The sequence below is a fragment of the Corynebacterium sp. UMB10119B genome, from assembly GCF_030228125.1.
Lineage (GTDB): Bacteria > Actinomycetota > Actinomycetes > Mycobacteriales > Mycobacteriaceae > Corynebacterium > Corynebacterium pseudogenitalium.
Window position 1 is genome coordinate 1 of record NZ_JASPBG010000009.1, and the last position, 57,049, is coordinate 57,049.

At 64.9% G+C, this 57,049-nt stretch carries 54 protein-coding genes (1 of these 54 cut by a window edge); 29 read left to right on the forward strand and 25 right to left on the reverse strand.

Translation table 11 applies throughout. The features are described 5' to 3' along the window. Window positions 1-162: 162 nt before the first annotated feature. From QP802_RS07710 to QP802_RS07720, 3 genes are read right to left on the reverse strand one after another with little or no spacing between them, the layout of a single operon-like run. Window positions 163-2,013, reverse strand: coding sequence for a BCCT family transporter (locus QP802_RS07710; protein ID WP_284818187.1), 1,851 nt, complete (start codon window positions 2,011-2,013; stop codon window positions 163-165). A 27-nt stretch (window positions 2,014-2,040) separates the two neighbouring features. Continuing rightward, window positions 2,041-2,814, reverse strand: a complete 774-nt coding sequence (locus QP802_RS07715; RefSeq protein WP_256020813.1) for a CPBP family intramembrane glutamic endopeptidase — start codon at window positions 2,812-2,814, stop codon at window positions 2,041-2,043. Next, entirely contained in the window at window positions 2,798-3,457 is a 660-nt protein-coding gene (locus QP802_RS07720) for an aldose epimerase family protein (RefSeq protein ID WP_256020815.1), read from the reverse strand. Before QP802_RS07720 ends, QP802_RS07715 begins: the two co-directional genes overlap by 17 nt. A gap of 36 nt (window positions 3,458-3,493) precedes the next feature. Here QP802_RS07720 and QP802_RS07725 point away from each other — a divergent pair, with 36 nt between their 5' ends. Beyond that, a complete protein-coding gene (locus tag QP802_RS07725) occupies window positions 3,494-4,708 on the forward strand; it encodes an alpha/beta fold hydrolase (protein ID WP_284818189.1) in 1,215 nt (404 codons plus the stop codon). On the opposite strand, the gene QP802_RS07730 is transcribed toward QP802_RS07725, so the two are convergent. The 11 genes from QP802_RS07730 to QP802_RS07780 are packed head-to-tail and all read right to left on the reverse strand — an operon-like array spanning window position 4,688 to window position 18,381. Then, window positions 4,688-5,596, reverse strand: a complete 909-nt coding sequence (locus QP802_RS07730; protein ID WP_284818191.1) for a ribokinase — start codon at window positions 5,594-5,596, stop codon at window positions 4,688-4,690. The genes QP802_RS07725 and QP802_RS07730 overlap by 21 nt on opposite strands. Before the next feature lie 18 nt (window positions 5,597-5,614). Further along, window positions 5,615-6,940: an ATP-binding cassette domain-containing protein gene (locus tag QP802_RS07735; protein ID WP_284818192.1), complete on the reverse strand. Its 1,326-nt coding sequence runs from the start codon at window positions 6,938-6,940 to the stop codon at window positions 5,615-5,617. Then, entirely contained in the window at window positions 6,924-7,709 is a 786-nt protein-coding gene (locus tag QP802_RS07740) for an ABC transporter permease (RefSeq protein WP_284818193.1), read from the reverse strand. Before QP802_RS07740 ends, QP802_RS07735 begins: the two co-directional genes overlap by 17 nt. Beyond that, on the reverse strand, window positions 7,706-8,614 hold the full coding sequence (locus tag QP802_RS07745; RefSeq protein WP_284818195.1) for an ABC transporter permease: 909 nt from the start codon (window positions 8,612-8,614) through the stop codon (window positions 7,706-7,708). The genes QP802_RS07740 and QP802_RS07745 overlap by 4 nt, the downstream gene beginning before the upstream one ends. Further along, window positions 8,611-10,056, reverse strand: coding sequence for an ABC transporter substrate-binding protein (locus QP802_RS07750; RefSeq protein ID WP_284818196.1), 1,446 nt, complete (start codon window positions 10,054-10,056; stop codon window positions 8,611-8,613). Before QP802_RS07750 ends, QP802_RS07745 begins: the two co-directional genes overlap by 4 nt. An 11-nt stretch (window positions 10,057-10,067) precedes the next feature. After that, the gene (locus tag QP802_RS07755; protein WP_284818198.1) at window positions 10,068-11,054 is read right to left on the reverse strand and encodes an LLM class flavin-dependent oxidoreductase; all 987 of its coding nucleotides are present in this window, start codon (window positions 11,052-11,054) and stop codon (window positions 10,068-10,070) included. Window positions 11,055-11,063: 9 nt separating this feature from the next. After that, a complete protein-coding gene (brnQ, locus tag QP802_RS07760) occupies window positions 11,064-12,428 on the reverse strand; it encodes a branched-chain amino acid transport system II carrier protein (RefSeq protein WP_284818200.1) in 1,365 nt (454 codons plus the stop codon). A 59-nt stretch (window positions 12,429-12,487) separates the two neighbouring features. Further along, window positions 12,488-13,618 carry a phosphotransferase gene (locus tag QP802_RS07765; RefSeq protein ID WP_284818203.1) on the reverse strand — a complete coding sequence of 377 codons (1,131 nt, stop codon included), beginning with the start codon at window positions 13,616-13,618 and terminating at the stop codon, window positions 12,488-12,490. Window positions 13,619-13,628: 10 nt separating this feature from the next. Next, window positions 13,629-15,338: a maltose alpha-D-glucosyltransferase gene (gene treS, locus QP802_RS07770; protein ID WP_070362071.1), complete on the reverse strand. Its 1,710-nt coding sequence runs from the start codon at window positions 15,336-15,338 to the stop codon at window positions 13,629-13,631. 6 nt (window positions 15,339-15,344) lie between these two features. Further along, a complete protein-coding gene (locus QP802_RS07775) occupies window positions 15,345-16,466 on the reverse strand; it encodes a MalY/PatB family protein (protein WP_284818205.1) in 1,122 nt (373 codons plus the stop codon). A 52-nt stretch (window positions 16,467-16,518) separates the two neighbouring features. Beyond that, a complete protein-coding gene (locus QP802_RS07780) occupies window positions 16,519-18,381 on the reverse strand; it encodes an ABC transporter ATP-binding protein (protein WP_284818206.1) in 1,863 nt (620 codons plus the stop codon). Between the two features lie 83 nt (window positions 18,382-18,464). Between QP802_RS07780 and QP802_RS07785 the strand changes: the two genes are divergently transcribed. Continuing rightward, entirely contained in the window at window positions 18,465-19,001 is a 537-nt protein-coding gene (locus QP802_RS07785; RefSeq protein ID WP_070362074.1) for a hypothetical protein, read from the forward strand. Then, the gene (idi, locus tag QP802_RS07790; protein WP_284818207.1) at window positions 19,001-19,558 is read left to right on the forward strand and encodes an isopentenyl-diphosphate Delta-isomerase; all 558 of its coding nucleotides are present in this window, start codon (window positions 19,001-19,003) and stop codon (window positions 19,556-19,558) included. Before QP802_RS07785 ends, idi begins: the two co-directional genes overlap by 1 nt. Before the next feature lies 1 nt (window position 19,559). Here the strand turns inward: idi and QP802_RS07795 are convergent, their stop codons facing one another. Beyond that, entirely contained in the window at window positions 19,560-20,804 is a 1,245-nt protein-coding gene (locus tag QP802_RS07795) for an alpha/beta fold hydrolase (protein WP_284818208.1), read from the reverse strand. Between the two features lie 107 nt (window positions 20,805-20,911). Here QP802_RS07795 and QP802_RS07800 point away from each other — a divergent pair, with 107 nt between their 5' ends. The 4 genes from QP802_RS07800 to QP802_RS07815 are packed head-to-tail and all read left to right on the forward strand — an operon-like array spanning window position 20,912 to window position 23,929. After that, window positions 20,912-21,652, forward strand: coding sequence for a class I SAM-dependent methyltransferase (locus tag QP802_RS07800; RefSeq protein WP_284818209.1), 741 nt, complete (start codon window positions 20,912-20,914; stop codon window positions 21,650-21,652). 27 nt (window positions 21,653-21,679) lie between these two features. After that, on the forward strand, window positions 21,680-23,656 hold the full coding sequence (locus QP802_RS07805; protein WP_284818211.1) for a M3 family metallopeptidase: 1,977 nt from the start codon (window positions 21,680-21,682) through the stop codon (window positions 23,654-23,656). Continuing rightward, entirely contained in the window at window positions 23,649-23,777 is a 129-nt protein-coding gene (locus QP802_RS07810) for a hypothetical protein (RefSeq protein ID WP_255364707.1), read from the forward strand. Before QP802_RS07805 ends, QP802_RS07810 begins: the two co-directional genes overlap by 8 nt. An 11-nt stretch (window positions 23,778-23,788) precedes the next feature. Further along, window positions 23,789-23,929: a hypothetical protein gene (locus QP802_RS07815; RefSeq protein WP_256020839.1), complete on the forward strand. Its 141-nt coding sequence runs from the start codon at window positions 23,789-23,791 to the stop codon at window positions 23,927-23,929. 4 nt (window positions 23,930-23,933) lie between these two features. On the opposite strand, the gene malQ is transcribed toward QP802_RS07815, so the two are convergent. Then, the gene (malQ, locus tag QP802_RS07820; protein WP_210385493.1) at window positions 23,934-26,072 is read right to left on the reverse strand and encodes a 4-alpha-glucanotransferase; all 2,139 of its coding nucleotides are present in this window, start codon (window positions 26,070-26,072) and stop codon (window positions 23,934-23,936) included. Between the two features lie 84 nt (window positions 26,073-26,156). Between malQ and QP802_RS07825 the strand changes: the two genes are divergently transcribed. From QP802_RS07825 to QP802_RS07890, 14 genes are all read left to right on the forward strand, one after another. Further along, on the forward strand, window positions 26,157-27,995 hold the full coding sequence (locus QP802_RS07825; protein ID WP_256020842.1) for an AMP-dependent synthetase/ligase: 1,839 nt from the start codon (window positions 26,157-26,159) through the stop codon (window positions 27,993-27,995). Between the two features lie 96 nt (window positions 27,996-28,091). After that, the gene (locus QP802_RS07830; RefSeq protein ID WP_083290858.1) at window positions 28,092-28,760 is read left to right on the forward strand and encodes a hypothetical protein; all 669 of its coding nucleotides are present in this window, start codon (window positions 28,092-28,094) and stop codon (window positions 28,758-28,760) included. A gap of 256 nt (window positions 28,761-29,016) precedes the next feature. Further along, window positions 29,017-30,168, forward strand: a complete 1,152-nt coding sequence (gene hemW, locus QP802_RS07835) for a radical SAM family heme chaperone HemW (protein ID WP_284818215.1) — start codon at window positions 29,017-29,019, stop codon at window positions 30,166-30,168. A 32-nt stretch (window positions 30,169-30,200) separates the two neighbouring features. Next, window positions 30,201-31,217 (forward strand): heat-inducible transcriptional repressor HrcA, encoded by a 1,017-nt coding sequence (gene hrcA, locus QP802_RS07840; RefSeq protein ID WP_070362083.1) that lies wholly within the window; start codon window positions 30,201-30,203, stop codon window positions 31,215-31,217. Window positions 31,218-31,245: 28 nt separating this feature from the next. Then, the gene (gene dnaJ, locus QP802_RS07845) at window positions 31,246-32,376 is read left to right on the forward strand and encodes a molecular chaperone DnaJ (protein ID WP_256042510.1); all 1,131 of its coding nucleotides are present in this window, start codon (window positions 31,246-31,248) and stop codon (window positions 32,374-32,376) included. Next, window positions 32,377-33,096, forward strand: coding sequence for a 16S rRNA (uracil(1498)-N(3))-methyltransferase (locus tag QP802_RS07850; protein ID WP_284818218.1), 720 nt, complete (start codon window positions 32,377-32,379; stop codon window positions 33,094-33,096). 11 nt (window positions 33,097-33,107) lie between these two features. Further along, entirely contained in the window at window positions 33,108-34,112 is a 1,005-nt protein-coding gene (locus tag QP802_RS07855; protein ID WP_071573592.1) for a PhoH family protein, read from the forward strand. Then, on the forward strand, window positions 34,109-34,675 hold the full coding sequence (gene ybeY, locus QP802_RS07860) for an rRNA maturation RNase YbeY (RefSeq protein ID WP_070975325.1): 567 nt from the start codon (window positions 34,109-34,111) through the stop codon (window positions 34,673-34,675). Before QP802_RS07855 ends, ybeY begins: the two co-directional genes overlap by 4 nt. Next, on the forward strand, window positions 34,676-36,016 hold the full coding sequence (locus QP802_RS07865) for a hemolysin family protein (RefSeq protein WP_284818222.1): 1,341 nt from the start codon (window positions 34,676-34,678) through the stop codon (window positions 36,014-36,016). A 25-nt stretch (window positions 36,017-36,041) separates the two neighbouring features. After that, window positions 36,042-36,893 (forward strand): pyridoxal kinase PdxY, encoded by an 852-nt coding sequence (pdxY, locus tag QP802_RS07870; RefSeq protein ID WP_070362089.1) that lies wholly within the window; start codon window positions 36,042-36,044, stop codon window positions 36,891-36,893. Between the two features lie 247 nt (window positions 36,894-37,140). Then, window positions 37,141-38,055 (forward strand): hypothetical protein, encoded by a 915-nt coding sequence (locus QP802_RS07875; protein WP_284818224.1) that lies wholly within the window; start codon window positions 37,141-37,143, stop codon window positions 38,053-38,055. Window positions 38,056-38,536: 481 nt separating this feature from the next. Beyond that, entirely contained in the window at window positions 38,537-39,553 is a 1,017-nt protein-coding gene (gene era, locus QP802_RS07880) for a GTPase Era (RefSeq protein WP_284818225.1), read from the forward strand. Next, a complete protein-coding gene (gene recO, locus QP802_RS07885) occupies window positions 39,543-40,280 on the forward strand; it encodes a DNA repair protein RecO (protein ID WP_284818227.1) in 738 nt (245 codons plus the stop codon). The genes era and recO overlap by 11 nt, the downstream gene beginning before the upstream one ends. Before the next feature lie 8 nt (window positions 40,281-40,288). Beyond that, window positions 40,289-41,029, forward strand: coding sequence for an isoprenyl transferase (locus tag QP802_RS07890; protein WP_240492792.1), 741 nt, complete (start codon window positions 40,289-40,291; stop codon window positions 41,027-41,029). Here the strand turns inward: QP802_RS07890 and QP802_RS07895 are convergent. Then, window positions 41,026-41,442 carry a Fur family transcriptional regulator gene (locus tag QP802_RS07895; RefSeq protein ID WP_284818229.1) on the reverse strand — a complete coding sequence of 139 codons (417 nt, stop codon included), beginning with the start codon at window positions 41,440-41,442 and terminating at the stop codon, window positions 41,026-41,028. The genes QP802_RS07890 and QP802_RS07895 overlap by 4 nt on opposite strands. Window positions 41,443-41,556: 114 nt before the next feature. Here QP802_RS07895 and QP802_RS07900 point away from each other — a divergent pair, with 114 nt between their 5' ends. From QP802_RS07900 to QP802_RS07910, 3 genes are read left to right on the forward strand one after another with little or no spacing between them, the layout of a single operon-like run. Continuing rightward, window positions 41,557-42,939 (forward strand): glycine--tRNA ligase, encoded by a 1,383-nt coding sequence (locus QP802_RS07900; protein WP_256005347.1) that lies wholly within the window; start codon window positions 41,557-41,559, stop codon window positions 42,937-42,939. Between the two features lie 12 nt (window positions 42,940-42,951). Beyond that, the gene (locus QP802_RS07905) at window positions 42,952-43,458 is read left to right on the forward strand and encodes a hypothetical protein (RefSeq protein ID WP_284818230.1); all 507 of its coding nucleotides are present in this window, start codon (window positions 42,952-42,954) and stop codon (window positions 43,456-43,458) included. Then, window positions 43,458-43,883 (forward strand): hypothetical protein, encoded by a 426-nt coding sequence (locus tag QP802_RS07910; protein WP_284818232.1) that lies wholly within the window; start codon window positions 43,458-43,460, stop codon window positions 43,881-43,883. Before QP802_RS07905 ends, QP802_RS07910 begins: the two co-directional genes overlap by 1 nt. 4 nt (window positions 43,884-43,887) lie before the next feature. On the opposite strand, the gene QP802_RS07915 is transcribed toward QP802_RS07910, so the two are convergent. Then, complete coding sequence (locus tag QP802_RS07915) at window positions 43,888-45,909, reverse strand: TPM domain-containing protein (protein ID WP_284818234.1); 2,022 nt, start codon at window positions 45,907-45,909, stop codon at window positions 43,888-43,890. A gap of 4 nt (window positions 45,910-45,913) precedes the next feature. On the opposite strand from QP802_RS07915, the gene QP802_RS07920 reads away from it, so the two are divergent. Beyond that, window positions 45,914-47,227, forward strand: coding sequence for a deoxyguanosinetriphosphate triphosphohydrolase (locus tag QP802_RS07920; protein WP_284818273.1), 1,314 nt, complete (start codon window positions 45,914-45,916; stop codon window positions 47,225-47,227). 119 nt (window positions 47,228-47,346) lie between these two features. Here the strand turns inward: QP802_RS07920 and QP802_RS07925 are convergent, their stop codons facing one another. The 5 genes from QP802_RS07925 to QP802_RS07945 all read right to left on the reverse strand — a co-directional run bounded on the left by QP802_RS07925 (window position 47,347) and on the right by QP802_RS07945 (window position 51,938). Next, the gene (locus tag QP802_RS07925) at window positions 47,347-48,288 is read right to left on the reverse strand and encodes an ArsA family ATPase (RefSeq protein ID WP_284818236.1); all 942 of its coding nucleotides are present in this window, start codon (window positions 48,286-48,288) and stop codon (window positions 47,347-47,349) included. Then, the gene (locus QP802_RS07930) at window positions 48,279-48,542 is read right to left on the reverse strand and encodes a cory-CC-star protein (RefSeq protein WP_284818239.1); all 264 of its coding nucleotides are present in this window, start codon (window positions 48,540-48,542) and stop codon (window positions 48,279-48,281) included. The genes QP802_RS07925 and QP802_RS07930 overlap by 10 nt, the downstream gene beginning before the upstream one ends. Next, window positions 48,526-50,220 (reverse strand): carbon starvation CstA family protein, encoded by a 1,695-nt coding sequence (locus tag QP802_RS07935; RefSeq protein WP_284818241.1) that lies wholly within the window; start codon window positions 50,218-50,220, stop codon window positions 48,526-48,528. The genes QP802_RS07930 and QP802_RS07935 overlap by 17 nt, the downstream gene beginning before the upstream one ends. 250 nt (window positions 50,221-50,470) lie before the next feature. Next, complete coding sequence (locus tag QP802_RS07940; RefSeq protein WP_143000762.1) at window positions 50,471-51,472, reverse strand: hypothetical protein; 1,002 nt, start codon at window positions 51,470-51,472, stop codon at window positions 50,471-50,473. Between the two features lie 70 nt (window positions 51,473-51,542). After that, a complete protein-coding gene (locus QP802_RS07945) occupies window positions 51,543-51,938 on the reverse strand; it encodes a guanyl-specific ribonuclease (protein ID WP_083329387.1) in 396 nt (131 codons plus the stop codon). Between the two features lie 36 nt (window positions 51,939-51,974). Here QP802_RS07945 and dnaG point away from each other — a divergent pair, with 36 nt between their 5' ends. Beyond that, a complete protein-coding gene (gene dnaG / locus QP802_RS07950; protein ID WP_284818245.1) occupies window positions 51,975-53,888 on the forward strand; it encodes a DNA primase in 1,914 nt (637 codons plus the stop codon). Here dnaG and QP802_RS07955 read toward each other — a convergent pair. Next, window positions 53,885-54,484, reverse strand: coding sequence for a MazG nucleotide pyrophosphohydrolase domain-containing protein (locus QP802_RS07955; protein ID WP_284818246.1), 600 nt, complete (start codon window positions 54,482-54,484; stop codon window positions 53,885-53,887). The two genes, dnaG and QP802_RS07955, sit on opposite strands and share 4 nt — an antisense overlap. 20 nt (window positions 54,485-54,504) lie before the next feature. Between QP802_RS07955 and QP802_RS07960 the strand changes: the two genes are divergently transcribed. Both QP802_RS07960 and QP802_RS07965 read left to right on the forward strand, forming a co-directional pair. Then, entirely contained in the window at window positions 54,505-55,158 is a 654-nt protein-coding gene (locus QP802_RS07960; RefSeq protein WP_256042250.1) for an 8-oxoguanine DNA glycosylase OGG fold protein, read from the forward strand. Window positions 55,159-55,167: 9 nt separating this feature from the next. Further along, the gene (locus QP802_RS07965) at window positions 55,168-55,632 is read left to right on the forward strand and encodes a hypothetical protein (RefSeq protein WP_284818247.1); all 465 of its coding nucleotides are present in this window, start codon (window positions 55,168-55,170) and stop codon (window positions 55,630-55,632) included. Between the two features lie 232 nt (window positions 55,633-55,864). Here QP802_RS07965 and QP802_RS07970 read toward each other — a convergent pair whose 3' ends face one another. Beyond that, the gene (locus tag QP802_RS07970) at window positions 55,865-56,293 is read right to left on the reverse strand and encodes a hypothetical protein (protein WP_070362106.1); all 429 of its coding nucleotides are present in this window, start codon (window positions 56,291-56,293) and stop codon (window positions 55,865-55,867) included. Window positions 56,294-56,415: 122 nt separating this feature from the next. Between QP802_RS07970 and QP802_RS07975 the strand changes: the two genes are divergently transcribed. Next, window positions 56,416-57,049, forward strand: the 5' portion of a protein-coding gene (locus tag QP802_RS07975) for a lytic transglycosylase domain-containing protein (RefSeq protein WP_256005327.1). Its footprint extends 179 nt past the window's final position; the window shows 634 of its 813 coding nt (coding positions 1-634); it begins with the start codon at window positions 56,416-56,418; its stop codon lies off the right edge, out of view.

Here is a 57,049-nt window from a genome sequence, read left to right on the forward strand (position 1 = left end):
CGGACGGTGTCGGGGAACTTTGCGGGCATCGGAATACCTTCCAGCCCTCAACACTCCAACGAAATGTCCGCGCTCCCTCGGGGTCCAAAATCCGGATTACTACAATCCTGTTACTCCCATTTGCGCAAAGGGCGCTGATGAGCCGAGCTGGTCGGCGCCCAACTAGTCCTTCTTGGACTCAGAATCAGAACCGGAGTCCTCGGCCTCGTAGCCGTCGGCCCACGTGCCGGTTTCGTAGTCGTAGCCGACGTTTTCGCCGTCTTCGTTGGTGCGCTGGTACCAGTCGGTGACGTGGGCGGCGGTGGAGTCGAAGTCGGCGCCGGCGCCTTTGCCTTCGTCGGCTTGGTTGACGGTGAGTTCGAAGTCGTCGCCGTACTCTTCGAGGCCCTTGATGACGGCGGCGCGCATCGCGGAGCGCGCGTAGGTGTTGCGGATCGCGAGTGGGTCGGTGGAGAGATCCCGCAGGAAGGCGATGCCGATGAAGATCAGGATGACGGAGAAGGGCAGCGCGGAGAGAATAGTCAGGGACTGTAGGCCGGACAGCGCGTCTTCGCCGCCGGTCAGGAGCATGACGACGGCGATGCCCATCATGCATGCGCCCCAGAACAACACGATGAGCTTCTTCGGTGCCGGGTCGCCCTTGGAGGACATGGTGCCCATGACGACGGAGGCGGAGTCGGCTGAGGTGATGAAGAAGATCGAGAGGATGACGATCAGGAGCACCGAGGTGATGCTGTACAGCGGTAGCTGCTCAAACATGGCGTAGAGGACGCTTTCGGTGGAGCTGGTGCCGTCAAAACCTGGGATGTTATCCCGGTTGAAGGAGATGGTGGTGCCACCGAAGATGGTGAACGCGAGGATGAGCACGGTCGTCGGTACGACGATGGTGACGATGACGAACTGGCGCAGCGTGCGGCCGCGGGAGATGCGGGCGATGAACATGCCGACGAACGGGGTCCACGCGATCCACCATGCCCAGTAGAAGGCAGTCCAGGCCGACTGGAAGTCGAGGGTTTCCGTGCCCCAGGTCAGCGAACGGGACGCCATATCCATGTACTTGTCGACGTACGCGATGGTGCCGGACGGGATCAGGTTCGTGAGGAACAGGGTCGGGCCGGTGACGAACACGAAGAAGATCGCGCCGAGCGTCAGGGTGATGTTGATGTTGGAGAGGATGCGCACGCCCTTGGACACGCCGGAGACGGCGGAGATCATGAAGCCAGTGGACAGCAGCATGACGATGGCGATGAGCACGCCGGTGGATACTTCGATGCCGCCAACGATGGAAACGCCTTCGGTGATTTGCAGCGCGGCAATGCCGAGGGAGGCTGCGGTGCCGAAGAGGGTGGCGACGATCGCGAGGATGTCGACGATCTTCCCGGTCCACGCAGCGCCGCCCTTGATCAGCGGGTTGAAGATGGAGGAAAGGAGGGAGACGCGGCCGCGTCGATAGGTGGAGTAGGCGAGTGCGCCGCCGACGAGCGCGTACGCGGACCACGGCGAAACGCCCCAGTGGAAGTGGGACTGCGCCATCGCTTGGTGTAGGGCTTCGGGGGTTTCGGCGTCGACAGTCAGCGGTGGTGGGGTGATGTAGTGGGTGAGCGGTTCGGAGGGGCCGAAGAAGAAGATGCCGACGCCAATACCTGCGGCGAACATCATGGCGATCCACGAGAAGAAGGAGTACTCCGGCTCCTCGTCGTCCTTGCCGAGCTTGATGGTGCCGAAGCGTGAGAACGCGATGACGAGCATCAGGACGACGCAGCCGGACATGATGATGTTAAACAGCCAGCCGAAGTTGTACATGCCCCAGTTCAGTGCGTTGCCGGCGACTTCGCCGACGGTGTCTGGGGCGCTGATGCCCCAAATGATGAACGCGACGATGAGCACCGCTGTGACACCGAAGACGAGTTTGTCCACCCCGAATCGGTTGCGTTGTTCTTCTACGCTGATCCCGGGGACGAGTCCGGGGTGCATGTCGTCGGGATAGGCGGGTGCAGCATTGGTGCTGGACATGAGGTTCTCCTTGAGATTGTGAGTCTCTTAGTTAACCGCATCCGGGACGATATGGCTAGTTGGGTCCGGACGTTTTCGGCGGTTGATAGCCAGGAGGAGCAGGGTCGTGCCGATGGTGAACGCGGAGGAAAACGCGAGGTCAACCCACCCAAGTTCGGTGGGGCTGGCGTCGGGTTCGATGAAGAAAACAGAGATATTATTAAACGCGTGCATCACCACCGCAGCTTCGAGCCCACCGGTGTACCAGACCAGGACTGAGACGCAGAGGGTGAACACGAGGATGTCGGTGAGCCCGATCCAGTTGTACTCATGTAAAGCGACGAAGGGGATGACGGGTACCGCGTACGCCACCCACGGCGAGCGCACCCACGTGCCGACGATCTGGGGGATAGCGCCGCGGAACACGAACTCTTCCGCCGCCGCCTGAAACGGCGTGATGAGCACGTACATCAGCAGGATTGGCGTGAGGTCGATGTCCTCCCACGGCGTGGTCAGACCGAACAGCAACAACATGACCAGGCTGCTGCGAAGCACGATTGGCCAGCGCACGCGGCCCGCCACGCTGACGAGCAGCGCCGGATCGCGCCCGGCCGCTCGAGCTGCGAGAAACGCCGCCGGTAGTGTCAGCGCGAGGCTGAGCACGATGGCCAGCTGGGAGTCCATGTCGCCGGTTACGTCCAGAAACGCGACGGCTGCAAGGGTGAACGCGAGGAAGAACGCGACGAGTAGCAGCGCCTCCACGAGCCCGCGCCACCACGGCCGTTCAGCGGCGAGGAGGTGGTACTCAGGGTAGGGCTGCAACGGCGACCTCCAGCGCGATGCTCGCGGAAGCACCCGGGATCAGGGTCACGCCGCGGCGGTCTTCGCCGAGCAGCGCTGGCTCCACGCACACGAAGTGCGCCCAGTCGTCGTCGCCGAGGTCCTCGGCTACGCGGCAGACGTCGGGGCCCGGGTTCCACACCACGAGGTGGTCGGTGCCGGTGCAGGTAAACGTGAGCTCGCGGGTGGCGTCGCGGAGGACGGCGCTGGTCGCTCCGGCGATCACGGCGTCGGTCTCCTCGCCGAAGCGCAGCGGGCCGTCCACCGTCTTCAACTTGCCGTCAGTTTTGTCGAGGAAGCGGGAGCCGTCGACACCCGAGAGTTCCGCTGTCGCCGCGTCGCAGGCCCAGTAGGGGTGCAGTGCGATCTGGACGGGCCGCGGGGTGGTCGCCCCGTTGGTGATGGTCAGTTCGAAGCGCGAGCGGGCGTCGTCAAGCTGGGTGCGGAAGACGAGGTGGAAGTTGTCGTGGCTCACGCGCATCGTGTCGCCGTCGTGTTGCCACTCGAGGCTGGTTGCCCAGCCGTGCATCTGCTCGCCGAGGGTCTGTGCGAACCACGGGGCGACTACTGGGATGCCTCCGTGGGCCGGATTGTGCTGGGAATGAAAAAACAGTGGTTGTGTCACGGCTCCCAATGCTAGTGGGGGTATAGCATGAGGGCCATGTCTCTGTTTGCTTCCTCTCTCCACTGCGTTGATGTCCCCTTCGAGCGCGAGGGGGTGCAGCTGTTCGCGCGCATCGTGCGCGGCGCCACGACCGCGAAGGACGCGCCGACGCTGCTCTTTCTCCAGGGCGGCCCGGGCTTCCCGAGCCCGCGTGAGCGCTTCGAGTGGATCGAGTACGCCACGAAGCGCGGCTACCAAGTGGTGCTGCTGGATCAGCGTGGCACGGGCCGCTCCTCCCGCATCGATCGCGCCATGCTTGGCGACGCCACCATCGACTTCACCCGTCTTCGCGCCGACACCATCGTGGACGACGCGGAAGCGCTGCGCCGCGCACTGGGCCTGGCGAAGTGGGACGTGCTGGGCCAGTCCTTCGGCGGGTTCTGCCTGGTGCACTACATGCTGCGCTACCCGGAGTCGTTGCGGGCGGCGCTGTTTACGGGTGGGTTGCCCTCGATCAGCAGGGGAGTGGACGAGGTGTACGAGGCGACGTTCGCCACCGTGCGGGCCCGCCACCAGGAGCTCTTCGAGGCAGTGCCGTGGGCGCAGGAGCGCATCGCGGAGGTGTGCGAGCACCTCGAGCAGCGCGAGGAGTTCCTGCCAACCGGGGAGCGGCTGAGCGCGCGGCGTTTCCGGACCATCGGCACGCTACTGGGGCAGGAGGGCGGCGCGGGCACGATCGCGACGCTGCTCGAGGCCCCCTTCCACCCGAACGGTGCGATGCGCACGGACGTGCTGGCGCAGATCGGCGCGCTGGTCAGCTACGAGTCCGGCCCGCTTTACGGGGTGATCCACGAATCCATCTACGGCGGTACCGTGCCGGGCGCGACCGCGTGGTCGGCGCAGCGCGTCGCTGAGCGCACTCCCGGCTTCGGTGCCAGCGAAGGGTTGCTCACCGGCGAGCACGTCTTCCCGTTCCAATTCGACGAGGACCCGGCACTGCGCCCCTTCAAGGAGGCGGCGCACGAGCTGGCGGCCAAGGACGACTGGTCCAGCCTCTACGCCGGGGCTGCAGGGTTCAACGCAGCCGACCACGGCATTCGGACCGCGGCGGCCGTCTATACGCAGGATATGTACGTGCCGCGGCAGTTCTCCCTCGAGACCGCCGAGGCGCTCGGCATCAACGTGTGGGAAAACGACCACATGCAGCACGACGGGCTGCGCAAACACGGCGAGGCCGTGCTGGGTAAGTTGCTAGAAATCGTAGGCGTCTAGCTCGGCGGAGCTCGGGTAGGAGGGCTGGGCACCCGGCTTGGTCACCGCGATTGCGCCGACCTTCGCCGCGACCTTCGCGGCCTCATCCAGCGTGTCGCCCTCGACGAGTCGGTGGCACAGCGCGCCGGCGAACGCGTCGCCAGCGCCGACGGTGTCGACGGCCTCCACACGCGGCGTATCCACCGGGCGCAAGCCCTCCGCGTCGGCGATGAGCGCTCCGGCCGCGCCGAGGGTGAGCACGACGGAGGCGAAGCCGGCGTCAAGAAGCTGCTGGGCCAGCTGCTCCGGGGTCTCCTGCGGGGAGACGCCGAGCTGCTCGAGGATGAGGCCGGCCTCGTGCTCGTTGGCGAGCAGCGGGTCGGCGGCGAGCAACGCCTCCCGATCCACCTCCACGACTGGTGCCAGATTGATGACGACGCGCGCACCGTGGGCCTGTGCCAACTCGACCGCCTTGGCAAAGCCGTCCGCGGGGATCTCGCCCTGCAGCAACACGAGTGAGGCGTCCTCGATGGCGGCGACGTGGCGCTCAACGTGGTTCGCGTCCACCTCGGCGTTCGCGCCGGGCACGACCAGGACGGTGTTCTCGCCATCGGCGGCCACGGTGATCACGGCCAGGCCGGTGACCTCCTCTTTCTGCTCGACGTGGGTGAGGTCCACGCCCGCGACCTCCAGGAGCGCGAGCGCCGGCGCCGCGTTCGAGTCCTTACCAACCGCGCCGACCAGCGCCACATGCGCGCCCAGCTTCGCGGCTGCGCACGCCTGGTTGGCGCCCTTGCCGCCGGCGGTGAGCCCGCCGCCTTCGCCCAGTAGGGTTTCGCCCGGGTTAGGGTGGCGGGCAACGTTGACGGTGAGGTCTGCGTTAATGGAACCAACTACTACGATCTTCATACCCACCCACAGTAGCGCCTAAAACATGCTGTCGATGAGGCGCCGCGTGTATTCGTGCTGCGGATTACGCAGGACGTCCTGCGTGCGGCCCTCCTCCACGATTTCGCCCTCGTGCATCACGATCGTGCGCGGGCACAGCGCGCGCACCACGCCGAGGTCGTGGGAGACGAACACGAGGGTGGAGGCGAGCTCGTCGAGCAGGGTGAGCACCTGGTTACGCAGGGTGGCGTCGAGGGCGGAGACGGGCTCGTCCGCAAGCAGGATATCGGGGGTGGCGGCGGTCGCGCGGGCAATAGAGATGCGCTGGCGCTGCCCGCCGGAGAACTCGCGGGGCAAGCGTCGCTCGGTGCCCTCGAGGCCCACCGCGGCAAGCACCTCGCGGGCCCGCCGCGTATCGACGCCCGCCTCCTCCACCGACGCCCCGACCCGCATCCGCGGGTCCAGGGAAGAGTAGGGGTCCTGGAACACCATCTGGCAGTCGCCGTTGATGCGGACCTCCCCGGAGTCGACGCCACGCAAGCCCGCGATGACGTGCAGGAGGGTGGTCTTGCCGGAGCCAGAACCGCCCACGATGCCGATGCGCTCGCCCCGGCGGACCTCCAGGTTCACGTTGCGTAGTGCTTTGGTGGTGCCACGGGTGACGGAGACATCACGAAGGGTGACCACGGGCCCGCCAACCTTGCGCGACGCAGTCGCGAGCGTGGGCAGCGTCGGGTTGAGCAGCTTGCGCGAGTAGGCGCTGTCCGCTGGCTCGATCGACCCAGCGCGAAACACCAGAACTCCCTGCGTCATGTGGTTGACCACGGGCATGTCGTGGGAGATGAACAGCAGCCCCATGCCGCGGCGGCGGACCACGGTGTCGATGAGGTCCAGGATCTGGCGTTGGACGGTGACGTCGAGGGCGGTGGTGGGCTCGTCGCAAAGTAAGAAGTCGGGGTCGCCGGCGAGGGCGAGAGCGATGAGCACGCGTTGGCGCTGCCCGCCGGAGAGTTCGTGTGGGTAAGCCTCGGGACGGTCGACGCCGACTTCCTGCAGCAGGTGCCGCGGTACGACCTTGCCGATCTTCTTCAGGGGGTCGAGTGCTGTCATGGGTTCTTGGAAGACCATCGCGACGCGAGAACCGCGCACGCGGCGGCGGGTCCGCTCGGAGGTGCCGACCATTTCGACGCCGTCGACGGTGATGGAGCCTTCCGCGGGGAGGTCCGTGAGCCCCATGATGGACAGCGCCGTGAGTGACTTGCCGGACCCGGACTCGCCGATGATGCCGAGGCGCTGGCCGCGCTCGAGCGTGAAACTGATGCCGTGCAGCAGGCCCTCGATGCGGAGGTTAGAAACGTTGATCACGGTGGCCTCCTGCTACGTTGCACGCGAGAATCGTCAGCGCGATGGCCAGCGCCGGCCACAGCGCAAGGTGCGGGGCGGTGGCCAGGTAGGGCTGGCTGGCCTGCAGCATCCGGCCCCAGGATGCGTAGGGTGCCTGCACGCCGAAGCCGAGGAAGGATAGGCCCGACTCGGCCAGCACCGCCATGGAAAACGCCACCGCGATCTGGGCGATGACCACCGGCAGGATGTTCGGCAGCACGTGGCGCCACGCCACCATAATCCCAGGCACCTTGTTCAGGCGCGCGGCCAGGATGTAGTCCTGGGACATCACGCGAAGCGTGGCCACCCGCGAGACCCGAACGAACCCGGGGATACCCGCGATGCCAAGGGCGAGCACCACGATCCACATGCTGGCGCCGAACGCAGCGGTCAACGCGATGGCGAGCAGGAGCGCCGGAAATGCCATGAGCACGTCGCTGCCACCCATGACGGTGCGCTCCGTCCAGGAGCGGCGCATGCCCGCGAGCACCCCGAGCGGCACCCCCACGAACAGGGAGAGCGCCGCGGCGCCCGCGCTCGCAGCAACGGTGTAGCGCGCGCCCATCATGATGCGCGAGAGGAGGTCGCGGCCCAGCTCGTCAGTGCCGAGCAGGTGCGTGGCGCTCGGCGCGGCGAGGCGGTCGGCGGGCATGGCCTGCAGCGGGTCGTACGGCGTCCACACCAGTGAGAGCACCGCCACGAACACGATCGCCCCCAGCGTTACCCACCCAGCTATTCGTTTCGGGTTCACTTCGCCCTCCTGACGCGCGGGTCGACGACCCCGTAGGCGATGTCCACGAGCGCGTTGACCAGTAGCGTAAACGCCACCAGCAGCATCATCGTGGACTGCACCGCCGTGATATCGCGGTTGCGCACCGAGTCCAGCAGGAAGGAGCCCAGGCCGGGGATGGCGAAGACCTGCTCCACAACCACGGCGCTGACCACCAGCGCGGACAGCTGGATCCCCACCACCGTGAGCACCGGCAGCGCGGCGTTGCGAAGCACGTGCTCGCGCACCACCTGCGTCATGCTCGCGCCGGTAGAGCGCGCGGTGCGCACGTAGTCGCGCTCGAGCTCCTCGGACACGGCGGTGCGGATATACCTCGCCAGGATCGCCGTCTGCACGGCGGTCAGCGACAGCACCGGCAACACCGCGTGCGCAGCCGTGCCCCACCCGTTGGCAGGCAACCAGCCCAAACGCACCGAGAACACCGCCACGGCCACAATGCCGACAACGAAGCTCGGCACCGCCATGCCCAACTGTGTCAGCCCGGACAGCACCGCACTGTTTCGCCGCGCCAGCCAGATCCCGACAGGAAGCGCGATGGCCAACGACAGCGCCATCGCAGCCACCGCCAACACCAGCGAGACCCCCGCGCGCTGCCAGATTATCGGGCCCAGGTCCGCGCTGCTGGCCAGCGACACTCCGAAGTCACCGCGCAGCATCGCCGCGATCCAGCCCACATACTGAGCCACCAGCGGTCGGTCTGTGCCCAACGAGTGGGACAGCTCCGCCACCGCCTCATCCGAGGCGTTGAGCCCAAGCGCGATGCGCGCCGGGTCGCCCGGGATGGCGCGCAGCAGCAGGAAAATCACCACGCTGGCCGCGGCGAGCAGCGCGAGCAGCCGCAGCAGTGTTGACGCAACGTGTTTCATCGGCGCACCTCGTTCAGTGGCAGGGAATCGGTGACCACGTTCGGGTCAAGCCCGTGCACGCCCGGCGCGTAGAGCACGATGTTCGGCGCGTTGGCCAGGGTGAGCGCCCCGGCGTCGGCCATGATGGTGTCTACCGCGGCCCGCAGGTCGCCCTGCGCCATGAGTTCGCGGGCGTGCGCGGAGTCGTAGCCGAAGTAGTAGTCCGGGTTGCCGAACATGTGCACCATGTCGCGCGGCTCCACGTGCGAGATAATCGACGCCTGATAGTCGTGCTGCTTGTGCACCTTGTTCAGCCACACCGCCGGGAACTCCACGGTGTGCAGCGTGACGCGGAAGCCGACGCTGCGAAGCTGGGAGTAGATGAGCTCGCTGGCGGTCTGCGCGTACGGCAGGCTGGGCACCTCGATGGTGACCTCAGGGGTGCGCCCGGCGAGCAGCTCCCGTGCCTTGTCCGGGTCGAAGGGGTAGTAGTTGGTGCCGGTAAACCATGGGTCGGTCGGTGGGACGGGGGCGCCGCCGGTGTCGGTGGCAAGCCCGTTGTAGACCACCGCGTTGAGCGCATCACGGTCGATGGCGTAGGCGGCGGCCTGCCGCACGGTGACGTCGTCGAAGGGTGCAGCCTTGTTGTTCATGCTGAAGATCACCTCGCCGTTGGTGGTACCGACCGCAGTGGTGATGTCGTCTGGCAGGGCGTCGAGGAGCTGCGGCGCCTGCATCGCCCACACGACGTCCACATCGCCCACGCGCAGCGCGTTCACCGCGGCGATGGCGTCGCCGAAGTAGCGGATCATGGCCCCGCTTTGCGGCTTTGTGCCCCAGTAATCGGGCCGCGGGTCGAAGGCAATCGAGTGGCCGGGCTCAAACGAGCGCAGCGTGTACGGCCCGGTGCCCAACGGGTTTTGAGCGAGCCTTCCCACGGAGTCGGGCGTCATCATCGCGCCCGTCATCGTTCCCATGGACCACAGCCACTGCTCGCTCGGTGCCTTCAGCGTTACCTCGAGCGTGCGCGGGTCTACCGCGCGGGCGGATGCGACCGAGTCCATGTTCTCCTTGATGCCGTTGACCCAGGAGTCCTTCACGTAGTTGATGGAAAAGACGGCGTCGCTGGCGTCGAAGGGGGAGCCGTCGGAAAAGGTCACGCCGTCGCGCAGGTCGAAGGTGTAGACGGTGCCGTCGTCGCTTACACGCCACGAGGTCGCCAACCACGGCTGCGGTTCGCCGTTGGCGTCGATACGCACGAGCGTCTCATAGATGTTGCCCATCAGCGCCTGTGGTGCCGCGGCACCACCGATGGAGGTGAAGTCGAGGCCCGCAGGGGGCCCTTGCGTTGCGACGACCACATCCTCCCTGGGCGTCGCGGGACCACACGAAGCGAGGCTCAGTCCGAGCGTGGCGCCGAGCGCGGACGCCATCAGCCCGCGCGACAGGGTGCTGAAATGCATGAGTGTAGAGTCTAGCGGTCCCAGACTCCTGCGAGAATTTCCATCGAACGCAGCGCCTCTTCATGCGTTGGGGCCTGCAGCGAAATCATCAACTCGTCCGCGTGCGCGGTGGCGGCGAAGTCGGTGAGGTAGTCGCGGACCTGATCACCGGTACCGGCCGCGGTGTAGCGCAGCATGCCGATGATCTGCTGGCCCTGTGGGGAGCGCACGACCTCGTCGAGCTGTTCATCGTTGAGCATGGTGCCGCGGCGGCCGATCATGGCGCGCACCCGGTTGCGGTGCACCAGGTGGGTCTGGCGCTCGGCGTCCTCGGCGGTGTCCGCGGCGGTGACGTTTACGGCCGCGATGCAGTAGGGCTCCGGGTAGCGCTCGGACGGCTCGTAGTTCTCCTTGTAATACGCCGTGGCCTGCTCCAGCATGTTGGGCGCGAAGTGGGAGGCAAACGAGTACGGCAGACCGAGCTTCGCTGCGAGCGACGCCCCGAACATAGAGGAGCCGAGGATGTACAGCGGCACGTTGGTGCCTGCGCCCGGCACGGCGGTCACCCCGGCCAGCGGGGAGTTGTCGCTCAACCACGCCTGTAGCTCGAGCACGTCTTCCGGGAAGTGCTCGGCCGCCCGCGGGTCGCGCCGCAGCGCCCGGCCGAGCGTTTGCTGGTCGGTGCCCGGGGCGCGGCCAAGCCCGAGATCAATACGGTTCGGGTAGAGCTCCTCGAGCATCCCGAACTGCTCCGCAACCACGTACGGCGAGTGGTTCGGCAGCATCACGCCACCCGCGCCGAGCCGAATGCGCTCCGTCTTCGCCCCGATATGGGCGATGAGGACTGAGGGCACCGAGGAGACAATGCTGTGCATGTTGTGGTGCTCGGAGTACCAAATACGCGAATACTCCAGCGATTCCGCCTTCTGCGCGAATACAACGGAGCGCTGCATTGCGTCGGCGACGGACTCGCCGGAGTATCTGGTGCAAAAATCAATCAGTGAGAGTGGGGTAGACATGGCCCCACACTACGCGCTGACGGCCTCCGCGTGTTGCTTCGGGCGGGCCAGGTCCACGACCAGGCCAATGACGAACGCGACGACCACCGGCAGGACCCAGCCGAGGCCCGCGGAGTCGAGCGGAGCCCACGTCACCAGCGGACGCAAGGCGTCGGCGCCCCAGTCCAGGGAAATGAAGGTCTCGATTGCGGACCAGACCACAGCAACCCAGATCGGCAGGAAGAACGCCCAGCGGAAGGTCAGGCGGCGCTTGAACGCTGGCTCGACCAGGGTGACGAAGATCAGGGCAATGGCCGGCGGGTACAGGAAGCCGATGACCGGTGCGGCAATCGTCATCACGAAGTCCAGGCCCTGGGTCGCGATGACCATCGAGGCGATGGTGAAGATGACCGCCCACGTGCGGTAGGCGCCGCCAAACTCGGTGGAGAAGTACTCTGCGGTCGCGGTGATTAGGCCGACTGCGGTGGTCAGGCAGGCCAGCAGCACGATCAGTGAGAAGATGACCTGGCCCGCCTGGCCCATCGTCAGGTTGGAGGCTTCAGCCAGCAGGCCTGCGCCGTTATCGAACTGGTCGGAGTCCGGCATCACGCGACCGATCATGCCCAGCCCGACGTAGATGAGTGCCAGCAGCGCGCCCGCACCGACGCCAGCTGCGATGGTGCCGTTGACCAGCTTCTTGCCCTCAGGGAAGCCCTTCGAACGCAGCGTGGAAATCACAACAATGGAGAAGGCCAGCGCGGCGATGGAGTCCATCGTCAGGTAGCCCTCCAGCAGGCCGGTCGGGTACGGGCCGGACTGGTAGTGCTCCGAAGGTGTGGAAGGCTCTACGTCCCAGCGGAACAGCGAAACGGCGATCATCACGACCAGCAGGATGACCAGCGCCGGAGTAAGGAACTTACCGAGCTTTTCCATGATGGTGTTCGGGTTCCAGCTCAGCGCCAGGGCAATGCCGAAGAAGATGACGTTGAACACGCCCGAGGCGAACAGGCCGGACACACCGAACAGCGGGGTGATGGCCGTTTCCATCGACACCGCGCCGGTACGTGGCAGCGCGTAGAACGCGCCGATGGACAGGTAGGCGAGTACCGGGAAGATAACACCGAAGATGCTGCCTGCACGCTGCGCGAGGTCGCGCACGTTCGTGCCGGACAGTGCAATAGCGATGACCGCCAGCACCGGCAGCAGCGCGCCGGTGCTGAGGAAGCCGAGGATGGCAGGCCAGAAGTTATCGCCTGCCTGGACGGCCAGGATTGGTGGGAAAATCAGGTTGCCGGCACCGAAGAACATGGAAAACAGTGCCAGCGCGGTGACGACGACCGCCTGGGTGGAGTTTCCCTGTTTCGTGCCCGTTTGAGCGTTCTGTGTATGGTCCATTGCCACACAGTACAACACACAGCGAAAAAATGGGAAATCTTTTCCATTCTGTGAGACGTTTATACGAGTGTTTCGATCGCCCTCAACGGAATCTCCACCCAATCTGGGCGGTTGTTCGCCTCGTACACCACCTCGTACGCAGCCTTATCCACCACGTACGCTGCAAGAACAGGGTCCTCGCTCGCGGGGGCAGTGCCGTAACCCTCCAGCAGCTTTTCGACGTGCTCCCGCTCCCAGGCAGCGTCAAACCCGCCCACAGCCGCGGCGTACCCGTAGGAGCGGATCATCCCAGCGACATCGCGCAGTGGGTGATCCGGCAGACGGCGCTCCTGCAGCGGGCGGGCTGGCTCGCCCTCGAAGTCGATGAGGAACCACTGGGAATCCGTCTTCAGCGTCTGTCCAAGGTGGAGGTCGCCGTGGACGCGCTGCGTGGTCAGGGGTGTCGTGGCGGTGGCGGCGGAGCTGGCGTCGAGAAGCGAGTAGAGCTTCAGGATGCGCTCGCGGTACTGCTCGAGCATCGGCGCGCGCTGAATGTAGGAGTCAAGGTGCTGGGTGAGCCGTGTGCGCAGCGCCGACGGGCTGGCGGACTCGGTGGGGAAGGCGTCGGCGAGCGCGGTGTGTACCTGGCGGATCGCCGTGCCGAGCGCCTTGGTGCCGCTGGTGTCGAGCGTGCCGCCTGTGGCGAGCACGAAGCCGTCGGTGCCGCCCACGATGCAGTCCTGCTGCATCGCAAGGGTCTGGCCGTCGCGGGTGGCGTAGCCGCGCACCGCGGCGACCGCGGGGCAGTTCGCGATCTGGCTCAGCAGCTCAACGTCTGGGTTCAGCCCGTCCTCGAGGCGGCGGAACACCTTGACGATGTGCTGGCCGACCACCAGTGAAGTGTTGGACTGCTCGGCCCCGAGCGGGCGCGCGCCGACGGAGTCGATGGTGCCCTCCACCGCGCCAAACGTTGCGACGTTGGCCAGGTAGGCCTCGGCGCCTTCGGGGGTGTGCAGGACGTCGTGGGTGCCGGTGGCGTCGACAAACACTTGGTAGTGGTCGACCGTGTCGCCGTGGTGCACCGCGAGGATCTGCCAGGTGAAACGCTCACCGGTGGTTGGGGAGGTGACATCTTCCGCGGCGACGACGTCGATGGCGTCGACCGGCTCGGACTTCGCGCCGTAGAAGCGCTGCTCAGCAATATCAATCATGTGACCAATGTTAGGAGATATCGAACCAGAAGAAGCCATGCGGCGCGAGTGTGCTCAGCCACGGCAGCTCACCGATGGCCGGGAACTCCTCGCCGCCGGTCAGCTCGCGAGGCACCACACCGTTGTAGTGCGACAGGTCCATCTCGACGGCCTGCGGGCGCGAGGACATGTTGTGCACGCACAGGATCCGCTCCCCCTCGTACTCGCGTATAAACGCCAACACCTGCGGGTTTGCGTGATCCACCTCTATGTAGGAGCCTCGGCCGAACGCGCGGTACTGCTTGCGGATCATGATCATCTGGCGCACCCACTGCAGCAGCGAGTTCTCCAGCTTCATCTGGGATTCCACGTTGACAATGTCGTAGCCGTACTGGTCGTTGCGCACCGGCGGCAGGTAGAGCCGCTCCGGATCCGCCTTGGAAAAGCCACCGTTGCGGTCGTTCGACCACTGCATCGGGGTGCGCACACCGTCGCGGTCAGGCAGCCAGATGTTGTCGCCCATCCCGATCTCGTCGCCGTAGTACAAAAACGGCGAACCGGGCAGGGACAGCAGCAGCGCGTGCGCCAGCTGCAGGCGCCCGCGGTGCCCACCCAGCAGCGGAGCAAGGCGCCTGCGGATGCCCACGTTGGCGCGCATCCGCGGCTCGAACGCGTAGTTCTGGTACATGAACTCGCGCTCCTGGTCCGTCACCATCTCGAGCGTGAGCTCGTCGTGGTTGCGCAGGAACATGCCCCACTGCGCGGACTCCGGAATCGGCGGCGTCTCGCGCAGGATATCGACGATCGGCTGCGCCAGCTCCTGGCGAATCCCCATGAAAATGCGCGGCATGACCGGGAAGTGGAACGCCATCTGGCACTCGTCACCCTCGCCCTCACCGAAGTAGGCGACGACCTCCTCCGGGAGCTGGTTCGCCTCCGCGAGCAGGAAGCGGCCCGGGTACTCCTCGTCGAACAACGCGCGGACCTTCTTAATGAACTCGTGCGTCTCCGGCAGGTTCTCCGAGGAGGTGCCCTCGCGCTCGAAGAGGTACGGGATGGCGTCGAGGCGGATGCCGTCCATCCCCAGGTCCAGCCAGAAGCGGATGACGTCCAAAATCTCCTGCTGGACCGCCGGGTTGTCGTAGTTCAGGTCAGGCTGGTGGGAGAAGAAGCGGTGCCAGAAGTACTGCTTGCGCACCGGGTCGAACGTCCAGTTGGACTCCTCGGTGTCAATGAAGATGATGCGGGTCCCGGCGTACTTCTCCGGGTCATCCGACCACACGTAGTAATCCCCGTACGGGCCCGACGGGTCGCGGCGAGACTCCTGGAACCAGGGGTGCTGGTCGGAGGTGTGGTTGATCGGAAAGTCGGTGATGATGCGGATCCCGCGGCGGTGGGCGGCGTCGATAAGGGAGACGAAGTCTTCCACCGTGCCGAACTCCGGCAGCACCTTGCGGAAATCCCGAATGTCGTAGCCGCCGTCTTTCAACGGCGAGTCGTAGAACGGTGGGATCCAGAGGCAGTCGACGCCGAGCCACTGCAGGTAGTCCAGCTTGGACTCCAGGCCCTGCAGGGTGCCGGATCCGGTGCCGTTCGGGTCGAAGAAAGCGCGGACCAGCACCTCGTAAAATACTGCGTCCTTGTACCACTCCGGGTCAGGGCGCTCCCACGGCTCGGCGGCCGGGGTGGGAGTGGAGAAGTCGGTGGCCTGCGGGGTAGGAAGTTTGTCGTTTTCGTTCATGCTTCCTCACAGTAGCTTGATTGCCTCAGCCATGCGCCGGACGGCTTCCTGCAGGATCTCGGGCGAGGTGGCGAAGTTGAGGCGCGCTTTGTGCGCGCCGCCGGGCCCGAAGCTGGTGCCCTCGTTGAGCGCCACGCCCGCGTGTTCCAAGAGCCATTCGGCCGGGGTCTCGGTGGTGAGCTTCGTGCCGGAAAAGTCCACCAACAGCAGGTAGGTCGCCTCCGGGACGGGGAAGGTGATGCCGGGGATCTGCTTCGGCAGCTCCTCGACGAGCCAGTCGCGGTTCGCCCGCAGCTGCTCTACCTGCTGGTCTAGGTACTCGGTGCCCTGCCCGTAGCAGGCCTCCGCAGCCACGATGCCCAGCGTACCCGTGCCCTCCTTCGTGATGTCGGACAGCGCGTTCCAGGTGGCCACGTCCTCATCGTTGGAGAAGAGCATCTGCGCGCACTTCAGGCCTGCCACGTTCCAGGCCTTCGACGTCGCCGTAATCGTGATGCACACGTCCGGGTTGTGCTCGGCGGCGCACACGTGGCTGCCCTCGTAGACGATCGGGGCGTGGATCTCGTCAACGATGACACGGCCCCCGTAGCGGCGCGCGATGTCGCAGATTGCGTCGAGCTCTTCGCCGCTGAAGATGTAGCCCCACGGGTTCATCGGGTTGGTCACGATAATGGAGCCGGCACCGTTGCGAAACGCCTCCTCGACCTCTGCCAGGTCCAGGCCGCCCTCGCTGCCGACGTCCACGCGATTGCGCCCCGCGGTCGATGCGATCTCGAGGAAGGGGAAGTACGCAGGCACCGGCACAATGACGTCGCCTTCGGTGAAATGCTCGATCGCAAGCAGCACGCCGCGCACCACGTCGGGGACGGTAAAGATGCGTGCAGGGTCCGGCCGCCAGCCGTAGCGCTGGGCGTAAAACTCGGAGACGTTCTTTGCCAGGCACTGCGCGCGAGGTGCGGGCGTGTAGCCGAGGCATTCGCGTTCGACGGCGTCGAGCACCGCAGCTTTGACGGGTGGGGCGGTGGGGAAGTCGCTTTCGGCGATAAACAGTGGCAGCACGTGCTCGTCGTGCACGGTCCACTTGCGGGTACGGCGGTCGCGGAGGGTGGAAAGGTCTGGGAACTTCATGTCCCACGACTGTAGTCAGGCCACCCTCACACGCCACAGGCCCGCGAGGTTGCTACTCCTCGTCGCTGTCGTCGGTGTGGAAGCCGAAAGCCTGTAACCTGGCACGATCCGCCGCCGAGGAGGACGCGGTGAGCCGCAGTAGCTCTGAATAAATACCGCCGGAGACCGCAAGCTCCGCAGGGGTGCCAATTTCGTCGATGCGGCCGTCGCACAGGGTGATAATGGTATCGACATCCGCGATGGTGGATAGTCGGTGCGCGATCATGATGGTGGTGCGGTCCTCCATCAGCGCGTCGAGTCCTGCCTGCACGGCGCGCTCCGCCTTCGTGTCGAGGGCGGAGGTGGCTTCGTCGAGAATCAAGATCGGCGCGTCCTTCAGCATCGCGCGCGCGACCGCGACGCGCTGGCGCTGCCCGCCGGACAGACGCAGGCCACGCTCGCCGATGACGGTGTCGTAGCCTTCGGTGAACTTCATGATGAAGTCGTGCGCGTTGGCGCGCTTAGCCACCGCGACCACCTCGGCCATCGTCGCGTCCGGCTTGCCGTAGGCGATGTTCTCAAACACCGTGCCCGAGAACAGCGCCGCCTCCTGGAACACCACGCCCGTGGTCGCGCGCAGCTTTTCGACGCCCAGCTCCGCCAGATCCTTCCCGCACACCTTCAGGGTGCCCTCCTGGATGGGGTAGAGGCCCAGCAGCAGGTTCACGATGGTGGACTTGCCACCGCCGGACTCTCCGACCAGTGCGACCTTCTCTCCAGCGTGGGCTCGGAAGCTCATGTCGTGAATGACGGGCTCGCCTGGCTCGTACTCGAAGGTGACCGAGTCGAACTCCACGACGGGCTCGTGGACTGGCAGCGGGCGGTGCTTTACAACGGTGAGCTCCGGAACGCCTGAGGTCTGGGTGGCGGCGACGAGCTCGCGGTTCGCGGTGGGCTCCACCTCCTCGTCCATGACCTGGAAGTAGTCACGGGAACCGGCGACGGCGCGCTGGGCACTGTCGACGATCCAGCTCAGCATCATCACCGGCTGGCGGGCCATGGTGACCAGCTGGATGAGCATGACCATGTCGCCGATACTGAAGTGGCCCTGGATGGTACGCACGAACAGGATCATGTAGATCCCCATGAAAATCAGCGACATCGCCAGCCCGCGCAGGGCGTCCATGGAGTGCCACCAGCGCGACTGCGGGCGGGTGATGCTCACCGTGTTGTTGTAGTGGTTACCGAACTTGTCCAGCTCGCGGACCTCCGCCACGTATGACTTGGTCACCTTGACCTGGCCGACGACCTCCGCGAAGCGCCCGTTCGCTTCGTCGATCTGCGCGTTCTTCTCCGCCTCCCACTTCTGCCACCGCTTCGAGGTCAGCGCCGTCAGCCACGTGTAGACGGGGAAGAGCGCCAGCAGCAGCAGGGTCAGCGGCCAGTAATAAAAGGAGGTGATGATGAGGATGGCGATGATCTGGATGATCATCGGCAAGAAGTTGTTGGAGAAAGACTGGATGAACTGTGTCACCGAGGCAATCGAACGATCCAGCCTGGCAATGATGGTGCCGGTGACCTGGGTGTCGAAGTAGCGCTGCGGCAGCGAAAGCAGTTTGGCGAAGTAGCGGGTGGACAGGATCTGCCGGATCCGCGCCGCCATGACGTCGCCGAGGTAGCCGGAGACGTTCTTCGCCAGCCCACTGAGCGAGGTCGCGATGAACAGCGCGAACGCGAGCCACAGCACGGTGCGCACTGGGTCGGCGGGAGCGTTGTCGGAGTTATTGATGGCGTCGACAATTGTGTCGGTTGCCTCGCGGACGATAAATGGCGAAATGAGCCCGAGGCCTGCCACAACCGTCGAGATCACAACGATGGCGAGGTAGAACGGCCACAGGGCAGAAGCGCTTCGTAACACACGGGTGAGAGATTGCATAGGGTGCCCAGCGTAGCGCGGCCGGGTGAAACTCGTACAATAGTGACCAATTGTTTTCGCTTGAACCATATGAAAGGGCACCGATGCGCCACCACACACTGTCAGCTGCGGTCTTGCTGCTCGTTACTACTCTCACGCTGGGCGGGTGCGTGTCTGAGGATGACACCGCAACATCCACTGACATCGAGGTGACGACGCCCACTGGCGCCCCACAGCCGGAGTTCCACCAAGAGCAGGTGGACCCGGTGACCTCCACGGAGATCACCGGCGAGCGCGTCGATGACCCGAAGATGGAGCTGTCCTACAAGTGGCAGGGCAGCAGCTACGGCACCGGCGCCGGCAGCATCATCGTCGTTGCGGTGACGAACAAGAGCGACGTGCCAATGCCCGTTGACGTGCTCAAGCCGAAGCTGCGCTACAACACCGGCAACAACAAGTTTGTCGACGCCAACCCGATCAGCGCCGAGCAGGCAGGGGTGGACATCCTCGGCGTGGACCGCCCGCTGGGTCCGGGGGCAACCACGAACGCGAAGTATGCCTTCGACGTGACCCCGGATGGCCTGTGGGATGCGGAGTTTACGATCGGCAACGTGAAGTTCAAGGGGAACCTGAATAACTAATGCGCGAAGAAGTAATCCTGCTCAGTGAGGACGGCGCGCCGATCGGCTCCGCGGACAAGGCCGAGGTGCACACCGGGGACACCCCGCTGCACCTGGCGTTTTCCTGCTGGTTGTTCAACGAGGACGGCCAGCTGCTGCTCACCCGGCGCGCGTTGGGGAAGAAGACGTGGCCCGGAGTGTGGACGAACTCCTTTTGCGGCCACCCCGGCCCCGGCGAGGACGTGCCGGCGGCGATCCTGCGCCGCTCGGTCGAGGAACTGCGCTTGCCGGAGGGGGCTGTGCTGGACGTAACGCCGGTGCTGCCGGAGTTCCGCTACCGTGCGGTGGATTCCTCCGGCATCGTCGAGTACGAAATCTGCCCGGTGTACTCCGCGCGCCTGGCGCCGGGCCACGAGGCTGTGGACCCGAACCCGGACGAGGTGGACTCGTTGCACTGGGCGGACCCCGCCGACGTTGTTCGCGCGGCAGACGCGACCCCGTTCGCGTTTTCGCCGTGGCTGGTCGAAGAGCTGGCGGATAAGCGGCTGCGCGCTGTACTGGAGCGCGCCGGGCGCTAGCCTACTGGTTGAACGCCTCCCGAACGCTGCGCAGCGGATCCTCCACGACGGTCGTGGTGTCCGCGCTGAGCGAGGCGCGCAGGACGTTTCGGCCCGGGCAGTAGGTGGGCCAGTCGGCCTGCCCGCTGCAGATGTAGCTGTAGACAAGCTGGCCGATGTGGGTCGTAGGCTCTCCGAAGAGCGTCTCGAGCTCGTAGCTGTGGCCAAGTGGCGTATCTGCGCAGAACTCGATCTGACGGATGTCTGCAGGGCCGTGCTCGCAGGCGGCGTCGACCCAGCGGCGGATCAGTGCGTCCGATAGGAACCTGCCCGCGAGAGCGCCGGGGTCCGTGGTTCGTGCGGCCTCGATGTAGTTGCGCCGGGCCGCCGCGCTTTTGGCGCCGAAGAATCGGCCGAAGCAGCGGATGAACGTGGCACCAAAGGCGTTGAAGCCCTCGCCGGACTGGTGGAACTCCTCGCAGGTGGAGGTGACCACGATTGGTACCTCGGCGAGCTCCGCAGGCTCGAAGGGTGCCGGGCCAAGCGCGATGTCGTGGAAGTACTGGGTGCGGAAGCGCTGGTAGGCGCGCTCGATGGCGTCTGGGCGGCGCTCGGCCAACCAGTTGAGGTCGAGGCGCGTCAGCGGCGTGCCGAGCGCCCCGCGCGCCGCCCACTTGCGCTTAGCAAAGGGCACGCGCGGAAACGCGGGGGACAGCGCCAGCACGCGCCGGAACGCTCCCTGGTAGTGGTCGCGGCGCGCCAGCCAGAGCGCCAGCGCCGCCCCCGCCGAGTGCCCGACCAGGGTGACGTTGGTTGGGTCGCCGCCGAAGTGCTCGATGTTGCGCAGTACCCACCGCAGCGCCTCCTGGCAGTCCTCCACCGCGCGGAACGACGTGTCATTGGTGAAGGGGAGCAGCCCGGGGAATTTTCGACGATACCCCACCCGCACCTGCACGACGCCCTGCTGCGCAAACGCCTCCGGCTGGGAGGTGGTCTCGCAGTGGTTGCCCTCCTCGAATCGGCCGCCGTGCAGGTAGACCATCACCGGGTAGTCGTCGAGGGCCCGCGCTGTTGCCGGGGTGGTGATGCTCAGCCCGATGGTGTCTGGGTGCGGCGTGGTGGCGTCGATGAGATGGCCCTCGGGGGCGGGGCGTGGGGGATCGAAGGGGACGTCGATACGCGAGTAGGGGATGGAGTGGAACTCGCGGGTGGCCGTGGTGGCGGTGCCGGTGATCGCGCCGGCGGGGCAGGTGATGGTGACGTCCATGACAGACCAGTGTAAACGCTCCCGCCAAGTTCCTCGACGAGCTGCCGAAGGTGACTTATGCTAGTGAGTGATTATTGTCTTTCTTCTGTAGGAATGAGTTGTCCCAAATGACAGATACCCAAGCACGCATCACCGAGTACTGGGCAGGCCGGGCTGAGGCATACCACCGCGAGCACCTAACAGCAGAGCGCGCGAAGGCGGACCGTGCCGCGTGGACTGACATTTTCAAGCGGTACATGCCAGAGGATGCTGTTCGAGTGTTGGATATGGGCACAGGCGACGGCTACATTGCCCACATCATTGCGGAACTCGGCTACGCGGTTGTTGGCGTGGATGCGTGCGAGCCGATGCTCGACGAGGCCCGCGACGAGGCTGAGCTTCGCCAAGAGGAAGGCATTAACACCCCGCTGTTCGCCGAGGTCGACGTGACGGACCTGCCCCCGTCCTTCTTCGACTTCGACGTGGTTGTCAGCCGCTACCTGCTGTGGACGCTGCGCGAGCCGACGGAGGCGATCCGTGGCTGGGCCGAGGCGCTGAAGCCTGGCGGTCTGATCATCGCCGCGGACGCGACCTGGTTCCCGAACGGGATCTCGAAGGACACGCAGGTCATCTCCGATAACGGCCCGGACTCCTTCGTGCTGACCTACACCGACGACGTACTCGAGGAGCTGCCACTCGCGACGGCCGACTCCCCGGAGGCATACGCAGAGGTCTTCCGCGCCGCTGGCCTGGAGGACGTCGAGGTTGTTGAGCTGCCGGAGATTGCCAAGATCGACGAGGAGTTCGGCACGCCACAGGGACACGAGTCGCGCCCGACCTTCCTGGTGATTGGCCGCAAGCCAGCCTAACTCACACCCCAAGTAGGATGGGGTGCCATGACTGACAATCCGTTGTTGCACCCGTCCGACTTGCCGTATGGACTGCCTGATTTCCAGGCGATCCGCCTTGAACACGTGCTGCCCGCTTTCGAGCGGGCGCTCGTGCTCCATGAAGAAGAAATCGCCCGTATCTGTGCCGAGGACACCCCGACGTGGGAGAACACCGTCGAGGCGCTGGAGCGCGCGGGCAGCGACTTAGAGCGAGTCCTGGCATGGTTTTTCAACCTGCAGGGCACCGACGGTTCGCCTGAGTTCGACGAGGTCGCGGACGCGATCGTGCCACGCCTGTCCGCGCACACCGACGCGATCTACCAGAACCAAGAACTTTATGGCCACCTGCGTGCAGTGGAGGCCCCGGCGGACGAGGAGTCGCGCCGCCTCTACGACCTGCTGCTGCGCCGGTTCACCCGCCGTGGCGCGGAGCTCGACGAGGCAGGCAAACAGCGCCTGCGCGAGCTGAATCAGCGTCTCTCGGAGCTTTCCGAGCAGTTCGGCCGCAACCTACTCGCGGACACGACGAAGCTCGCGGTGCGCATGACCCGCGACGAGCTGGCGGGCCTGAGCGAGGAGCAGCTCGCCGCCTACCGCGACGCAGAGGACCCAGACACCCCAGACGCCTACGTCGTGCCGATCGAGCTGCCGACGACCCAGTCGCTGCAGGCCGAGCTCGAGTCCAGCAGCGCGCGCCACAAGCTGTTCGACGCCTCCCGCCAGCGCGGCCGCGACACCAACAGTGCGCTCGTGGTCGAGTCGGTGCGGCTGCGCCAGGAGCGCGCGAAGCTGCTCGGCTTCGACACGCATGCCGATTACGTCATCGCGGAGGAAACCGCGGGCAGCGCGGCCGCGGCCCGCAAACTTATCAGCGACCTCGCGCCCGCGGCCGCGTCGAACGCCGCCGCGGAACGTAAGCTGGCAGGGGAGCTGGCCGGGATGGAACTGGACGGCGCGGATTGGCCGTACTGGGAGGCACGCCGCAGGGAGGAGGCCTTCGCGGTCAACGACGCGGAGCTTCGCAAGTACTTCCCGCTGCAGCAGGTGCTGCGCGACGGCGTTTTCTACGCTGCGAACCTGCTCTACGGCATCACGGTTACTCAGCGCGAGGACCTGCACGGCTACCGCGACGACGTACACGTGTGGGAAGTCAAGGAGGAAGACGGCACCGGCATTGGCCTGCTGCTGACGGATTACGGGGCGCGGCCGTCGAAACGCGGGGGAGCCTGGATGAGCTCCTTTGTGGACCAGTCGACGCTGACCGGCACCAAGCCCGTCGTGGTGAACGTGATGTCGCTGACCTCCGACCTGCTGACGATCGACGAGGTTACGACCGTGTTCCACGAGTTCGGCCACGCGTTGCACGGACTGCTGTCCAACGTGCGCTACCCGACGCTCTCCGGCACCAACGTGCCGCGCGACTGGGTGGAGTTCCCCTCCCAGATCAATGAGAACTACGCGTTCACGCCCGAGATTATCCGTAATTACGCGCGCCACGTGGACACTGGCGAAGTCATCCCCGACGCGCTGTTGGAGGCCGTGCGCCAGTCGCGGACGTTCGGGCAGGGCTTCGCCACCGCAGAGTACCTGGCAGCCTGCGCGATTGACCTGGCCTGGCACTCGCTCGACGGCGAGGTGCCCGAGGACATTGACGCCTTCGAGCAGCGCGCACTCGAGAAGGTTGGCCTAGACGTCGAGGGTCTCGAGCCGCGCTACCGCTCAACGTGGTTTAACCACATCTTCGCGGGCGGCTACTCGGCGGGCTACTACTCCTACTTGTGGGCGGAGGCGTTGGACGCCGACGGCTACCAGTTCATCGAGGAATCCGGTATCAACCGGGACAGCGGCCAGCGGTTCCGGGACACGGTGCTCTCGGTTGGTGCCGCGCGCGACTACGCCGAGGCCTACCGCGCCTTCCGCGGCCGCGACAAGGACACGCGCGCTCTGCTGGTGCGACGCGGGCTCGAGGGCAGCGATGTTTGATCTGTCGCCGTGGCTGCAGACGCCACTGATCCTGCTGGTGGCGCTGCCGCTCGCGGGGGTGGCGTCGTGGGCGATGCTGCGTTTGAGTGACTGGATCGCGTACAAAATTTCGAAGAAGTAAGGTGGTCAACTATGGCCAACCCTGAAGAACTCCGCAAGCGCGATCAGCAGCTTCCGAAGCAGAAACGCAAATACCCACAGTCCCGTGTTACACAGGCACTGTGGGTGATGATTGCGCTGGTCGTCGTCGCGGCCCTGGCCGGGCTGTTCTAGCGCTCTAGCGTTTCGACGCCTCCGCGACCCGCCCAAACAACTCGATGCTTGGCAGGTCCTCGATGAGGACCGCCTTGCCGTTGTTGTCCGTCAGCGGGATGCACCAGTTGGAGTACTGCTCCGCGTTGGTACCCGGCTGGTTCTGGATGCGGGTATCGCCGACCATGTCCACCAGGTTCGTCACCGTCATCGCCGATGGGGTGGCGGCGATGAAGCGGGTAAGGCCGACGAGCAGGTCCTCCACGTCGACGTCGCGGGCGAACTCCTCGGCGCTCAGCTGCGTGAACTCGGTGTGCTCAAGGGAAGTGCCGTGGAAGTGGCCGTCCTCGCGCACGCGGTCAAGCACGCGGGCCTGCCACTGGTGGTCCTGCTCGTTGAGCTCCTCGAGCGGCTCCTCGATCAGGCCGAGCTCGTCGCGCAGGATGTTGTGCGCGAACCGCAGGTAGCCAGCGGTCGGCGGCAGGTCATGCGTGCCGACGGCCGACAACGCCAAGCGGCGGTAATCCCAGGTGTGGAGCGGGGAGCCGTCGTCGTACGACTCGAACCACAGCACCGTCGTGCCAAGGATGCCCTTGTCCTGCAGGACGTCCTGGACCCACGGCTCGAACGTGCCCAGGTCTTCGCCTACCACCACGGCGTTCGCACGCTGCGCCTCGAGCACCAGGGTGCCCACCATGGCCTCGTGGTCGTAATTCATGTAGGTGCCGAACATCGGGGAGACGTTTCGTGGCATCCAGAACAGGCGGAAGAGACCAAGGATGTGGTCGACGCGGATACCGCCGGAGTGGCGCAGCACGGTGCGCAGCAGCTCGCGCCACGGCTCGTAGCCGGCTTCGGCGAGCGCCTGCGGGTGCCATGGCGGCTGTGACCAGTCCTGGCCCTGCTGGGAGTACTGGTCCGGTGGGGCACCGACGGACGCCTCGGGGACGAGCACGTTGGCAAGCGTGTTGGCGTCGGCACCATCGGGGTGGATCCCCACCGCGAGGTCGGTCATGATGCCGACCTTCATGCCCGCTGCCAGCGCCTTGTCCTGGGCGCGGCGGCGCTGCTCGTCGGCGATGAATTGCAGCCACATGTAGAAGCGTGTGAGTTCCTCGAGTTCCTCGTCGAGCTCGTGGCGCGACGGCGCGGTCTCCATCGCCTCCACTGCGCACCAGCGGGCGAACTCCTCGAGGCCTTCGCCCTCGTCGAGGCAGAAGAGCTCGAAGTCGTGGGTGCGGCGCTCATCGGCGCAGGCGATGAAGAACAGCTCGCGAAGTACGGCGAGCTTCGTCTCGAAGATTTCGTTGCGACGCAGCGGCTCCGCACTGCGGTTGAGTGCCTTCAGCGGAGCGACCATGCGCTCAATCTGGGCCTTCGCGTCCTTGTCCAACTTGTAGTACTCATCAACCGCCTCGACAGAGATGTAGATCGGGTTGACGAAGCGGCGCGACGTCGGCAGGTACGGCGAGTCCTCCACCGGCGGGATTGGCTGTGCCGCGTGCACCGGGTTGATCAGCAGGTAATCAGCGCCCTGCTCAGCCAGCAGCACCGCGAGCGTGCCGAGATCCTCGAAGTCGCCGATGCCCCAGGACTGCTCGGAGCGCACCGAGTACAGCTGCGCCATCACACCGAAGACCGGATTGTCGATGTAGCGCTGGTTGCTCTCCAGACGCGCCGGGACCACCAGCAGCGGGCAGGAGTCCTTAAAGTTGTCGGACTCCAGGTGCAGCGTGTGGTAGCCCGGGGGCAGGTTGCCCGGCACGTGGAAGGTGGCCTCGCCCCAGACCACGCCGGCGACGTCGGCAGTTGGTGGCGCCCAGTTTTCGTCCTGGTAGGTCTCGCGCGGGGTGCCGTCCTCAAGCTGGATCCAAGTGTGGGCTGGGTGGCCGTCGTGCACGTGGACGTTGAAGTGGCGCTCCTGCCCGGCCGTGGCCACAACGCAGGGCGGCAGCGGGCGGGTTGCCCAGTACTGGTGCCTGGCGTGAATGAGGTGGTGCAGCTCCTCGTCGGAGGGGGCGTCGCTAATGTTGACGCCCAGGGCCTGCAGCAGAGAGATGAACGATTCCGGCGGCGGGGTGGTCATCGCACCGTTGGAAGCGCGGTAGCTTGTGCCGAACCCGTACGCGGAAGCTAACGAATGGAGTAGTTCTACGTTGGTCACATCAACCCATTGTGCCAAAGAACTGATGTTTTGCAGAGTGGAGCTCACGCAAAAGGTAGTTTCTGTCAGGTAACCTTGCCAACCATGGCTTCAGAAACGTACACAACTCCGCTCGGATTCAAGCTGAGTTCCACTGACACCTGCCTGTCGGCGCTCGTGGATATCTGCACGAAAAAGCCTCACATCGTGCTGTTTTCCCGCCCACGTAATTACGACTGGGTCAACGTGACGGCGGGGGAGTTCCTGGAAGAGGTCTACGAAACGGCCAAGGGGCTCATCGCAAACGGCGTCGAGCCGGGCGACCGCATCGCGGTGCTTTCCTCCACCCGTTATGAGTGGTCCCTCGTCGACTTCGCCATCTGGGCAGCCGGGGCGGTCAGCGTCCCGATCTACCCGTCGAGCTCCATGCACCAGATCCAGTGGATCCTCGAGGACTCCGGCGCCGAGATCGCCTTCACCGAGTCGCGCGACCACACCCAGCTGATGAGCGCCTTCCTCCTCCAGGAAGACGGCAAGCCGCGCCTGAAGGACTCGAGCTCGAAGCTGCGCAAGATCTACGAATTCAACGCCGCCGGGGTCGAAACCATCAAGTTCGAGGGCAGGGACGTCGAGCAGTCGCTTGTCGACGCCCGCTCCGCCTCCCTCACCCACGACGACCTGGGCTCCATCGTGTACACCTCCGGCACCACCGGCCGCCCGAAGGGCGTGGCCTTAACCCACGGCAACTGGGCACACCAGACCTGGGCGCTGATCAAGAACGACATCGGTGAGGTGGCCCGCCCCGGCAAGCGCGTCGTTACTTTCTTGCCGCTGGCGCACGTGCTGCAGCGCGCAGTCAGCCTCGCGCTGACGATGGCGGGCGCTACCCAGTCCCACTGGGCCGATACCCACACTCTGACCGTGGAGCTGCAACGCGCCCAGCCGAACATGGTGCTCGGCGTGCCGCGCGTCTTCGAGAAGGTGCGCAACGCGGCCTATAACAAGGCCGCGGACGGCTCCGCCATCGGCAAGGCTGCGTTCCTTGAGGCGGAGAAGACCGCCATCGAGTACTCCAAGGCCATGGACACCCCCGAGGGGCCGAGCCGGATACTCAAGGCGAAGCGCCGCGTCTTCGAGCGCGTCGTCTACTCCAAGATCAAGGAGGCCATCGGCGGCTCCGTGAAGTACGGCATCACCGGCGGCTCCGCCATGAGCGCCGACTTGCTGCACTTCTTCCGCGGCATCGGCATCCCAATCTACGAGGGCTACGGGCTCACCGAAACCTGCGCCGCATCCTGCGTCAATAACAAGAATGCCAACAAGATTGGCACCGTCGGGCGCCCGGTCAACGGCTACCAGGTCCGCACCAACGACGACGGCGAAATCGAGTTCAAGGGCCCCGGTGTCTTCGACCGCTACTGGAACAACAAAGCCGCCACCGAAGAAGCCTTCACCGAAGGCTGGTTCAATACCGGCGACCTCGGCGAGGTTGACGACGAAGGCTACGTGCGCATCACCGGCCGCAAGAAAGACCTCATCGTCACCGCCGGCGGCAAGAACATCTCACCGGGGCCGATGGAGGACATCATCCGCCAGGACCCGCTGATCTCCAACGCGCTCGTCGTCGGCGACGGCAAGCCGTTCGTCGGCGTGCTGGTCACGCTCGACGAGGAGGAGCTGCAGCGCTGGAAGTCCACCCACAACATCCCGGAGAACCGCAAACTCAGCGACCTCGCCGGCGACCCCGTCCTGCGTGCCGAGGTGCAAGACGCCATCAACGTTGCCAACGGGACCGTCTCGCACGCCGAGGCGATCAAGAAGTTCCGCATCCTCGACCGTGACCTGAGCGAGCAGGCAAACGAGATGACGCCAACCCTCAAGGTGAAGCGCAATGTGGTGTTCGAGCGCTTCCGTGAGGACATCGACAAGCTCTACGAGCGCTAAGCCCCCGGCGCGCCTCAACCCGTGGGGCGCGCCCATGGCTTAACATTTCCATCGACTTTTGATCCGTACTTCCTGTGAGCCAGAAGGGGGCTATTCGTGCATAAAACTGCAGCGATGCTACGCCACCGTGAGCTGACACAGGAGATCTACAACATCGGCGACGAAGTCGCTGAATACACGGAGCACCTCGCCGAAGCAGTCGCAGACTACGACGGCGAACTTACCGACGACTGCCTCGCCGAATTCGTCGAAATCGTCGACGATGCCCGCAACGACGCCCGCCGTATCGTCGGCGAACTCATCGGGCTTCGCCAGGCGCTGACGACCGGGATGCGCGCCGGGGTGCTCTCCGCCTCCTACCGGCCGGAGGAAAAGATCCCCGAGCCCGAGCTTCTCGACGCCGCCGGCCTCGAAGACCTCTTTCCACTCCAAGCGCCGTTCTCTGTGCAGACCATGCAGGATGCGCTTGCCGGCCGCACCGACCTGACCGTGCAGCACCTCGGCGAGATCGTGCAGTACACGCTCGAGCAGACCGAGATGGTCGCCCGGGAACTGGGCGCCGTGAGCCTGCCGCACCTGTATGCGCGGGTCGGCGAGCTGGTCGAGGCTGCTGTCGATGGCTGGATGGAAACCGTCTGCATCGACCACCCCGCGTTCGTGCGCACGATGCGCGGTGTCGCCCCGCCACAGTTTCTCGAGGAGCGCGCCCGGGTGGACGCCATCGTGGCGAAGGTGGCCGCGAAGCGCCGCCGCCGCGGGGCGTAGGTCTGTGGCACGAGGGGGTGCGCACCAAATTCCTTCATTTTGAGGGCGGGGGTTTGCGTCTGCCCAGTTCGCTGATGGTTTGTGAGGGAATTTGGTGTCTAAGTAGTTTCGGGGCGCACCAAATTCCTTCATTTTGAATCGTGCTACCAAAATAACCCCTGGTGAAAAAAGTGCTAGACAGATTGGGGGTCGGAATTTGGAGCGCACCTCGAACACAATTCGCAAACTGGCGCTGGGTCTGCTGCAATTGCGAGGTATGAACACAGCGCAGCAATCACAGCCCGACTTTGGCGTCTATATCCACGTGCCGTTTTGCGCAACGCGGTGTGGGTACTGTGACTTCAATACCTATACGCCGACGGAGGTGGAGAGCTCCCACGCGGAGTACCTAGAGTCGCTGGAAAAGGAGCTGCAGCTGGCGGCACACCAGCCGGGCGTGGCTGAGGCGAGCACAGTGTTTATCGGGGGTGGGACCCCCTCGCTGTTGGGGGCGGATGGACTGGGCAGGGTGTTGTCGATGGTGCGGGACACCTTCGGCATCCAGGCGGGGGCGGAGGTGACGACGGAGTCGAACCCGGAGTCGACGGATCCGGCGTACTTCGCGGGGCTGCTGGAGCACGGGTTTACGAGGGTGTCGTTGGGGATGCAGTCGGCGTCGGCGTCGGTGCTCAAGGTGTTGGACCGGAAGCACACGCCGGGCAGGGCGGTCGCGGCGGCCAAGGAGGCCCTCGACGCCGGCTTCGAGCACGTGAATCTGGACATGATTTACGGCACGCCGACGGAAACGGACGACGACGTACGCCGCACCCTCGACGCCATCCTGTCGACGGGCGTCGACCATGTGAGCGCCTACTCGCTGATCGTGGAGGACGGCACCGCCATGGCGCGCAAGATCCGCCGCGGTGAGCTGCCCGCGCCGCAGGAGGACGTGTATGCGGACCGTTACGAGATGATTGCCGACACCTTGGAGGCGGCCGGGTTCGGCTGGTACGAGGTGTCCAACTGGGCGCGGCCAGGCGGGGAGTGCCAGCACAACCTGCTGTATTGGCGTGGCGCGCACTGGTGGGGTGCGGGCCCGGGGGCGCACTCGTTTATTGGGGATCGCCGGTTCTGGAACGTGAAGCGGCCGGAACGTTACAACCAGTTGCTCGCCGACAGCACGCTGCCGATTGACGGCGGGGAGACGCTCACGCCGCAGGAGCGGCACGAGGAGCAGGTGATGCTGGGGCTGCGGCTGAAGGAGGGTGTGCCTCGGGGGCTGATTGGTGAGGGGGCGGAAGGGGTCGTCGAGAAGTATGTGGCGGCGGGCCTTTTGACTGCAGGCGAGCGCGTGGCCGTGACTGATGCGGGGCGCTTGCTGGCGGACGGGATCGTGACGGACATTTTGGCTGCCGAGGAGGCAGAGTAGTATGAGTTAGCAGTCGACGAAGGAGAGTGCTAATGAGTGCAGCGAATGATCGCAGACAGCGGGTGCTGCGCGCAATCGTCGCCGACTATATTGCGCGGCAGGAACCCGTCGGATCGAAGATGCTGGTGGAGCGCCACGGGCTGAAGGTCAGCTCGGCGACCATCCGCAACGACATGAGCGTGCTGGAGCGCGAGGGCTACATCACGCAGACGCACGCGTCCTCGGGGCGCATCCCGACGGAGGCCGGGTACCGCGCGTTTGTCGACGCCCTCCACGACGTCAAACCGCTGTCCACCGCGGAGCGCCACGCCATTTTGGACTTCCTTGAGCACGGCGTGGACATGGAGGACGTGCTGCGCCGCAGTGTGCAGCTGCTGGCCCAGCTGACGAACCAGGCGGCGGTGGTGCAGCTGCCGACGCTGAACGTGTCTCGCGTGAAGCACTGCGAGGTGGTGGCGCTGGCCCCAACGCGGCTGCTGCTCGTGCTGATCACGGATACCGGGCGCGTGGACCAGCGCAACGTGGAGCTCGCCGCGCCGCTGGGCACCGACGGGGTGTTCCTGCTGCGGGACCTGCTCAATACGGTGCTGGTGGGCAAGACGATGCGCGATGCCTCCGCCGCGCTGAAGATGCTGCACGCGCAGGCGCCGCCGGTCATCGCGGATGCGGTGGAGCGGGCGACGGCGGTGCTCATCGAGACGTTGGTGGAGACCACGACCGACCGGCTGCTCATCGCGGGCGCCGGGAACTTGAGCGTGAACCGGATGGTGGATCTGCACAGCGTGATTGAGGCGCTGGAGCAGCAGGTGATCGTGCTGAAGCTGTTGGCGAACGCGCAGCAGCTGGAGCACGTCTCGGTCAGTATTGGCAATGAGAATGAGGAAAAGGAATTTTCTCAGGCCTCCATTGTTAGTACTGCATATGGAGCTGGCGACGAGGCGCTCGGCGGCCTTGGGGTGGTCGGTCCGACACATATGGACTATCCGGGTACCATGCAAAAGGTTGCCACCGTGGCTCAGTACATCAGTCGCATTTTGCGGGGCGAATAACTTCGAAGTGTTGAAAGGGAACTAACTAGTGGCTCGTGATTATTACGGCATCCTCGGCGTTGACCGAGAGGCGACCGAGCAGGAAATCAAGAGGGCGTACCGGAAGCTCGCCCGCAAGTACCACCCGGATGTGAACCCGTCTGATGAGGCGGCTGAGAAGTTCGCCGAGATCTCGTTGGCGCAGGAGGTGCTGCTGGACCCAGCGAAGCGCAGCATCGTGGATCGCGGCGGTGACCCGATGGAGCAGGGCGGCATGGGCGGCGCCGGTGGCGGTGGCTTCGGGGGCTTCGGCGACATTTTCGACGCCTTCTTCGGTGGGGGCGGGCGCAGCCACGAGCCGCGCTCGCGCGTCCAGCCGGGCAACGACGCCCTGCTGCGCACCCAGATCACCCTGGAGGACGCCTATGCGGGCGTGACCAAGGAGGTCACCGTGGATACCGCGGTGCTGTGTCAGAAGTGCCACGGCACCGGCTCCGAGTCTGAGGCGAAGGCCGTGCAGTGTGACTACTGCGCGGGCCAGGGCGTGGTGCAGGAAGTGCAGCAGTCCTTCCTGGGCAACGTGATGACCACGCACGACTGCCCGAAGTGCCACGGCTACGGCGAAGTGATCCAGGATCCGTGCCGCCAGTGCGCCGGCGACGGTCGGGTGCGCGCCACCCGCGACCTGAAGGTGAAGATCCCGGCGGGTATCGCCAACGGGATGCGCATCCGCATGGCGGGGCAGGGCGAGGTCGGCCACGGTGGCGGTCCCGCCGGTGACCTCTACGTGGAGGTGCAGACCGCGCCGCACTCGACGTTCGTGCGCGACGGCAACGACTTGCACCTGCGCCTGAACGTGCCGATGTACGACGCCGCGCTGGGCACCAGCATCGATGTCGAAAACCTTGCCGGTGACACGACCACCATCGAGATCCCGGCGGGCACCCAACCCGGCGACGAGGTCCGCCTCGAGGACGAGGGCATGCCACGCCTGCGCGCCGAGGGCCACGGCGACATGATCGCCCACATCCAGGTCGTCGTGCCGACGCACCTCAGTGGCGAGGAGCGCCGCAGCCTCGAGCAGCTTCGCGACGCCCGCGGCGACGCCACCGGCGTCCACCACGACGACGAGCGCGACGAAGGCTTCTTCTCCCGCATGCGCGACAGGTTCCGCCGCTAAATGAGCGTTCCGTACTTCCTCACCCCCGACCCCGCCAGCGGGACCCTCGACGGCGACGAGGCGAAGCACGCCTTCGTCAAACGCATCGAGCCCGGTGAGCGCATCGCGCTGACCGACGGCGCCGGCACCGTCGCGGATGTCATTGTCCGCCACAGCGACAAGCAGCAGCTGCGCGGCGACGTCACCGAAGTCCGCACCGTGCCCGCGCCCGAGCAGCGCGTCACCCTGGTGCAGGCAGTGCCGAAGTCGGAACGCGCGGAGCTCGCCGTCGATCTCGCCGTCCAAGGAGGTGTCGACGCCATCGTCCCCTGGATCTCGCACCGCACCATCGCGCGCTGGCCCGCCGCCAAGCAGGCCAAGCAGGTGGAGAAGTGGCAGCACCAGGCGATCGCGTCCGCGAAGCAGGCGCGCCGGGCCTGGGTGCCGCAGGTCGCAGATCCGGTGACCACGAACCAGCTGAAGGACCTGCTTGCCGAGGTGGGCGAAGGGGGCGTCGAAAAGCAGGCGTTGGTGCTGCACGAAGACGCGGCCGTGCCGCTGACCACCGTCGAGTTCGGGCGCGACATCTGGCTCATCGTGGGGCCGGAAGGCGGCATCGGCGAGGATGAGCTCGAGCTCATCGGCGCCCGCGCTGTCACCCTCGGGCCGGAAGTGTTACGCACCGCCAGCGCCGGTTTTGCTGCACTATGCGCAATCGGCGCGCTGACGACGCGCTGGTAGGGTTAGGCGACATGGAACCTTTGGTCACGCGCAACATTGAGCTTGACTCTGTATACACCCAGGACGTGCTCGGTATTAATGACACGAACCTGCGGGTGCTCAACCAACACCTCGGCGCCGACGTGCACGCGCGCGGCAACGCGGTGACCGTGCGGGGCCCGGCCGTGGTGGTCGCGCACGCGCTGCGGGTGCTCGACGAGCTCGAGTCGATGGCGCGGCGCGGCGTCCCGATCACCCCGGATACTGTCACGCACGCGATTTCGCTGATGGAGGTGGAGTCGCCGGAGTCGGTGGCGGAGCTGCTCGGCGCGGAGATCATCTCGCGGCGCGGCAAGGTCATCCGGCCGAAGACGGCAGGCCAGCGGGCCTACGTCGACGCGATCGACGACAACACGATCACGTTCGGCATTGGGCCTGCGGGCTCCGGTAAGACGTACCTGGCCGTGGCGAAGGCCGTGCAGGCGCTGCACAATAAAGAGGTCAAGCGCATCATTTTGACCCGCCCCGCCGTCGAGGCAGGGGAGAAGCTCGGCTTCCTGCCGGGCACGCTCAGCGACAAGATCGACCCTTACCTGCGGCCGCTCTACGACGCGCTGCGCGACATGATGGACCCGGAAGCCATCCCGAAGCTTATCGAGGCCGGCATCATTGAGGTCGCCCCGCTGGCGTACATGCGCGGGCGCACCCTCTCGGACGCGTTCGTCATCCTCGACGAGGCCCAGAACACCTCTGGCTCCCAGATGAAGATGTTCCTCACCCGCTTGGGCTTCGGCTCGAAGATGGTGGTCACGGGCGATATTTCCCAGGTTGACCTGCCGCGCGGCACGGTCTCCGGCCTGCGCGTCGCCCGCCGCATCCTTGGCGACATCGAGGGCATTTCCTTCCAGGACCTGCGCGCGGAAGACGTCGTGCGACACCACCTGATCTCCCGGATCGTCGCGGCCTACGACGAGCACGACGCGCGCAACGCCGCACGCTACGAACGAAAACAACGCGAAGAAGAGGCAAGACAGTGAGTATTGAAGTCCTCAACGAATCGGGGGAGGCAGACGTCAACGAGGAAATGCTCGTCGATGTCTGCTCCTTCGCCCTGCAAGCCATGGATGTGCACCCAGACACGGAGGCAACCATCACGCTTGTCGACGAAGCCACCATGGCTGACCTCCACGTTCGGTGGATGGATCTGGAAGGGCCCACGGACGTCATGAGCTTCCCGATGGACGAGCTCACCCCAGGCGGCGGGCGCCCGGACGCGTCCCCGTTCGGTGCAGCGATGCTCGGCGACATCATCCTGTGCCCATCCTTTGACCGCAAGCAGGCGGAGATGGCAGGCCACGACCTCGGCCACGAGCTCGCCCTGCTCACCGTCCACGGTGTGCTGCACCTGCTCGGCTACGACCACGTCATGCCGGACGAGGAACGCGAGATGTTCTCGCTGCAAAACGAGCTGCTCGCGGACTGGTACGACTCGCTGGCGGCACGCGGCATCGAGTACCAGCCTAAGCCGACCGGCGCCCATGCATTTCCCTCAGCCGCCGACCGCGAGGAGCTCGACCGCATGATGAAGGGCCGCGACTAAATGGAGTTCACCGTTGCCTACGGCCTCGTCGCCGTGCTCGCGCTGCTGCTTTCCGGCCTGTTCGGATCGGTCGAATCGGCGCTGACCCCGATTTCACGCGCGCGCGTCGAGACCATGGTCAAGGACGAAGTCTCAGGTGCCAAGGCACTCGCCCGAGTTGTCGACGCCCGCGCGAACCAGATCAACATGCTGGTTATGCTGCGCACCGTCCTCGACGCCGTTGCAGCCGTCTTCGCCGCCATGCTGGCGATGGATCTGATCCCCTCCGACGCGTGGGCGATCATCGCCGCCGTCGCGTCGGTTACGCTGCTGCAGTTCAGCATCATCGGTGTGTTTGCGCGCACCGCGGGGCGCCGCAACCCCTACACGATCTCGCTGAAGGCCGCGCCGTGGCTGATCATTGTCAACCGGGTCCTCGGTCCAGTTTCACGCCTGCTCATCTGGGTGGGCAACCTGTTCCACCCCGGCGAGGACTTCCGCGACGGCCCGTACTCCACCGAAGTGGAGCTGCGCGAGATGGTCGACATCGCCCAGGAGAAAGGCGTGGTGGAAACCGCCGAGGGCCGCATGATCCAAAACATCTTCGACCTCGCCTCCACCCACGCCCGCCAAATCATGGTGCCGCGCCCCGAAATGATTTGGATTGAAGGGGAGAAGACAGCCCGTCAGGCAACCACGCTGATGGTGCGCTCCGGGCACTCCCGCGTGCCCGTCATCGGGGAGAACGTCGATGAGATTGTGGGCGTCGCATACCTGAAGGACATGTTCGGACCCACCGGCACCCCGGTCGCACCGGACACCGTGCTGTCCACCCTGATGCGCGACCCGCTGTTCATCCCAGACTCCAAGCCACTCGACGTGCTGCTGCAAGAGATGCAGCGGGTGAACACGCACATCGCCATCGTGATCGACGAGTTCGGCAACGTCGCCGGCTTGCTCACGATGGAGGACCTCCTGGAGGAAATCGTCGGCGAAATCACCGACGAATACGACGACGACGAAGACGCCCCAATCGAGTTCGTCGCCGCGCGCACCCTGCGCGCCCAGGCACGCCTGCCTCTCGACGACCTCGTCGACTTCCTCGCCGACAACCTCGACTACGAGCTCGCCTTCGAGGAGGACGTCACCGACTCCGTCGATACTGTGGCAGGCCTGCTGTCCTACGAGCTGGGCCGCGTGCCGCTGCCGGGGTCCGCCATCGTCCACGACGGCCTACGCTATACCGCGGAAGGCGGCCGCGACCGGCGCGGACGCATTAAGACCCGTAGCGTGCTCATCGAGGTCCCCGAACCCGCCGAAGCACCCATGGAAGATTCAGACGGGGGTTCTGAAGACAAGTAGCCGTCAGGTTTGTACGCTTATCCCCATGAGCAATATCTTGTCGATCCAGTCCGCCGTCTCCTACGGCCACGTAGGCAACTCCGCCGCCGTCTTCCCACTGCAGCGCATCGGCCACGAAGTGTGGCCCGTCTACACCGTCAACTACTCCAACCACACCGGGTACGGCTCCTGGAAAGGCCCAATGATCCCAGCCACGGAGGTTGCGGCCATCATCGACGGCATCGAGGAGCGCGGGGCCCTCCCGCGTGTCGACGCCATCCTCTCCGGCTACCAAGGCGGCGACGACATCGCCGACGTCATCATCGACACCGTCGCCCGCGTCAAAGCCGTCAACCCCGACGCCATCTACGCCTGCGACCCAGTCATGGGCAGCGCCAAATCCGGCTGCTTCGTCTCCGACAACATCCCGCCCCTCCTCCGCGACCGCGTCGTCCCCGTCGCCGACCTCATCACCCCCAACCAGTTCGAACTCGGCTACCTCGTAGAACAAGACGTCACCGACCTGGACTCCACCCTCTGCGCCGTCGATGCCGCCCGCGAGATGGGCCCCTCCACCGTCCTCGTCACCTCCGTCGAACGCGCCGACGCCCCCGCCGACACCATCGAAATGATCGCCGTCGACGACCACGGCAAGTGGATCGTGCGCACCCCACGCCTGCCATTCAAGCGCAACGGCTCCGGCGACGTCACCGCAGCCCTCTTCACCGGCCACTACCTGCGCGGCGGCAACGCCGCCGACGCCTTGGCCAAGACCGCCAGCTCCGTCTACGACCTGCTCAAGCGCACCTACGACGCCGACTCCGCCGAGCTCCTACTCGTCGAGTCCCAGGACGCCTACGCCAACCCTCAGCTGCAGTTCGAGGTCGAGGCGCTCTAGCCGTTTGCGCCCGCGTTTTTCGCACGCTTCCACGTCCATTTTGCTTAAAGCGTGCGATTAAAAGCGTGCGATGCAGGTCGCGTATTTTCTCCCAATCCGGCCGATTTCACTGACCAGCATCGCACGCTTTTAATACCTCGACCGGAACGTTTTCGAGGTGAAGCCGGGTGCACCCGGATGCACACCATGGTGTGCAAAGCACGGAAAACCCTGTTGCCGGGACCGCATGCCTGCCACAATGAGGCACATGGATATGGGGGACTGGAAAACACGGTTGCGCTCCGAGTTTGTTGACACTCGGAGCTGCGTGAACGTGAGCCGCGAGGTGCGGGAGCGCTTGGATTCCGGCGAGCTGGTGAGGTTGTCGTCGGGGTTGGCGGTGCCGGCATCAATAATTGAAAAGGTCCCGAGGTACCAGCGTGATTGGGTGAGGAGCTTCGCTGTCGGTGCGGTTGCGCAGACTGCGGTTGTGACGGGGCGGGCGGCGGCGCACCTGCTGGGGATGTGGACGGTCAATCAGCCGATGCCGCAGGTCTCGATGTTGACGCACAACCCGCCGCCGAAGCCAACGCGGCAGCCAGGTGTGCGCTACGTCCGGTCGCGATTCGGGCCAGACGAGGTGGTGCGAGGCCAGCACCTCAACACGACTACTCCGTACCGGACCTTTTTGGAGATCGCACGGGAAGCCGGGTTCAAACATGCGCTCGTAGCTGCGGACTGGCTACTCTATTCACGCACGCTTATCGCGCCGCAGCTAGAGCATTTAATGCGCACGACTCCCCGGTTTCATGGGATTGGTGCAGCTCGAAAGGCTGTCCAGTACGCTGTGCTTGGTCCGGAGTCTGCGCCGGAGTCCTATGGTCGGGCAGTGCTGCTAGATGCAGGCTTCAAGAATGTGTTGCCTAACGTATGGATCGATTCGACGCGCTACCGTGTGGACCTTCTCGTTGAGAATGCGCTGATCATTGAAATCGATGGGAACGTGAAGTACCTCGGCTCTGACGTGGACACAGCGGATGTGCTCTTGAAGGAGAAACGCCGCGCCGATACCTTGCGCAATCTCGGCTACGAGTTGGTCCGCTTTTCGCCCACTGATGTCGAAGGCAACCCCGCCACCTTCTTATCGACGGTCCACTCCGCCCTGAACCGCGCCCGCCGATAGTGTGCCGCCTGTTTCGCCGCCTTCTTCGCGAGCTTCTCGCGCCCATTTTGCTCAAAGCGTGCGATTAAAAGCGTGCGATGCAGGTCGCGCATTTTCTCTCAACCCGGCCGAATTTCACTGACCAGCATCGCACGCTTTTAATACCTCGGCCGGAACGCAACCTCCAGGAGAGCACTGCAAAATGAGGTCGTTTTGTGGCCGTCTTGAGGTCACAACTGTCTTCAGTTTGTGCCCGTTTTGCTCAAAGCGTGCGCTTAGAAGCGTGCGATGCAGGTCGCACGTTTTCACCTACCCGGGTCGATTTTCGGCGACCTGCATCGCACTCCTTTAACACCTCGACCGGAGCTAAAACGAAACAAAAACCGCAGAAACCCTTTGAAGATTGTGAATGCTTTTGAAAGTTTTGAAGTTTGTGAATTGTTTTGAAGTTTGAACAGCGACAACACGGCACTGCCAACCGCGCAGGGTAGACTTCTGCACCATGAGCGAAAACTTCCCGGAGTTCCCGGACCTGTCTAACGCACCAGCTGACGCAAACGCGAACCCAGGCGCGACCCCAGAGCCAAGCATCAGCGACTACGCGGGCTTTACGCAGACCCCGGAGGGGTTCCGGTCCGGCTTTGTGAGTTTTGTGGGCAGGCCGAATACGGGCAAGTCGACGCTGATGAATGCGTTGGTGGGGGAGAAGATTGCGATTATGGCGGATCAGCCGGAGACGACGCGTCGGCCGATTCGTGGGGTGGTGAATCGGGAGGATGCGCAGGTGATTGTGGTGGATACGCCGGGGGTGCACCGGCCGCGGACGTTGTTGGGGCAGCGGCTGAATGAGATCGTGAAGGATACGTACCAGGATGTGGACGTGATTGGGTTTACGGTGCCTGCGGATGAGAAGTTGGGGCCGGGGGATCGCTACATTTTGGAGGAGATTCGGGCGGCGAAGCCGAAGACGCCGATTGTGGGCATCGTGACGAAGTTGGACAAGGTGCCGAAGGACGTGGTGGGGGAGCGTCTGCTGGAGATGCACGAGTACTTGGGGCAGGACGTGGAGTTGGTGCCGGTGTCTGCGAAGGACCGGGTGCAGCTGGACGTACTGATGGATGTGCTGGTGAGCAAGCTTCCGGAGGGGCCGCGGTTTTATCCGGTTGATCAGGTGACGGATGAGGGCGTCGAGGCGCGGATTGAGGAGTTGATCCGTGAGGAGGCGCTGAGTGGGCTGCGTGAGGAGCTGCCGCACTCGGTGGCGGTGCAGATTGATGAGATGCATCCGGATCCGGAGCGCCCGGATCGGATGATGATTTACGCGGTGATGTTCTTGGAGCGCCCGGGCCAGAAGCGGATTATTGAGGGGCCTGGTGGGCGTCGTTTGAGCGGGATTGTGCACCGTTCGCGGAAGCAGATTATGGAGCTTGTGGGCCAGAACGTGTACCTGGATGTGCGTTTGAAGGTGTTGAAGAATTGGCAGGAGGACCCGAAGGCGTTGGGGCGTCTTGGCTTCTAGGAGAGGTCGCGGCGCGGGGAGGCCGTCGTGGCGGGATCGCGCGTTTGTGGTGCGCACGTACGATTTCGGGGAGGCGGATCGCGTTGTTGTGTTGTTGACGCGCGATCATGGCTTGGTGCGGGGGGTGGCGAAGGGGGTGCGCAAGGCGCGGTCGCGGTTCGGGTCGCGGTTGCAGCCGTTCGTCGAGGTGGATGTGCAGGTTTATCCGGGCAGAGGCTTATCGACGATCACTAGCGCCGATACCGTCGCGTTTTATGGTCACGCGATCATTGATGACTTCGATAGGTACGCGGCGGGTTGCGCGATGTTGGAGGCTGCGGAGAAGCTGTCCTTTGACCAGGGCGATCCGGAGTTATTTGCGCTGCTACAGGAGGGCTTTGAGCGTCTGCAGTCGCCGACGCACCCGACCTTGGTGCTGGACGCGTTTTTGTTGAAGGCGGCGGCGCACGCGGGCTGGAAGATGAGCCTGTTTAACTGCGCGAACTGTCAGGCGCCGGGGCCGCATAAGGCGTTTCACGCGGGGACGGGCGGCGCGGTGTGCACGCTGTGCAGGCCGCCGGGGGCGATGGATGTGGACCCGGAGGTGCTGCATTCGATGTGGCTGTTGGAGCATGACCATGTGTGTTCGGAGGAGTTCGCGGAGCAGGTGCACCGGGCGACGTCTGCTCACCTGCAGTTTTATTTGGGGGCGGGGTTAACAAGTTTGCGAGTGATGAAGCAGGCATAATGTTTCCCATGAGCAGACCGCAGATTTCCCCGGAGTTTATTCCTCGTCATATCGCGTTGGTGATGGACGGTAACGGCAGGTGGGCGCAGGAGCGCGGCATGAAGCGCACCGAGGGCCACAAGCGTGGTGAGGCGGTGCTGCTGGACTGCGTGGATGCCTGCATTGAGATGGGGTCGGTGGAGTGGCTGTCGGCGTACGCGTTCTCGACGGAGAACTGGCGCCGCGCTGCTTCGGAGGTGCGGTTCATCATGGGCTTTTCGCGCGATGTGTTGCACCGCCAGCGCGAGGAGCTGCACGAGAAGAACGTGCGCATCGTGTGGGCGGGGCGCCGCCCGCGGCTGTGGCGCTCGGTGCTTCGCGAGCTCGAGGCCGCCGAGGAGCTCACGCAGGACAACACGGGGCTCACACTCGCGATGTGCATCAATTACGGTGGTCGCGCCGAGATTATCGACGGCGCTCGCCAGCTGGCCAAGGACGCTCGGGACGGCAAGATTGCGCCTGGGGATATTACGGAGAAGACGTTCGCGAAGTATATGTACCGGCCGGATATGCCGGACGTGGACCTGTTTTTGCGGCCGAGTGGGGAGAAGCGGACGTCGAACTTTTTGCTGTGGCAGTCGGCGTACGCGGAGATGGTCTACCAGGACAAGCTCTTCCCGGACTTTACCAAGGACGACATGTTCGACGCCGTCTACGAGTATGCGAAGCGTGACAGGAGGTTCGGAGGGGCCGTCGATAAGTTTGATTAGGCCTGGCAGTTGCTGCAGATGCCGTAGATTTCGGCCTCGTGGGCGACGAGCGTGAAGCCGTGCTCTTTGGCCGTGGCTTCGGCCCAGGACTCGACGGGGCCGCCTTCGATCTCCTCGCTGGTGCCGCACTTGACGCACACGAGGTGATGGTGGTGGTGCTCGGTGAGGCAGTGCCGGTAGAGGGTTTCGCCCTCTGGGCTTTGGATGACGTCGACGGCGCCGATTTCGGCGAGCCCCTGCAACGTGCGGTAGACGGTGGTGAGCCCGACTTGCTCGTTGCGGTCGACTAGCGCTGCGTGGATGTCTTTGGCTGGGCTGAACTTGTCAATGTCTTTCAGCGCGTCCACGACGGCCTGGCGCTGGCGGGTCATGCGCGGGCCGAGTTTCCTGACGGGGTTATTCGAGCTTGGCATAGTGCGTCCCAGAGTAGCGGACGGCGCCAATGTGGTGGGGTAGATGCTAAGTGTCTGGGGGATTGGCTACACTAAGCGGGTAGTTTTTGCATCACCCATATATGAGGAGTGTTCATGTCAGCCAGCAAGATCGATACCGTTGTTAACCTTTGCAAGCGCCGTGGCCTTGTGTACCCGGCCGGTGAAATTTACGGCGGTACGCGTTCTGCATGGGACTACGGTCCGCTCGGTGTCGAGCTGAAGGAAAACATTAAGCGCCAGTGGTGGAAGCACATGGTGCAGTCCCGGAAGGATACGGTCGGCGTGGATACGTCGATTATTCTGCCGCGTCAGGTGTGGGAGGCTTCGGGCCACGTGGAGGTGTTCACGGACCCGCTGGTGGAGTCGCTGTACACCAACAAGCGCTACCGCGCTGACCACCTGCTGGAGGCCTACGAGGAGAAGCACGGCCACCCGCCAGTAAACGGTTTGGCTGACATCAAGGACCCGGAGACGGGCCAGCCGGGCAACTGGACTGAGCCGCGTGAGTTCTCGGGCCTGATGAAGACGTACCTGGGCCCGGTCGACGACAAGGAGGGCCTGCACTACATGCGCCCGGAGACGGCGCAGGGCATCTTCGTGAACTTTAAGAATGTGATGACGTCCGCGCGTCTGAAGCCGCCGTTCGGTATCGCGAACATTGGTAAGTCCTTCCGCAACGAGATCACGCCAGGCAACTTCATTTTCCGTACCCGTGAGTTTGAGCAGATGGAGATGGAGTTCTTCGTCAAGCCGGGTGAGGATGAAGAATGGCACCAGTACTGGATTGATAACCGCCTGCAGTGGTACATCGACCTGGGCGTTAACCCGGATAATCTGCGCTTGTACGAGCACCCGAAGGAGAAGCTGTCGCACTACTCGAAGCGCACTGTCGACATCGAGTACGCCTACAACTTCACCGGCTCCAAGTGGGGCGAGCTCGAGGGTATTGCAAACCGCACGGACTACGACCTGCGCACGCACTCCGAGAAGTCCGGCGAGGACCTGTCCTACTTCGACCAGGCAGCAAACGAGCGCTGGACGCCGTACTGCATCGAGCCAGCCGCCGGCCTTGGCCGTGCGATGATGGCCTTCCTTGTCGACGCCTACCACGAGGAAGAAGCCCCGAACGCCAAGGGTGGCACGGATACCCGCGTGGTGCTGAAGCTGGATCGACGCCTGGCGCCGGTGAAGGTTGCTGTGCTGCCGCTGTCCAAGAAGTCCGAGCTTGCCGAGCCCGCTGAGGAGCTCGCCGCGAAGCTGCGCCAGCACTGGAATGTCGACTTCGACACCTCCGGCGCGATCGGCCGTCGCTACCGCCGCCAGGACGAGACCGGTACGCCGTTCTGCGTGACCTTCGACTTCGACTCGCTTGAGGATGGCGCCGTGACCGTCCGCGAGCGTGACACGATGGAGCAGGAGCGCGTCAAGATCGACGAGCTCGAGGCATACCTGGCTACCCGCCTGATCGGCTGCTAGGAGGCACTCGCCATGCATTACGTAAGCTGGGACCGCACGCAGCGCGACGCTCCGAAGCTGTTGGCTGAGGCCGGCCCGGAGGTACTCGGCGAGTTCACGCACGAGTCCGCAACGGTGGGCGGGCAGCAGTGGGACCTGCTGGTCGCTCCTGAGTCCGGCGCGGTGGCGAAGTGTAACGGTGAGACAGTGGTGGAAGCCACCGCTTCCTTGGCGCGCGCGAAGGAGATCCCTGTGCATATTGGGGAGCGCTCCTACGTGCTGGTCAACGAGTGGGGCAAGAACTGGGTGGTCAATGACTCCGCCGGCGAGAAGGTCGCGCAGTTCACCCAGGACCACAACGGGGTGCGCAAAGCAATCCTCGAGTTCGAGGGCGAGACCACCCTGCCTGCCACTGATGTGGCGGGGTTGGCGTGGGTAAGCCGCGAGGTCCTGGAGGCGAAGAAGCTCGGGATTTCGAATGCGCTGATCGGCACGCTGTTGCTGTTCTCGGGAATCATCGTGCTGGTGATGTTCCTCTAATGACCACGTTGTGGTGGCGCGGTGCGGCGCTCGAAGGAACCGATGCGGCGGTGGCAACCGTGGAGGGCGCCACGATCACCGCGGACGGTCACCGCATCACCATGGTGTCGACGTTCCCCGCGTCGCTGCGCGCAGTCGACGAGCGCGGCCAGCGCTACCTGCTGCGCAAGACGAGCCTGACGGTGGCGCGTTACGCCGCCGAGTGCGGCGGCAGGCCCTACACGGTGCGCAGGACCCGGGGGCGCTGCCGCGACATTATCGACGCCCGCGGCACCACCGTCGCAACGACAAACGGCCACCTCAACGGTGAGTTGGAGGTGACCGTTCTGGGGGACTGCGCCTCCGAGGCGCTCGTGGGGGATCTGCTGTTTATAACGTGGGCGCTCACGTACGTGGATACGCCCACGCGCAGGCTGCGCTACTAGCCGGTTAGAAAGTGCCGCCGCGGGTGTTCATCCCGCCACCGCCGCCACCGGAGAAGCCGCCGCCTCCACCGAATCCTCCGCCCCCGAAGCCGCCCCCGCGGTTGCCGCCGCCGGACAGGATCGAGCCCCACAGGACTGCCTGCGCCATGGAGTTCGCGGTATCGCGGGCTTGGGCGCGACGGTACTGGTCCAGGTCGTCCTTGGCGGCCTGGATCGCGCGACGCGCGGTGGTGGTTGCCTGGCGGGCGTATTCGATGGCCTCACGGGTGTTGCTGGTGCGGCGCTGCTGGGCCTCCGCGTATTCGCGCTGCGCTTGGGCCAGCAGGGTGCGCGGCTGCGAGCTGATAATCCTTCCGCGGGAGCGAATCATGTCCTCGGCGGACTGGATCTGGGTGGTGGCCACCTGCATTTGCTGGTCAAACATGGTCAGTGCTCGTGACTGGTCGTGGGCGGCGCCCTCGGCGCGTTCGATTTCTGCGTCGAGCTGGGCGTCCACGTCGCTCAAGTCGGCGTACAGGCTCAGTGGGTCGGTGGTGTCGCGGTCGCCGATGTTGGCGATAGCCTCATGGGCGGTTGCGGAAACCCGATCGAGGGCGGCCACGTCGATGTCAGCGCCCTGCGCACGTGCGCCCTTAAGCTGCGCGATCTTCTCGATCTCGTCGCGGATTTCCTGAATGAGCGAGGAGAGGTTCTCCTTCGCTGTCCGGATGTTCGCGTCGGCGTGTTCGATGGCTGACAGGTTGTGGTCGGAAAGCTCGACGGCGCGGGTGGCGGCGGAGAGGACGTCGAGAAGCGGGCCCTGCTCACCGGCCGGACGCGCGGCAAGACCGCGGGCCTTGTCCAGCTGCGCCTCGGCCTCATCGAGGGACTCGGCGGCGAGCTCCACGTTGCCGTCGATGGAGTGCAGCATCTGGGCGGGGTACTGCTCCCGCAGCGCCACCAGCTGCTGCTTCGCAGGCTCCAGCCGCGAGCGCAGATCGACGGTGCGCTGCATGACCTTCTCGATCTCCTCCGGCGCGCGCATCAGCACACCGCGCATCGAGTTGAACTCCTCCGTCTTCGCGCGCAGCGACGCTTCAGCCGTGCGGGCGGACGTAATGATGTCGATAAGCATGGCGCGGCGCTCCGGCTCGGTCTCCGGGATCGCGTCGTGCAGCGCCTGCTGGGTGCGAAACGCCCGCTGCAGGGCGGTGGTCGCCGAGTTCATCGCCGCGGTAAACGGGCGCACGCGGTCGGCGCCAAACTCGGAGGTAGCCAGGCGCAGCTCCTCCTGGCCCTGCTGCACGGACTCGTCAGCAGAGACGAGGGCTTCCTGGGCCACCGTGTCCAGGGTAGAAGTAGGCAGACGGTTGAGTGAGTCCGCATCGCCGGGCGCGAGCTCGCGTGCCGACGCCACCTGCGCCTCCCTGTGCTGCTTATTCTTCCGGCGCGACACAGCCCAGTACCCGCCACCAGCAACCGCGGCGAGCCCGGCACCGCCAGCAATCAGGCCGGTTGCCTCGCCGCCGCCTGAGCCCGAACCCGAGCCGCCCGAACCAGCACTAGCGCTGCCGGCCGCCTCAACCGCGGCCAGCGCGGCACCCGCCCAGTCAGACTGCACCAACCTCGCGTACGCTGCCTGGTCAATCGCGTCCGCCTCCGCTGACGACCACTGCTCGCCAGTGGTCACGCTGTACGCGCGCTCATTCGGAGAAATCGCGATGACTGCCGTGTTCGGCCCGTTGGCCCGCACCGCGTCCTCCGTCCACTGCGACGGCGGCGTGCCCTCAAAGGAATCGAGGAACACTACTCGCACCGAGCGACCCTTCTGCGCGCTGACCTGCGCGATAGCGTCCTCAACCTGGGAAATCTCCCCAGGAGTCAGGACGCCAGCTTCGTCGGTGACTGGCGTCGTCAACAAGCTGGGCTGAAGTGCCAGCACAGACACGGACGGCGCTGCAGCCTGCGCCACCGGAGCGACAGCCAGCAACGCGCCCCCAACGAACAGCGGGGCAGCGGCCAAGAGACGGTAGTTGCGCTTAGTCATGCCAATGAGGGTAGTCGCTCACACAGAAACGTGCCGGAACCGTTTACGCTCAGAAGACGTGTACACCTATAACGCCGCAGACGTCGAACGCCGCGCCCCCGAAGCCGCCAAAGGGGCCCAAACCGCGCCCCAGGCAGACACCCGCGACGCCTTCGCCCGCGACCGCGCCCGCGTCCTCCACTCCGCAGCGCTACGACGCCTCGCCGACAAAACCCAAGTCGTCGGACCCCGCGACGGCGACACACCACGCACACGCCTCACCCACTCACTGGAAGTCGCGCAGATCGCGCGCGGCATCGGCACCGGACTCGGCCTCCACCCCGACTTGTGCGAAATGGCCGGCCTCACCCACGACATCGGCCACCCGCCCTACGGCCACAACGGCGAAAACGCCCTCAACGAAGCCGCCCCCTGCGGCTTCGAAGGCAACGCACAAACCCTGCGCATCCTCGCGCGCCTCGAACCAAAAATAATTATCGACGCCACCACCTACGGCCTCAACCTCACCCGCGCCAGCCTCGACGCCGCCACCAAATACCCGTGGACCCGCACCAACCCCGACGGCACAGTCAACCGCAAATACTCCGCCTACGACGAAGACGCCGACATACTCGCCTGGGCACGCGCCGGACACACCGACAACCGCCCGCCCATGGAAGCACAGGTGATGGACTTCGCCGACGACATCGCCTACTCCGTCCACGACGTCGAAGACGGCATCGTCTCCTCGCGCGTGTCACTGCAGGTCCTTTGGGACTTCGTCGAGCTCGCCGCCCTCGCCGAGAAAGGTGCCGCCGCGTTTGGCGGCACCGCCGACTCCCTCATCGACGCCGCCGACCGCCTCCGCGCCCTGCCCGCCATCGCCGCAGCCGCCGACTTCGACTTCACCCTCCAGTCCTGGACCCAACTCAAAGCGCTGACCTCCCAGCTGGTCGGGCGCTACGTCGGTGGGGTCACGCAGGCCACGCTCACCGACGAAGCAAACAACGTGCTGGGCAGACAGCACGGCAACCTCGTGGTCCCGCCCGACGTGGAGGCGGAGGTCCGCCTCCTCAAAACCGTGGCCGTGCTCTATGTGATGGACGAGCCCGCGCACCTCGCTCGCCAGGACCGGCAGCGCGACCGCATCTTCCACGTCCACGAGTACCTGCGCGCCGGCGCGCCGGGCACCCTGGACACGATGTTCCAGCAGTGGTTCGAGGCCGCCGAGACGGATTTGGAGCGCGAGCGCGTCATCGTGGACCAGATCGCCTCGATGACGGAGTCGCGCCTCGAGCGCACCGCGAAGAAGGCCGCCGCGTTCGACGGCTTCTACTAGAGGTATGCCTCGCGAGATTATTCGGGAAATCGTGAACAAAAGTGCAGTTTTTGTGACTCGGCACACAAGCAAATCTGTTCACAAAATCCCGACTCCGCTCGAGACAACACCTTCTACCTCTACGCGGAGAGGAAACCAGCGATTTGCTCGAGCGCATCCCGCGTGCCAATTTCGCCCGGAAGCCACGGAAGCTCAAGCATGGGCACCGGCAGCTCCAGCAGCTCCAGCGCTCGCGCTTCCACCTCGCGCCGTCCCGCCAAAAATGAGCCGGCCTCATCTGGCGTGCGGCGGTTCACCACGGCCCCGCCGACGTGCACGCCGTGGGAGGTGAGCTCCTCGTAGAACTCCATCGACTCCATGACCGGCAGGCGTTCGGCGGTCAGCACGATGTGGAAGACGCACTGGGCGGGATCGGTGAGCACGGCGCGGAGGTGCTCGAACTTGCGGCGGCGCTTCAGCAGCGTGGAGCGGATCTGCTGGTTGCGGCGGTCGACGGGGGAGCCGCTGTTCCCGGAAGTGCCGCCCATCCCGCGGACGAGCTCGCTGAACTTGTCTGACTTGTCGCGCCGGGCCAAGAGGCCGTCGGTGTAGGCGGCCATGACCTCGGGAAGCGCCATGAGGCGGGAGGTGTGGCCGGAGGGGGCGGTGTCGAAGATGATGTGGTCGTAGTCGCCGCGGTCTGCGACGAGGTCGGCGATGCGCTCGAGGAGTGCGGCCTCGTGCATGCCGGGGGAGTGCCGTGACATCTCCAGGTGGCGGTCCACTTCGCGGTGGAGGCGTTCGGGCATCATGGCGCGCATCGATTCGCCGACCGCGCGCAGGTGCTGTGAAGTAATGGTTGCCGGGTCGAGCTCGATGGCGTGGAGGTTCGGTTCGAGGGCGGTGGGGGCGTCGTGAAGCGAGGTGTTCCAAATGTGCCCGAGGTTGTGTGCGGGGTCCGTCGAAACTAAGAGGACGCGGCGGCCGCGCGCGGCGAGGCGCACGGCTGTGGCGGCGGAGATGGTCGTCTTGCCGACGCCACCTTTCCCACCGAAGAACATGACTGGGGCGTCTAGCAACATGAGATCCCATCGAGTGGTGAGCGTTCCATGCCCATGCGGGTGTGCCAGGCGTGGAAGTCGTCGTAAAGCAGGGGGAGGAGTTCGAGTGTGTAGTAGCTGGCGGGGTTCGGGATGCCGAGCATTTCGGAGGCAACCAGCAGGGTGAACAGGTCGTCCTCCTCGCGTGCGGCGCGGGCGAATTCGCGGCGGTAGGGCGCCTGGTAGAACTCGCTGAGGCCCGCGCCGAGCGCGGCCAGCTTACTGCGCAGTCTCATGGACTGGCGTGTCCTCCCAGTCGACGGCTGGCTCGCGGCGCGCCTTGCTGATCGCGGTGATCGCCTCAACGATGACCCAGATCGCGCAGATAATAATGACGACGTCGATAGCGAGCAGCAGCCAGTTGCCCGCCTCGAAGAGGGTGCGCAGCTGCAGCACCGCCGCCCACAGTGACATGATCGTGACGAACGCCAGCGGAATCAGCAGTGGCAGCGTCGGGCGACGCAGCCTGGTCAGGATGACCACCAGGACTGCCAGGGTCAGCCCGGCCATCAGCTGGTTCGTGGTGCCGAACAGCGGCCAGATGATCATGCCGCCGGAGCCGTCGAGGCCAGTGGAGAACGTCAAGCCCAGCGCCGCTCCCACCGCGATGATCGTGGCTGCCAGGCCGGAGAGCTTCACACCCATAATCTGGCCGATCTCGCCGACCACCATGCGCTGCAGACGCACACCAGAGTCCATCGTGGTCGCAGCGAAGAGGACAGCCATGGTGGCCAGAATCGTGGCCGACAGGGACGTCGGGATGCCCAGGCCCTGGTTCATCAACGCACCGCCGCCTTCGACGAAGGCGTTGACGCCACCGGCGTTCCACTCGTTGTACACGTTCTCCCAATCCGCGATCGTCTTGTAGCCGCCCGTCGTCGCCACAATCGTGCCGAGGGCCAGCAGTCCCTCACCAACCGCACCGAAGTACCCGACGAAGCGCGCGTCCGTCTCCTTATCCAACTGCTTCGCCGACGTACCCGAAGCAACAATGCCGTGGAAGCCAGACACCGCACCACACGCAATCGTCACGAAGAGCAGCGGGAAGATACTCGGCGTGCCCTCCGGCACAGACTCATTCAGCGACGGCGCCACAATCTCCGGACGCACAATAAAGAACGAAGCGTACAGAATAATCAGACCAACAAACAGCTGCAGCCCATTGATGTAATCACGCGGCTGCAACAGCACCCACACCGGCAGCATCGACGCAATGAACGCGTACACGAACAGCAAAATGATCCAGATACCGCGGTCCGGAATCCCCATCACCGTCTCCGGCAGCGCGAGTGGCACGCGGTCACCAATCACCATCAGAGCGTACAGCGCCACAACACCAACCACCGACACCAGCGGCAGATTCCACTTCAGGCGGTAAATCGCCTGCCCAATCAGCACCGCGACCAGGATCGCGCCCCACGTCGGAATCACCGCCGACGGCGTCGCGATCAGCAGGTTCGAAATCACCACCGCGAACGCAGTATTCACCATCAGCAGCAGCAAGAAAATCACCACGAGGAAGAGATTGCGCCCACGCGCGCCGATGTAGCGCCCCGACAACGTACCAATCGACTGCCCCTTATGCCTTTGCGACGCCCACAACGCCCCCAAATCGTGCATCCCCGCAAAGAACACCGTTCCCAAGGTCACCCACAGGAATGCGGGCAGCCAACCCCAAATCACAGCGACTGCCGGGCCGATAATCGGCGCGGCGCCCGCCACGGAAGTGAAGTGGTGGCCCCACAGCACGTACTTGTTGGTGGGCACGTAGTCCACACCGTCTTCCATAGTGTGCGCCGGGGTCTCATAGCTCTCAGAAAGCTTATAGACCCGCTGGCCCAGGAACTTTGAATAGAGCAGGTACCCGGTGAGCAGCATCGCCAGCCCGATGAGTACGAGGAAGAGCGAGTTCATGCGGTCGCCTTTCTGTCAGTGTCTTGAGTCACAACTGCGGAAAGTATGCCACACCTCACAGCTCATTTCCGGTGTTTTCTGAACCCTCCCGGAGGTTCTCCTCGGCGACGGCTCGCGTGGGGTGGGGATATGCCTCGCGAGATTGTTCGGAGAATCGTGAATAGAATTGCGCATTTTGTGACTCCAACCACACGCAATTTTGTTCACAAATTCCCGACTCCGCTCGAGAGCACACATGCCACCCCCAAAATCACCACGCAGGAAGAAGGCCTTCGGGCCGCTCATCGTCGGGGAATCTGCTAATCCTTGCGATGTAGGCTTCAATGCTTGCATCACGGAGGGGGTCGTCGGCGTATTGCAGTGGTTCGCGCGGGCCCCGGCAGATGTCGCAATGCGGGCGGCCGCGGTAGGTGGCGCGCACGGTGTCGGCGATGAGGTTGATCGTGCCGCGGAGGTCGCGGTGGAGTGCTTCCACGGGGACGTGCAATGTGCGGACCCAGCTGGTTTCGGTGGGGGCGCAGTGGTCGTCGAAAAGTGGGGCGTCGGTGAGTGCGAGGGCGAAGTGGGTGCCGTACATGACGCGGTGCGGTTGGGTGTGCCAGTAGTGCGCGGGGAGTGCGTGGTGGGAGATGAGGGCGGTGGCGAGGTAGCTGAGCTCGGGCGCGATTGGGTGGTGGGTGGCGCGCTCCCAGCAGAGTTGGAGGGTGTTGCGGTCGCGTTGGTGGGGCAGGGCCCAGATGGCTGCGGTGATGGTGTCCTCGTGGCCACCGATGTGTTTGAGGTGGTTGAGGACGGGGTAGAGCTGCGCGCGTGGCTCCCATTTGAAGATGCCCGCGATGGTTTCGGGCAGGGGTGCGACGCGGATTCCGGCGATGGTGTCGGTGGTGTGGAGGATTTGGCGTCGATAGTGGAGGCTGGGGCGCCATTTGCTGCGGGTGATGGAGGTGCCGTTGGGCAGCGCGACTTCGGTGAGTTCGGGCTGTTGGCCGAGGTGTGGCACGGGGAGGCGGTGGAGGCGCGCGGCGGTGCGCCCAACGATGGCGGCTTTGCGGTTTTCGCGGCCGTGGATGAGGGCTCGTGCGATGCGGCGGGTGTCGGGGTCAAGCGTGCCCCACCACCGCTTTTCGACGGCCCCATACCTCCCAATCCGCACCATAGTCCCGCTCGTGACGGCTCGTTTGAGCCGCTGAGCTTGTACTGTGCGTCCCCGAAGGCTGTGAATGTGTGCGCGCAGCGCTGCGAATTCCCCCATGCGTTGGAAGTGTAGCAATTTTGTTCACAATTTCCCGAGTGTGCTCGAGACGCCACCTTCCCCCAGTTGGTTACCTCGGCTGCACCTCGCAGAAGGTGTCGTAGTGGTTGTCGGTGTAGTACCACTCGTCGACGACGCCGTCGGCTCCGCCGCCGGTCACGATGCGCCGCAGCCCGCGGTGGTGGACGCCTGGCGTGTCCACGGTGTATTCGCGATAGTAGCCGAGTGGCTCTTCGGGGAGGGTGCGCTCGTAGTTGCCGAAGCGCGAGTCGTCCTCTGGGTGTGGGTAGGGTCCGCCGGATTCGATGAGGTTGATGGTGTCCCAGGCCTCTGCGGGGAGGTTCGGGCAGGAGGTGGGGTCTCCCGACGCGGCGCCCTCGTCCTTGTTGGGCAGGAACGTGTTGATCAGGAGCGCCGCGGCGACAACGACGGCGCCGACGGCGGTGTTCTTCGATTTTCGGCTCACGCTGAGTCATTGTGGCACAGGCGCTACGATGTGCGTATGGCTAGGGGCAGAATTCCGGATAGTGACATTGAGGCTATTCGTGAGCGGGCGGCGATCGAGGACATCGTTGGCGAGTATGTGCAGCTGAAACCGGCTGGCTATGACTCGCTGAAGGGATTGAGCCCGTTTAAGGATGAGAAGACGCCGTCTTTCCATGTGCGTCCGGCGCGTGGTTACTACCACTGCTTTTCTACGGGCAAGGGCGGGGACGTCTTTTCCTTCCTGATGGAGATGGAGCAGATGTCCTTCCCGGAGGCGGTGGAGGCGGTTGCTCAGGAGATCGGCTACCACATCAATTACCAGGGCGGGACGACTGGTGGGCGTGATGTGAAGCCGGGGACTCGCGCGCGCCTGTTGGCGGTGAATAAGGCGGCGCACGAGTTTTACCGTGAGCAGTTGGAGACTCCGGAGGCGGAAGTCGGTAGGAATTTCTTGCTGGAGCGTGGGTTTTCGAAGGAGCTGATTTATCACTTCGAGTGCGGCTACGCCCCGGATGGTTGGGACACGTTGACGAAGCACTTGCTTCGCAAGGGTTTCGACGCCCAAGAGCTCCAGGATGCTGGGATTTCGAGTATGGGGCGTCGTGGGCCGATTGATAAGTTTCGGCGCCGCCTGATTTGGCCGATTAAGGATGTGGCCGGCAACGTGATCGGGTTCGGGGCGCGCAAGCTGTTTGATGATGACCCGATGGGTAAGTACATGAATACCGCGGACACGATGTTGTACCACAAGTCGAAGGTGCTCTTTGGGCTGGATTTGGCCAAGAAGCACATTGCTACGGATCACCAGACTGTGGTGGTGGAGGGCTACACGGATGTGATGGCGATGCATGCTGCGGGGGTGAAGACGGCGGTTGCGTCGTGTGGTACGGCGTTCGGGAAGGACCACATGGCGGTGATTCGCCGCCTCATGTTGGATGACAACTATTTTCGTGGCGAGCTGATTTACACGTTTGACGGCGATGAGGCTGGGCAGAAGGCGGCGATGCGCGCGTTCCAGGGGGATCAGCAGTTTTCGGGGCAGTCGTTTGTGGCGGTCGCCCCCGACGGCCTGGACCCCTGTGACCTGCGCCTTGAGCGCGGGGATTCCGCGTTGCGGGACTTGGTGGCGTCGAGAATCCCGATTTTTGAGTTCGTGATTGAGTCCCTGCTGAAGGACTACTCGCTGGACACGGCGGAGGGGCGTCTGCAGGCGTTGCGGCGCACCGTGCCCGTCGTCGCCAGTATCAGCGACAAGGTGCTGCAGACGGAGTACGCGCGCAGGCTCGCGGGCTGGGTGGGCTGGCCGAACCCGGACGAGGTGCTCCAGCAGGTCCGCGAGGAGGCGCGTCAGCCGAAGAAGCAGCAGCGTACCTGGCAGAAGCCGCAGCGCACGCAGCCACAGGCCGCGCCGGGTCAGCCGCCCGCGTTGGTGCCGCCGAACCCGCAGGATCCGCTGCTGTGGCCGCAGCGCGAGGCGCTCAAGATTGCGCTGCAGTACCCGGAGAAAGCCGGTAGCTACTTTGAGGGCATTTCGCCGGAGGCGTTTACCAACCCGGCGTATCGCCAGGTGCGTGACGCGATTGAGAAGGCTGGCGGGGTGACGGGTGCGCACGTGGGCCCGCAGTTTTTGGCGAAGGTGGCGCAGGAGATGCTGGACCTGGTGGGCCGCAATTTCGTTTCAGAGTTGGCGGTTGAGCCGATGCACCCGGACGACATTGATCGTTACGTGGACTCGGTGCTCTCTCGCCTGCAGGAGACCCGCGTGGGGGATCAGATTGCGCTGCTGAAGGCGCAGTTGCAGCGCATGCGCCCCTCCGACGACGAGGCCGCCTACAACGCGCTGTTCTCCGACTTGGTGGCGCTTGAGCAGGCGCGCCGGGAGCTCAACGACCGCGCCCTGCGCGGCGGGGCCTACGGGCCGCAAGGCTAGTTACCCTTGGCTTTGGCTTCCTGCCACAGCCGGTCCTGGGTTTCGGCGTCGATGGTGCCGGTGCTGCCGTCGAAAAGGTAGGGGGAGCGCGCCTTCATCTTATCGACGAACCCCTGCGCCACCCCCGCGAACCCGAATGCGCCGCGCTCTGCTGCGATTTCGGCGTGGAAGAGGACCTGGAGCAGGACGTCGGAAAGTTCTTTGCGCAGGGCCTCGTCGCCTTCGTTGTCGGTGATGGCGGCGGCGAGCTCCTCGGTTTCCTCGTGGAGGTAGGGCAGGAGCGTTTCGTGCGTCATGGAGCGTTCCCACTGCCCGCGCGTGCGTGCCACGTGCATGACGGACACTGCCTGGTGGACGGGGTCCTCGAGCGAGGGCACCCGTTCGACGTGCTCACCCTTCGCGATGCGCTCCCGCACCACCTCGTCGTCCTCGTTCGTGGTGAGGAGCCAGGGGGAGGGGCCGTCGGGGGCGTCGGCAAGGTCCCACCGTACGGAGACGGGCACTTCCATGGTGAACTCCACTGGTCCGCGGATGCGCTGCGCTACTGAAACGGGCAGCATGTCGGGCCAACGAGGGTCAAGCACGAGGATGGTCATAGTGTGTAACAATAGTCCGCATGACAAACCAGATTGCAGAAGCCATCAAGGCCGTTTCCCCAACCGCGGAAGCCGTCGCGCAAGAAACCGTCAGCTTTTCCCCGATCCGCTGGAAGACCGGCTGGCCACACAACCTGCGCCGCGTCCCACCCTTCCGCGACGACGCCACCGCGACCCTGACCCGCCGCGAAGTCTTCGCCTTCGCGCAGGACGTCGTGGATTCCGAGTTCGCCCGCGACCAGATCATCGACTTTTTGGGCGCGTCCTTCGCATTCCAGGGCGGCAAGAACGCGCAGGCGCAGCTGAAGCTGCAGCAGTTCCTGCGCAACAAGGGCAAGGCGAACGCGCTGCTGCAGGCGCTGCGCAAGGTCGGCTCCGGGGAGCTCACACCAGTCCAGCAATACGAAGCTGTCGTGGCCACGGGCCTGCCCGCGAAGTTCGCGTCCGGCCTGATCTATTTCCTGGCCGGTCCACAGGAGGCCGCCGACGAGAAGCCGCTCATCATCTGCTCCAACCGCGCGAAGGGTGCTGGCCTGGACGTGACCAGCGACTGGTCTGCCGACGAATACGGCACCTACCTGGCAGCCATCAAGGCCGGGCGCGATGAGCACGCCCCCGAGCTGCCACTCGACGCGGTAGAATTCGCGCTACGTGAGCACGCCCGCCAAGGATAGGAGACCATTATGAAGGCGCGCACAACGGTTCTTGCTGGACTTGCCCTCGGCTGCGTGGTGCTGGCCGGGTGTTCGACAGGGAAGTCGACGGACTTGGGCTTCGCAGCTGCTGCGCAGGAGGGCGCACCGTTTACGGTGTCGCAGGTTGCTGGCGAGCACGCCGAGCGCGCCTATCTCTTCTGCCCGTACACGGACAAGGCGCAGGCTGAAGCCCTAGGTTTCGACCCCGACGATGTCTACAGCATCAACGACAACTCGCAGCGCTGGGAGACCTGGAGCGGCATCGGCGTCATCTTCAGCGATGATCGCACACCCGCCATCGAGTGGTTCGACCCCTCAATTATCGACGCCTGCCCCGGCGCCACCACCGGCGATCCCGTCGATGTGCACGCCCCGATTACCCCCACCGTCGAGCCCGTTGAGTTCGCGGGCGACGAAGGCCCCACCGACGTGATCAAGTTGGTGGTGGAGTAGGGGCTTCTTTGGGGATTGTGCGCTAGCGGGGGTGCGCACCACATTCCCTCACAGGTTTTGTCCGACCTGGGCTTTTGCCGTGCTCGCCGATCGGAATCGTGGAATGTGGTGCGCGTGCTGCTTGGACTGACACCACATTCTCTCCCGGGCCTTGCGTGACCTGGGAAAACGCAAAAGTCGGCGAAGAAAAACGGGAATTTGGTGCGCAAGCAACGGGGCGAGCGCCTAATACCTAGCGTGCCAGGAGCTGGCCCAAGTCCAGGTTGGAGGACAGCTGCTGCAGCTGCGGCGGGATGTTGGTCTGGGAGCTGCCAAGGAGCTTCGCCCAGTCCTGTACTGGGTCCGGCTTCACGATGCCGCACTCCAGCGCACGGTCCGCAACTGCCTGGACGGTGCCGCCGGACATGACGCGAAGGGCAATGGAGTCGCCGATCTTGCCGTTGAGGTTGTTGACCAGCTGCTGGCGGGTGGTGTCCTTGCCGGCGACGCCGGTGCCGTTGAGGGTGACGCGCAGGGTGTTGCAGTTCATGGTCTTGACGTTGCCGTTGACCAGCTGCAGGAGCGAGGTGGCGTCCTGTGCCTGTGCTGCTGGTGCTGCGAGGCCTGCCAGGCCGGTCAGGGCTGCGACGCCGATGGCTGCGATACGGGTGGAAATGCGCATAGGGTGCTCACTTTCAGGTTGTAAATAGGTGCTTGAAAAACAGAACGGGATACACCATACCTGTTACTGGTGTGACGCAAGTGAAAATTGGGGATTACGGGGGTAGTGTAGGATCTTCTGCCATGACGTTTTCTGGCCGTCCCGGCAGGCGTGCGCGCGGGTGTGGGTGTGTGGCGCTGCTTGTTGTTGTCGGCGCGGTGGTGATGGTTGTCGCGTTGGTGGCCTTCCTGCTGAGCGCGCTCGGCGGCCCGGAGCAGTTCGTGCAGCGCCAACCCGTCCCGGAAGACGTGCCCCCGGCCGCTGCCGCGCCACCGCCGACTATCGACGTCCACGCGCCCGGCCGAACCGCCAACGAACTCCACGCGTGGGCTGCCCCTATCGCGGAGGAGATCGGGGTCGACCCGCAGGCGGTGCGTGCTTACGGTAACGCCGCGCTGATCGCGGCGGAGGCCTGGCCTGCCTGCAATCTGCAGTGGAATACGCTCGCCGGCATCGGTTGGGTGGAGACCCGCCATGGCACCTATACGGGCAAGAAGTTCGACGCTGGTCGCCTCGACGAAAACGGGGTGGCGCAGCCGCCGATCATCGGCCCGGCGCTCGACGGCACGGGCAACTTCGCGCTCATTACGGACACCGACGGCGGCGCTCTCGACGGCGACACCGAGTTCGACCGTGCGGTGGGGCCGATGCAGTTCATCCCCGGCTCGTGGGCGATCTATGGCCGCGACGCCGACGGCGATGGGGTAGCAAACCCGC

Coding starts and splice junctions, on each gene's coding strand:
- QP802_RS07785 (WP_070362074.1), top strand. CDS start 18,465: ATGCGCCACCACACACTGTCAGCTGCGGTCTTGCTGCTCGTTACTACT.
- QP802_RS07815 (WP_256020839.1), top strand. CDS start 23,789: ATGGCCAACCCTGAAGAACTCCGCAAGCGCGATCAGCAGCTTCCGAAG.
- dnaG (WP_284818245.1), top strand. CDS start 51,975: ATGGCTAGGGGCAGAATTCCGGATAGTGACATTGAGGCTATTCGTGAG.
- QP802_RS07765 (WP_284818203.1), bottom strand. CDS start 13,618: ATGATTGATATTGCTGAGCAGCGCTTCTACGGCGCGAAGTCCGAGCCG.
- hrcA (WP_070362083.1), top strand. CDS start 30,201: ATGAGTGCAGCGAATGATCGCAGACAGCGGGTGCTGCGCGCAATCGTC.
- pdxY (WP_070362089.1), top strand. CDS start 36,042: ATGAGCAATATCTTGTCGATCCAGTCCGCCGTCTCCTACGGCCACGTA.
- QP802_RS07890 (WP_240492792.1), top strand. CDS start 40,289: ATGAGCAGACCGCAGATTTCCCCGGAGTTTATTCCTCGTCATATCGCG.
- QP802_RS07925 (WP_284818236.1), bottom strand. CDS start 48,288: ATGTTGCTAGACGCCCCAGTCATGTTCTTCGGTGGGAAAGGTGGCGTC.
- QP802_RS07940 (WP_143000762.1), bottom strand. CDS start 51,472: ATGGGGGAATTCGCAGCGCTGCGCGCACACATTCACAGCCTTCGGGGA.
- QP802_RS07800 (WP_284818209.1), top strand. CDS start 20,912: ATGACAGATACCCAAGCACGCATCACCGAGTACTGGGCAGGCCGGGCT.
- QP802_RS07955 (WP_284818246.1), bottom strand. CDS start 54,484: ATGACCATCCTCGTGCTTGACCCTCGTTGGCCCGACATGCTGCCCGTT.
- QP802_RS07910 (WP_284818232.1), top strand. CDS start 43,458: ATGACCACGTTGTGGTGGCGCGGTGCGGCGCTCGAAGGAACCGATGCG.
- era (WP_284818225.1), top strand. CDS start 38,537: ATGAGCGAAAACTTCCCGGAGTTCCCGGACCTGTCTAACGCACCAGCT.
- hemW (WP_284818215.1), top strand. CDS start 29,017: ATGAACACAGCGCAGCAATCACAGCCCGACTTTGGCGTCTATATCCAC.
- QP802_RS07810 (WP_255364707.1), top strand. CDS start 23,649: ATGTTTGATCTGTCGCCGTGGCTGCAGACGCCACTGATCCTGCTGGTG.
- brnQ (WP_284818200.1), bottom strand. CDS start 12,428: ATGGACCATACACAGAACGCTCAAACGGGCACGAAACAGGGAAACTCC.
- QP802_RS07730 (WP_284818191.1), bottom strand. CDS start 5,596: ATGAAGATCGTAGTAGTTGGTTCCATTAACGCAGACCTCACCGTCAAC.
- idi (WP_284818207.1), top strand. CDS start 19,001: ATGCGCGAAGAAGTAATCCTGCTCAGTGAGGACGGCGCGCCGATCGGC.
- QP802_RS07775 (WP_284818205.1), bottom strand. CDS start 16,466: ATGAAGTTCCCAGACCTTTCCACCCTCCGCGACCGCCGTACCCGCAAG.
- QP802_RS07900 (WP_256005347.1), top strand. CDS start 41,557: ATGTCAGCCAGCAAGATCGATACCGTTGTTAACCTTTGCAAGCGCCGT.
- QP802_RS07960 (WP_256042250.1), top strand. CDS start 54,505: ATGACAAACCAGATTGCAGAAGCCATCAAGGCCGTTTCCCCAACCGCG.
- QP802_RS07805 (WP_284818211.1), top strand. CDS start 21,680: ATGACTGACAATCCGTTGTTGCACCCGTCCGACTTGCCGTATGGACTG.
- QP802_RS07745 (WP_284818195.1), bottom strand. CDS start 8,614: ATGAAACACGTTGCGTCAACACTGCTGCGGCTGCTCGCGCTGCTCGCC.
- QP802_RS07710 (WP_284818187.1), bottom strand. CDS start 2,013: ATGTCCAGCACCAATGCTGCACCCGCCTATCCCGACGACATGCACCCC.
- QP802_RS07965 (WP_284818247.1), top strand. CDS start 55,168: ATGAAGGCGCGCACAACGGTTCTTGCTGGACTTGCCCTCGGCTGCGTG.
- QP802_RS07920 (WP_284818273.1), top strand. CDS start 45,914: ATGAGGGTAGTCGCTCACACAGAAACGTGCCGGAACCGTTTACGCTCA.
- QP802_RS07750 (WP_284818196.1), bottom strand. CDS start 10,056: ATGCATTTCAGCACCCTGTCGCGCGGGCTGATGGCGTCCGCGCTCGGC.
- QP802_RS07970 (WP_070362106.1), bottom strand. CDS start 56,293: ATGCGCATTTCCACCCGTATCGCAGCCATCGGCGTCGCAGCCCTGACC.
- QP802_RS07905 (WP_284818230.1), top strand. CDS start 42,952: ATGCATTACGTAAGCTGGGACCGCACGCAGCGCGACGCTCCGAAGCTG.
- QP802_RS07855 (WP_071573592.1), top strand. CDS start 33,108: ATGGAACCTTTGGTCACGCGCAACATTGAGCTTGACTCTGTATACACC.
- QP802_RS07780 (WP_284818206.1), bottom strand. CDS start 18,381: ATGCAATCTCTCACCCGTGTGTTACGAAGCGCTTCTGCCCTGTGGCCG.
- treS (WP_070362071.1), bottom strand. CDS start 15,338: ATGAACGAAAACGACAAACTTCCTACCCCGCAGGCCACCGACTTCTCC.
- QP802_RS07895 (WP_284818229.1), bottom strand. CDS start 41,442: ATGCCAAGCTCGAATAACCCCGTCAGGAAACTCGGCCCGCGCATGACC.
- QP802_RS07755 (WP_284818198.1), bottom strand. CDS start 11,054: ATGTCTACCCCACTCTCACTGATTGATTTTTGCACCAGATACTCCGGC.
- QP802_RS07850 (WP_284818218.1), top strand. CDS start 32,377: ATGAGCGTTCCGTACTTCCTCACCCCCGACCCCGCCAGCGGGACCCTC.
- QP802_RS07930 (WP_284818239.1), bottom strand. CDS start 48,542: ATGAGACTGCGCAGTAAGCTGGCCGCGCTCGGCGCGGGCCTCAGCGAG.
- QP802_RS07935 (WP_284818241.1), bottom strand. CDS start 50,220: ATGAACTCGCTCTTCCTCGTACTCATCGGGCTGGCGATGCTGCTCACC.
- QP802_RS07725 (WP_284818189.1), top strand. CDS start 3,494: ATGTCTCTGTTTGCTTCCTCTCTCCACTGCGTTGATGTCCCCTTCGAG.
- QP802_RS07875 (WP_284818224.1), top strand. CDS start 37,141: ATGGATATGGGGGACTGGAAAACACGGTTGCGCTCCGAGTTTGTTGAC.
- QP802_RS07915 (WP_284818234.1), bottom strand. CDS start 45,909: ATGACTAAGCGCAACTACCGTCTCTTGGCCGCTGCCCCGCTGTTCGTT.
- QP802_RS07825 (WP_256020842.1), top strand. CDS start 26,157: ATGGCTTCAGAAACGTACACAACTCCGCTCGGATTCAAGCTGAGTTCC.
- QP802_RS07865 (WP_284818222.1), top strand. CDS start 34,676: ATGGAGTTCACCGTTGCCTACGGCCTCGTCGCCGTGCTCGCGCTGCTG.
- QP802_RS07795 (WP_284818208.1), bottom strand. CDS start 20,804: ATGGACGTCACCATCACCTGCCCCGCCGGCGCGATCACCGGCACCGCC.